Source organism: Corynebacterium sp. CCM 9204 (genome assembly GCF_041357695.1).
Classification (GTDB): Bacteria; Actinomycetota; Actinomycetes; order Mycobacteriales; family Mycobacteriaceae; genus Corynebacterium.
Genome location: NZ_JAUERX010000002.1, coordinates 461,371 through 519,041, shown reverse-complemented (window position 1 = coordinate 519,041; position 57,671 = coordinate 461,371). Strand labels below are relative to the sequence as shown.

The window sequence follows — 57,671 nt, the reverse complement described above, 5'->3', positions numbered from 1 at the left end:
CATTCAGCGTTGTTGACCATGACCGCAGCATTGTCGCCCTCAAAATCAATGAACCGGGCAAGCTGATTCTGGATCCGCTCAAGATTCCCGGCAACCGCTTCTTCGGTGAGCATCGACCGTTCACCAACGTCCCGTGGATCACCGATCATCCCGGTGGCACCACCGGCGAGAGCCACCGGCCGGTGTCCGGCCCGCTGAAAGCGGCGCAGGAGAAGGAGGGGAACGAGGTGTCCGGCGTGGAGCGAAGGTCCCGTCGGATCGAAACCACAATAGAGGGAAATCGGGGAATCGGTCTCCCCACGGAGCTTGTCCAGGTCAGTGGACTGGTTGATCAGCCCACGCCAGTTCAATTCATCAATGATGTTCATCGTCAGTTCCTCTTCGTTGAAAGACCGCTCGGATTCAGTGTCACAGGACATCACTCGGCGGACGGCCAGGAGACCGCCTCGTCGATGAGAAGCACGGGAATGTCGTCGTCGATGCGATAGGCGAGTCCGAGCCTCTTGTTGACCAGGAGCTGATCATCCTCGAGATACTCAAGGGGCCCTTTATCTTTCGGGCAGGCGAGCACATCAAGCAACTGTGGGTCGATACTCATAGCGGATAATTCTACCCGCTCAAATGATCCCAGCCTTTTCCGGCCTCGAGGCTACCCGCGAAGGTGTCCCCACGAACCGCCACATCAACCGTTTTCTGGAGGGATCGGCTACAGCACCAGCGGCCAACACCATGGGGCGATGACTTCTCTTACGGGGTGCAGGCGGCGGAGCACCCGAGGAACGGCGATGAAGGCATCCGCACCGTACGGATCGCCCTGACCAAGGCCGTCTCAGCCCCGTCACACCTCGTCATGCGGGTAGTGGCCTACAGTGACTGGACGACGAACAACCTGCACATCCGGCTAGACTTGATCCCCATGTCACGCCTCGTATCCCGACTCGACCATTTCCCGGAAACCATCTTCGCCACGATGACAAACCTGGCCGTCGAAAAAGGCGCGGTGAATCTCGGACAGGGATTCCCCGATGGCGATGGGCCCCGGTCGATGCTCGATGAGGCGATCCGCCAGATTCGGGAAGGAAACAACCAGTACCCTCCCGGGCGAGGGTTCTCGGGCTTGCGGGCTGCCGTAGCTGCCGACCGAGAAAGAAGTCTCGGACACAGACTTGACCCAAACTTCGAGGTACTGATCACGGTCGGAGCCACTGAGGCAATCGCGGCAACGGTTCTCGCGTTGGTGGAGCCCCGAAGTGAGGTGATCGTTATCGAGCCTTACTATGACGCCTATGCTGCAGCAGTCGCCCTCGCAGGTGCGAAACTCGTACCGGTTCCCCTACTCCCAGATGTCGACTCGGACACCGGTTGGCGGCTGGATCACCGAGCTCTCAGCAGCGCCGTGAGTACGTCCACCGCAATGATCATCATCAATACGCCGCACAATCCCACAGGCCACGTGTTCGACGCTGATGATTTGGGAATTATCGCCGAGCTGTCCTGTCGCCATGACCTCATCGTTTTGGCTGATGAAGTGTACGAGAAACTGGTCTACGATGGCCGCACGCACACCCCGATCGCGATGTTGCCCGGCATGCGGGAACGCACGGTGACGGTGTCTTCTGCAGCGAAGTGCCTGAATGTCACCGGTTGGAAGACCGGCTGGGCGATGTCCACACCGGAGATCATCGACGCCGTGACGAAGGCGAAGCAGTTTCTAACCTTCGTCGGGGTCGGTCACGTCCAGCCCGCTGTCGCACACGCCCTCGATAATGAACAGGCCTGGATAGCAGGACTCCGCGATGACATGCAACGGCGCCGTGATCTGTTGATCGACGGTCTGGATCGCGCGGGGTTCAGGGTAAAACCCTGTGCCGGCGGGTACTTTGTCATCGCGGACGCCACGCCACTCGGGGTAACCGACGCGGCAGAATTCTGTACCGGTGCGCTCATTGAGCGTGGAGTGGTCGGGATCCCGGTGTCCGCATTCGCAACGAGCGGGAACACCGGGCACCTCGATCCCCTGGTCCGTTTCGCATTCTGCAAGCGAGAGCACCTGATCCGGGACGCTGTCGCACGTCTCGTCTGACACCCTCGGCGCTGAGCTGAGTGGAGCGAGGTCGTGATCAGCGCCGGATCGGCGTCCCGGCCCAGGAGCGGTACTCCGCTGACTTCGCCACAACGCGTTGACGCTGTTCGACCACCCGCACACCGGCAGTCCCGCCGCGCGTAGCCCGGGATGCAACGGCTCCTTCGACTGTGAGGACTCCCCGGACCTCGGGGGTGAGTCGGGCGTCGACACCCGCGAGTTCGTCATCGGTCAGCTCATCCAGCCCGACGCCCCGGGACTCGGCGATCCGGACGCAGGCTCCGGACGCCTCATGCGCCTCACGGAACGGAACGCCCTGGCGGACCATCCATTCGGCCAGATCGGTGGCTAGGGTGAACCCCGCGGGTGCCAGTTCCGCCATCCGCTCCGGATGGAAGGTGAGCGTGGAGACAAGGCCGGTCATGGCGGGCAGCAGGAGGTTGAGCTGCGCGACGGAGTCGACGATCGGCTCCTTGTCCTCCTGCAGGTCCCGGTTGTAGGCCAGCGGCTGTGCCTTGAGCGTCGCCATCAGGCCAGTGAGATTACCAATGAGACGGCCGGTCTTGCCTCTGGTGAGCTCGGCGACATCAGGGTTCTTCTTCTGCGGCATGATCGACGAGCCGGTGGACCATGCATCATCGAGCGTGACGTAGCCGTACTCGGGCGTGCACCAGTAGATGATCTCCTCTGCTAGGCGTGACATGTCGACGGAGATCTGCGCGAGCACGAACGCCGTCTCCGAGGCGAAGTCCCGGGAGGAGGTACCGTCGATGGAGTTGTCCGCCGCCGAGTCGAAGCCGAGCTCCTCGGCGATCGCCTCAGGGTTGAGGCTCAGGGAGGACCCGGCAAGCGCACCGGAGCCATATGGTGACACCGCGAGACGTTTGTCCAGGTCACGGATACGGTCGACATCCCGAAGCAGGGGCTGCGCGTGGGCGAGCAACTGATGCGCGAGGAGTACGGGCTGCGCGGCCTGCGAGTGGGTCTTGCCAGGCATGATGGCGTCGGGGTGCGCTTCCGCCTGTCCCACGAGGGCATCAACGAGATCGGTGACACCCAGGGCGATGTCCCGGACCGCATCCCGGACCCACATGCGGAACAATGTCGCGACCTGGTCGTTGCGGGAACGACCGGCACGGAGGCGACCGCCGACCTCGGGACCGACGATGCCGATGAGCCCCCGTTCCATGGCACCGTGGACATCTTCGTCGGTGGGTTCGGGTCCGAATTCACCTGCGGCGACCTTCTCCCCCAGTTCGTCGAGACCAGCAAGCATGGTCTCGAGGTCCGGGTCCGACAGCAGCCCGGCGGAGTTCAGGACCTTCGCGTGGGCCTTACTGGCCAGCACGTCATAGGGAGCAAGCACCCAGTCGAAGTGGGTGGACACGCTCAGTGCGAACATCGCTTCGGAGGGGCCCCCGGAGAAACGGCCGCCCCAGAGGGCACCTTCATTTGTCTTGTGCTGTTCCACGGTTATCGTCGGCTCCTTCGGGAGTGTGTTCTGGCGGTTTCTTGGGGTGATAATGCCCGATATGATTTCTGGTTACTGATCCGGCACGGCGAAAACCCTTCCGCTGGTGGCGTCATACCCGGTTCGGGTGACGTCATCGGCGGAAGGGCTCGTGCATGATCGTGGATTCTACTTGCCGGCCTCGCGGTCGCGGCGACAGGCGATCTTCGAGGACAGACCGTGCAGCTCGACGAAGCCGCGGGCGAGCGTCTGGTCGAAGGTGTCGCCGGTGTCGTAGGTGGCGAGGTTGAAGTCGTAGAGGCTCGACTCGGAGCGGCGGCCGTTGACCGTCACGCGGCCACCGTGCAGAACGACCCGGATGTCACCGGTGACGTTCTCCTGGGTGGACTCGATGAAGGCGTCGAGGGAGCGCTTCAGTGGCGCGAACCAGAGACCGTCGTAGACCTCCTCGGACCAGCGGGCGTCGATGAGGCGCTTGTAGCGGGCGAGTTCCCGCTCAACGGTGACATCTTCGAGTGCCTGGTGAGCGGTGATGAGAACCATCGCACCCGGGGCTTCGTAAACCTCGCGGGATTTGATGCCGACGAGTCGGTCCTCGACCATGTCGAGTCGACCAACGCCCTGGGCACCGCCACGACGGTTGAGCTCCTCAATGGCCTCCAGAACGGTGACCTTCTTGCCGTCGATGGCGACGGGAACTCCGCCTTCGAAGGAAATGATGAGTTCGTCGGGCGCATTGCCCATCGCCGGGTCCTCGGTGTAAGCGTAGAGGTCCTTCGTCGGCGGGTTCCAGAGATCTTCGAGGAATCCGGTCTCGACAGCACGACCCCAGACATTCTGGTCGATGGAGAACGGTGACTTGGTGGACTGCTCGATCGGGAGGTTGATGTCCTCGGCGAAGGCGATGGCCTTGTCACGGGTCCAGGCGAAGTCACGTGCCGGGGCGATGATCTTCAGATCCGGGTTCATGTCCGCGAAACCGACCTCGAAGCGGACCTGGTCATTGCCCTTACCGGTACAGCCGTGGGCGACGTGGGTTCCGCCGTGTTCCTCGGCTGCCTCGACGAGGTGCTTGACGATCAACGGCCGGGAGATGGCGGAGACCAGCGGGTACTGCTTCATGTACATGCCGTTGGCCTTGATGGTCGGCAGGCAGTATTCCTCGGCGAACTCGTCCTTCGCGTCGACGACGACAGCCTCGACCGCGCCACAGTCGAGCGCACGCTGACGCACACTCTCCATGTCCTCGCCGCCCTGTCCGAGATCGAGGGCCACGGCCACGACCTCACCGCCGGTCATCTTGGCCAGATACGGGATGGCCACAGAGGTGTCGAGGCCGCCGGAATAGGCGAGAACTACGCGATCAGTCATGTCTTCTCCTTGAGAGGTGCTTCATCGTTTGTATGTGGGTTCTACCAGCGAAAATCCTGACGACTGGCGACTCAGGTGTGCACCACACCCTAACAGTACGGTTGGTGCAGGTGCAGCAGGCACCCGCGTGGCAACGCGGATCACTGCTCGACGTCCGCCACCCTAGCCTATTTATTCACTTGTGTGCAAATTATGCACAGGGCTGGGTTTTCATACCTCAGTGGGACCACATCTCACCAGCATCAGCGACGCTCGAACATCTCTCCGAGTTGCTGACCAGTTAACGGTTCACGGGCTATGACGAAGATCGTGTCATCACCCGCGATACAGCCCACAACCTCGTCCATCTGGACCCGATCAATGAAGCTAGCCAGGTACTGTGCTGCCCCCGGTGGAGTCCGAAGGACGGCGGTATTACCGGAGGAATCGACACTGACGAGGAGGTCATCGAGCATCCTCCGTAGCTTCTCAGCCGGACCGCGCATCTGCTCGGTGAGCGGCGCCTCGGCAGGTCCGATCATGTAGAACGCTCGCCCGCCGTCGGGCCGAACTTTCTTGGCGCCGAGTTCGTCGAGGTCTCGGGAGAGTGTGGCCTGGGTGATATCGATACCCTCGTCGAGAAGCAGCTCGGAGAGCTGAACCTGGGATGAGACCCGGTATTTGTCCAGGATCTCCACTATCCGCCCCTGCCGGGCAGCACGGGTCACCGGCGCCGGACGGCTCATCGTGCCGCACCACCGGGCTGGTTCTCCAGCAGCCACGCCATGAGCGCCTTCTGCGCGTGCAGTCGGTTCTCCGCCTCGTCGAACACCACGGACTGTGGTCCGTCGATGACCTCCGCCGTGACCTCACTCCCCCGGTATGCGGGTAGACAGTGCAGGAAAATCGCACCGTCGGCGGCGCGTGCCATCACAGCGTCATCGACCTGGTAGGGGCGGAACACCGAAGCCCGGTCGATGCCGTCATTTTCCTGCCCCATGGACACCCAGGTGTCGGTGATGACGATGTCCGCACCGTCCACACCATCAAGGCTGTCGGTGACCCGGATTTCCGCACCCGTCTGCGTTCCGACCGCCCGGGCACGTTCGACGAAGCGCTCCTCGGGCTGGAACCCTTCCGGCGCGACGATCGTCATGTTCACACCGGCGGTGGCGAAACCGAGCAGGTAGGAATTGGCCATGTTGTTCGCTCCGTCGCCTAGGTACACAGCGCTTCTGCCTCGAAGACCAGCCGGTCCTTGTTCCGGTGAAAGCTTCTCGACACAGGTCTGTAGATCAGCGAGGATCTGGCACGGGTGCAGGTCATCGGAGAGCCCGTTGATGATCGGGACGGTCGCGGTCTCCGCCATCGCGAGCAGATTCTCGTGGGCGTAGGTCCGCCACACGATCATGGACACGAACCGGGAGAGCACCGATCCGGTGTCCTGATAGGTCTCGCCCTTCCCCATCTGGGTCTTGTCAGTGACCGCGACGATGGGATTGCCGCCGAGTGCAGCGATACCCGCGTCGAAGGAGAACCGGGTCCTGGTTGAGGTTTTGTCGAAGAGGACGGCGACAGATTGCGGTCCGGCGAGAGGTTTACGGGAGTAGGGGGCGGCCTTGAGTTCCGCGGCGAGGGTCAGGACCTCCGCCTGTTCCGCAGGAGTGAGGTCATCGTCGGCGAGGAAGTGGCGGACGTTCGGTGTGGTGGTCATGTCTCTTATCCTTCGGTGTTCTTCTCGGAGTCTCGGACCTCGGTCAGGACGGCTGCGATGCGCTCAGTGGCGGAGTCGAGCTGCTCGGTGGTGATCACGAGCGGCGGGGTGATACGGATGACGGTGTCGGACGGGGCATTGAGAATCAGGCCGTGCTTCAATCCACCCGCCACAGCTTTCTTAGCGACGGGCCGGTCGAGGACAAGACCAAGCATGAGGCCGCGTCCACGGACCTCGGTGACACCGTCGACGGATTTCATCGCTGCCGTGAAGTGTTCGCCCTTGGTCCGCACATCCGCGATAAAGTCTTCGTCGATCGTGTCTAGCACCGCGAGCGCCGCAGCGCATGAGACCGGGTTTCCGCCGAAGGTCGTGCCGTGGCTACCGACACCAAACAGTGTCGCGGCCTTACCGTGCGCGAGACATGCTCCGATGGGCAAGCCCGCCCCCAACCCCTTGGCCATGGTGACCACATCAGGCAAGATCCCCTCGTGAGCGTGGGCGAAGAAGTCACCGGTGCGACCGACACCGGTCTGCACTTCATCGGCGATGAACAGGATGCCGTACTCGTCACAGAGGGCCCGGACTGCGGCTAGGTAACCGTCCGGAGCGGGAATTACTCCAGTCTCCCCCTGGATGGGCTCGAGAATGATCGCGGCGGTGTCTGCGGGGTTGATGTCCACCAGCTTCCGCAGGTAGTCGATGTCTCCATAGGGGAAGAACTCCACTCCGCCCGGGAGCGGTTCGAAGGCTGCCCGCTTGTCCGGTTGACCGGTGAGCGCCAGTGACCCCATCGTCCGACCGTGGAATCCATGCTTTGCGGCCAACACCCGGTGTCTTCCGGTGAGGCGGGCGAGTTTGAACGCCGCTTCGTTCGCCTCGGCACCGGAGTTGCAGAAGAACACACGGGTCGATTCCGCGACGGTGCTATCACCGTGGGCGAATCGTTCCTTGAGCTTTTCAGCCACCTCGACAACGGGGCGGGAGGCGAAGAGGTTGGATACGTGGGCGAACCTGCGGATCTGCGTCTCAACGGCCTCGATCACCGCAGGGTGCGCATGTCCCAGGGAGTTGACGGCGATGCCCGCGAGCAGGTCAAGATACACGGTGCCGTCGGCTGCGGTGACTTCCGCTCCCTCCCCCGAGACGAGATCGAGCGCCGGTACGTAGGTGTTCATCAGTGCTTCCGGCCACCGTCCGAGTGCGTCAAAATTGTCGGTCCTGGATTCGTTCATGGTTTAACCTTCTGGAACTCTGTGGGGGCTGGATAATCGTTGCGGTCGTAGGCATCGGGCAGAACCATCGTCCCGATACCGCCTTCGGTGAGGAGTTCGAGCAGGACGGAGTGCGCTACTCGACCATCGATGACGTGGGCAGCGTGGACCCCCTGCCGTACGGCATTCAGGCAGGATTCCATCTTGGGGATCATGCCGGCGTGGAGTGATGGGAGGAGCGCTGATAGTTCCCCAACCGAGATTTTGCTGACCATCGATGACGTGTCGGGCCAGTCGGTGTAGAGACCGGGCACGTTGGTGAGAATGATCAGTCGCTCAGCACCGATCGCGCTCGCCAGAGCACCGGCTGCCGTGTCCGCGTTGATGTTGTAGATTTGACCCTCCCCGTCCGGAGCAATCGTGGACACCACGGGGATGCGCCCGGCGTCGATGATATCCATGAGCGAGGAGGCGTCAACGTGCGTGATGTCACCGACGAGACCAATGTCGGTGAGCTCCCCGGCGACATCCACCAATCGGCGCTCAGCGGTAAACAGCCCTGCGTCTTCACCGGAACAACCGACGGCATAGGGGCCGTGGCAATTGATGAGTCCGACAAGATCCCGACCTACCTGGCCGAAGAGAACCATCCGGACGATCTCCATGACCTCGGGTGTAGTAACCCGAAAGCCTCCCCGGAACTCGCCTTCGATTCCGAGTTTCTGGAGCATTGCGTTGATCTGCGGACCGCCTCCGTGGACAACAACGGGTTTCGCGCCGACGGTTCGGAGGAAAACCATGTCGGCAGCGAAAGCGGCGCGAAGGTTCTCGTCAACCATGGCGTTTCCGCCGTACTTGACCACGACGATTTTGTCGCGGAAGTGCTTGAGCCAGGGCAGCGCTTCGGCGAGCACGTTGGCCCGTACCTCGGGTGTGATGTCCTTCATCATGTCGTTCATGTCTCGTCCCGATTTCTGGGGTGTCGTGGAAGGGTCTCTATGCCGGTGGGCGGAGATCTTCTAAGTGGAGTAGGCGGAATTGATCTCGACGTAAGCGTGGGACAGATCGGTGGTACGCAGGGTAGCGGTTCCGGTGCCGCCGGTGCCGAGGTCGACAGTGACGTCAATGTCCCGCCCTGACAGGTCGACATCCCGGGCACCGGGTGCACCGCACGAGTCAAGGCAGACAGGTTGACCGTTGAAGTGGACGGAGATGTGCTCGGGGTCCATGTCCGCGTCCGCCATACCCACGGCGGCAAGCACACGCCCCCAGTTGGGATCGGAGCCAAACATCGCGCACTTGAACAACGGATCGCGGCAGAGAGTCCGGGCGGCATTGGTGGCCTGGGTGTCATCAGTGGTTCCGATCACGGTCACGGCGACGCGCTTGGTAACGCCTTCGGCATCCGACTGAAGCTGCTTCGCCAGATCAGTACACACCCGGAGAACCACTTCATTGAGGTCATCCTGGTCCGGGGTGACACCGGACGCACCGGACGCGAGGAACATGACGGTGTCGTTGGTCGAGGTGGACCCGTCGATGTCGAGGCAGTCGAAGGTCACTGCGGTAGCGGCCCTGAGCGCGATGTCGGCCATCTCCCGGGTGATCGCGGCGTCGGTAGTCAGACAGACGAGCATCGTCGCAAGCGACGGTGCCATCATTCCGACTCCCTTGGCCATACCACCGACGGTGTATCCGGCGCCGTGTCCGACCGACTGCTTGGCGACCGTATCGGTCGTCATAATGGCTTCTGCGGCGACCCCACCGTTGTCACCGTCGTTCACGGTGAGTCCGTCGACGAGCTTGTCCACGCCGGCGAGGACGATGTCCATGGGCAGCGGTTCCCCGATGAGCCCGGTGGAACAGGCCGCGACGTCCCCCGGCTCGACCCCGAGCAATTCCGCGACGCGTTCGATCGTCGCCGTCGCGTCGGCGTCTCCCCTGGAACCGTTGCAGGCGTTGGCATTTCCGGAGTTGTAGACGATGGCCTTGAGTCGGCCATCGGCGACATTGGCGCGGCTGACCTTCACCGGTGCGGCGACGATCCGGTTCCGGGTGAACAATGCCACCGCGGTCTGTCTTGGCCCGTGATTGACTACGAGGGCCATATCGGGTTTCCCGGAGTGTTTAATTCCCGCTGTCGTTGCGGCTGCGGAAAAGCCCTTCGGTGCAGTGATTCCTATGTCAGACATGGGGATGGTTCCTTCTACTGGGGTGTCAGTGCGGTGTCGGTTTTGACCACGGATCAGGGCGCCACCCCAGAGCGGGGAAGACCTGCGGTCTCATCCAGCCCGAGTGCGAGGTTCATGCACTGTACAGCGGCGCCGGCCGTGCCCTTGGTCAGATTGTCGATGACACTGGTGACAAGGAGCCGTCCGGCATCAACGTCAACCTCTACCTGTACCTGGCACATGTTCGACCCGAGCACACTCTGGGTCTGCGGTTGCACTCCCTCCGCGAGTACCATCACGAAAGGCTCCTCCATGTAGGCGTCCCGGTAGACAGCCCGCGCCTGATCTGCACTGACCCCTTCGACAAGCGGAGCTGAGGCAGTAGTGAGTATCCCTCGGGGTAGTGGCGCAAGGACCGGAGTGAAGGAAACGGTGACCGGCCTGTCACAGTGGAGTCGGAGGTTCCTGGTGATCTCCGGGGTGTGCCGGTGTCGGCCTGCTGTGTTATATGCCTTGAGTGATCCCATGGTTTCACTGCCGAGCAGCCCGACCGATGCTTTTTTACCGCCACCGGAGACACCGGTGACGGACACGATCGAGATGTCCGGGACAATGAGTCCAGCAGCGACAGCAGGGAGCAGTGCGAGCGTCGCCCCTGTGGGGAAACAACCGGGGACGGCGACGCGTTTCGCCCCCCGCAGAACATCCCTGTTACCCGGCATCTCCGGGATTCCATAGGGCCAGGTGCCCGCGTGCTTCGAGCCGTACCACCGTTCCCAGTCCGCAGCGTCATCGAGCCGGAAGTCGGCGGCGCAGTCGATCACGACAACATCGGGACCGAGCTGTTCCGCGATGGCGGCAGAATGTCCGTGGGGCAGGCCGAGGAACACGACATCATGTCCCGCCAGCTCTTCGATGGTGGTCGGTGCGATAACCCGATCAGCGAGTTCGCCGAGGTGCGGCATGAGCTCACCGACAGTGCTCCCCGCAGTCGAGGAACCTGTCAGCGCACCGATCCGCAGCCCACCGTTCCGATAGTCAGGGTGACCGAGAAGGATCCTCAGGATCTCTCCTCCGGCATATCCGCTGGCACCTGCGACTGCAACAGTGATTGACATGCACGACAGCATATCATTTATGCGCACTAATGCAAATTATGCAGATTAGTTCCGTGCGGCAGCGCTCTACTCAACATCTCAGCGCGATGATCGTTCAGGAACCGTGCCCGTACCCGATCACCAGACAACGACCGATGCCAACAGTTGATGCAGCTTCTCAGCTCCACGGCATCCACCGGATACCACGAGCCACCAGCCTACGTGGGTTCCGATCGCGCCAGCGCCATGTCTCCCGGCCTGATCCAGCCTTTACGCCGCATGACTTCCGAAATCGCGAGAACCAGGACAGCCGGGCCGACGATGTTCAGACCGAGGATCATCAACGCGAGCGGAACAGCCGCATGCTCCGGAGACATGACGCTCCAGGTCATAATCTGACCGACAAGACCGGAGGTCCCCATTCCCGATCCAGCAGGGTTGTTCTCCATACCGAACACCGTCGTCGCGACGGGACCGAGAATCGCTGAGGCGATGATGGACGGCAGCCAGATCACGGGACGCCGGACGATGTTCGGCATCTGCAGCATCGAGGTGCCGAGTCCCTGCGAGACCAGTCCCGCCCACCGATTCTCTCGCCAGCTTGCAACGGCGAAGCCAACCATCTGACAGCAACATCCGACAGTTGCGGCACCTGCGGCGAGCCCGGAAAGGCCGAGGATGATCCCCAACGCCGCTGATGAGATCGGGAGAGTCAGGCAGACACCCATGATGACCGCGACGAGAATACCCATCAGGAACGGCTGCTGTTGCGCCGACCAGTTGATCATTGCACCCAGTCTCGTCATGAAATTCGAAATCGTCGGCCCGATCAGCAGCCCCACCGCAGACCCCGAGGCAATGGTCGCGAAGGGGGTGACAAGAATGTCGACGGGGGTCCGACCGGAGACGAACAGTCCGCATTCGACCGCGATGAACGCGGCAATGAATGCGCCCAGCGGCTCTCCGGGGCCAAGCAGTTGAAAAGACAGCCCCTCGACGACTTCTCCCCCCAAAATTTTCCCGGCGTGCGCCCCCACCATTCCCGCGACTCCGGTGCCTGCGATGACGAACGTGGATCCAGATAGTCTGTGGGCCACACCGATGCCAATGCCAAAGCCAGTCAGAACAGAGGCCACGGATCCTGTGACGACGAGGAATTCCCCGACGGTTCCCGGCACATAGCGCCCGAGCTGCACCATTATCGTTCCGACGATAAGGGTCGCGAAAAGGCCGAAGGCCATGCCTGTGAGCGCATCAATGAAAAAGAGGGAGGCCCATTTACGTAACAGTCGATTCACACGTCGTGACTTTAGTAACCATGAAACAACTTCGGTACTGTTCAGGCGTTGAACACAGCCACCGACACCCCCGATACATACCCCTCGCGCGGTGCGAAGAATGGCCCGGAGTCAGCAGATGATTCTGGGCCATTCCACAATCCACGGATCAGCTCCGGATGCGGGCACCGTGTTCCCGGGCGGCCGCGTCCGCCGCCGCAAGTCGGGCGGCCGAACACTCATCATCAGTCAACGTCCGGTCCGACGCACGGAAGCGCAGGGCGAAGGCAAGCGACTTCTGCCCCTCCCCGAGGCTCTCCGACCTGTAGACATCGAAGAGTTCAACGGTCTCGATCAGATCTCCGGCCGCAGCGAAGAGCGTCCGGCGCACATTCTCCGCAGGCACGTCCTCGTCGACAACGAGTGCTATGTCCTGCATCAGTGCCGGGAATGGCGACAGTACAGGCGCAGGAGCGGAAGGTGCGAACGGCAAGGCCGTGATGTTCAGCTCCATCGCACAGGTTCGCGGTGGCAGACCTGCACGTTCCAGAATCTGAGGGTGTAGCTCACCGGCGTACCCGACAACAGTTCCGTCGACACTCAACGCGGCGCACCGCCCCGGATGCCACGGCAGCCGTTCCGCCGAGGACACTTCGAGTTCAACATCGGCGGCCCTGGCGACAACCCGCGCGGATTCCACCGCGTCCGCCCACGTGTAGGCACGGGCTGACACGAGGGGTCCGGCAGTCTCGATATCTCCCACGCCGACTGTCGCCACATGCAACGGCTGCTTCGGCAATGACCCCAGTAGTTCCGAAATCATCTCATCTGACGGTCGGATACGGACGTCAGGCATCGGTGACCGGTCCACGTCACCGGCGATCGCCACCTGTTCGACGCCATAGAGAGACACGTCCCGTTGTCCCCTCGATACGTTCCGGCGTACGGCATCCAGCATGTTCGGTAAGAGAGTCGTACCGAGAATCGATCGGTCAGCTTCAAGCGGGTTGAGGACTGCGACGACTCGCCGCCAGGGGTCATCAGCAGCCAGACCCCACAGATCGAAGACATCAGCCTCGATGAACGGGCTCGGGAGGATCTCGGTGTAGCCGCTGTACGCGAGAGCGTGTCCGACGGCCCGACGACGCCGTTGCGCCGGTGTGAGACCTCGACCGGCAGGTGCGGTGGGGACAATCGAGGGGATGTCTTCCAGGCCCTCCAGGCGCAACACCTCTTCCACGAGATCCGCATCCATCGTGATATCTGGCCGCCAGGTGGCAGGTGTAACTGTGAGCACGTTACCGTTACGCTCGACGGCGCAACCTACCTCCTGGAGCCGCCCAATCACCGTTTCGGGGCGGATCTCCATCCCTGCGATGCGTGCGGGACGATGAACATCCATCCGAACCGTCGGCATGACCGGCGTATCCCCGACCAGCGTACGACCGGACTCCACGGTTCCGCCCGCGATCTGGGCAAGCACATGGGCGGCCACGTCAAGAGCAACCTCGACGAGGACCGGGTCCACACCCCGCTCGAAGCGCCGCGACGCCTCACTCGACAATTTATGTCTACGGCACGTGCGGGCGACGGTGATCGGGTCCCAGTTCGCTGCCTCAAGGTAGACGTCGGTGGTTTCAGCGCTGATTTCAGAAGAGGCACCGCCCATGACACCGGCCAGGGAAAGGACACCGTTACCGTCGGCAATAACCACATCTTCGTGATCAAGGGAACGATTGACCCCATCGAGGGTCACGAGCTTCTCCCCTTGCGCTGCACGGCGTACGACAAGTGTCTCACCCGCGATCTGGGCGGCATCGAAGGCGTGCATCGGCTGGCCGAACAGCATCATCACGTAGTTGGTCACATCGGTCGCGGCATTGACGGGCCGCTGCCCGCAGAGCATCAGTTCACGTTGCATCCATATCGGGGACTCCGCCCCGGCAGCCACCCCAGTGACCCGACGGAGTCCGAACCTGACCGTCTTCGTCTCAGGGCGGAGGTCAACATTCAGAAGTTGACCCTCGACCGCCGGCAGCGCAACCTCCATACCAGCAACCGCGGGATCGGAGGCGGGGTCCACGAAGGTCAGGTCGAAGGCGCTCGCGATCTCCCTGGCCAGACCTCTGGCAGAAAGGGCATAACCACGGTCCGGTGTCACATTGACGTCAAAGACCGTGTCATCAAGGCCCATGATCTCGCGAGCGTCCGATCCGAGCTCATAGTCACCATCGGCGGGAAGAGTGATGATGCCCTTATTCTGCTGGGTGGTCAGTCCAAGCTCCGCCGCGGAACAGATCATGCCTGCGGACATTCGTCCGTACGTCTCCCGCGCCGCAATCTCGAAGTTACCGGGAAGCACGCACCCGGGCAGCGAGACCACGACGTAATCACCCTCGGCGAAATTGCGGGCACCACAGACAATGGACTGAAGCTCCCCAGTGCCGTTGGCGTCACCGACGTTGACGTAGCAATGCCGGATCGGCTTCTTGAATCCGGTGAGCTCCTCAATCGTCTCGACCCGGCCGACAACCAGTGGACCTGTGGTCTCTGGAATCGTGGAGAAACCTTCGGTCTCAAAACCGACCCGGACGAAACCGCTATCGAGTTCAGCATCGGTGACCGACCAGTCGGACTGGGAGGCGGCGGCTGAGCGCAGCAGTCTGGCGACCCAGTTCTTGGCGATGAGCATGAGGGGATTCTCCTGGAGTTGAATACAGTGTGAAAAGAGGGTGAGCGAAAACTCGGCTAGACCTGAACACCGAACGGCTGGGTGAAACGGATGTCACCCTCGACCATATCGCGCATGTCAGACAGCCCATTCCGGAACTGCAGCGTACGCTCCAGCCCCATACCGAAAGCGAAACCTGTGAACTCTTCCGGGTCAATTCCTGCGGCACGCAGTACGTTCGGGTTGACCATCCCGCAGCCACCCCACTCGATCCAGCCCGCGCCCCCCTTTTTGCTCGGGAACCACACGTCGACTTCTGCGGATGGTTCGGTGAAAGGGAAGTAGTTGGCGCGCATCCGGGTACGGGTATCCGGGCCGAACAAAGTTTGGGCAAGGTGATCCAGCGTGCCCCGGAGGTGTGCCATAGTCAGATCTCGGTCTACGGCGAGTCCTTCGATCTGATGGAAAACTGGAGTGTGCGTCGCATCGAGTTCATCTGTGCGGAACACCCGGCCCGGGCAGGCAATGTAGATCGGGACGTCCCGGGAGAGCATCGTGCGCATCTGCACCGGTGATGTGTGTGTCCGCAGTACCTGAGAGGAACCTTCAGGTGCGATGTGGAACGTGTCCTGCAACGTCCGCGCCGGATGGTCGGGCAGGAAGTTCAGAGAGTCGAAGTTGAAGTACTCCGCCTCAACCTCCGGGCCGTCGGCGATCTCCCACCCCATACCCACGAAGATGTCGGCGATCTGCTCACTCAGCGTGGTGATTGGATGCATCGCACCGGCCTGGATACGCGCGGTTGGAAGTGTGACATCCACTCGCTCCGCAACGAGCACCTCGGCATTGCGCTTCTCTTCCAACCTCGCTTTTGCCTCAGCGAATGCCTTTTCAACTCGACCACGCGCCATATTCACCAGTCGGCCAACATCCTTACGCTGGTCCTTCGGAAGCGTACCGAGCGAACGGCGTGCCTGTGGAATCGGCGCCTCGTCACCAAGGTGCGAGCGGCGGACGACAGCGAGTTCGTCGAGCGAGTCTGCGGCGGCGAAAGCTTCGAGTGCCTCCTCCGCAGCGTGGTTGAGGCTGGCTTCGTTCATTCGACTGTCAGTCACCGGGGTTCTGACTCCTTTACGTCGTTTGGGACATTCTGTTCTTGCGGGATTGTTAAGGGTGTACCCGGAAAGGAACACCCACTGACGTGGTATACCGGGACACGCGTGCTCAGGAGGATCTTACCTGTTGACATGATCGGAACCATCCTCCGGGCACAGCTCACCCGACATTCAGGAGAGGTATTGAGCGCGGGCGGACGCATACATGCAGATCGCCGCGGCCGTCGCGAGATTCAGTGATTCGGCACGCCCCCGAATCGGAATGTGCACCCGGTGGTCGGCGGCATCCATTAATTCCGATGAAAGCCCGCGAGCCTCGTTCCCGAACAGCCATGCTGTGGGGCGGGAAAGAAGTGAATCTGCTTCATCGAGATTGACTTCACCGTCCGCGGCCGTCGCTAGGATCTGCACTCCCCGCTCGCGCAGCTTCGAGACAACCTCGATCTGGTCGTGGTGCCGTACCACCGGCAGGTGGAACAACGACCCCGCTGAAGCCCGTGCGACTTTCCCACCGTGAGGATCCACGGTATCACCGGTAAAAATGACGGAATCAGCTCCGACTGCGTCCGCTACACGAATGACCGTCCCGGCATTACCCGGTTCAGAGGTCTCAACCGGAACCGCCACCAGACGGGTGTCGACTGTCACCGCATCGTCGAGATCCACGAGAATCGACCGACAAACGGCGACCAGCCCCGTCGGGGTAACGGTATCCGAGAGATTCCTTCCTGCTTTATCCGTCACCGGATGTAGGTGCACTCCACCGGAGGCCGCAACGTTCAGTAATGCCGCGAACCTACCAGCAGCCGATTCTGTGACGAAAATGTCCGAGACGACACCTTTCTCAACGGCTGCTTCGACACAGTTGACCCCTTCCACAAGGAAAAATCCAGCCTTCCTCCGTCCAGCACTGCGATGGAGTTTGACGGCGGAAATCACCCTGGGGGTACGTTCCGTCGAAGGTTCGGTGAAGTCAAGGTACATGCGTCCCAACCTAGCAGCGCTCCCCACCTGAGCCACAGTTCAGGATCCCGGAAACCAAAAACCGCGACCCATCCCCCTGTTCAGGGACTGAATCGCGGAATACCGCAGAAGATTGGACAGTGCTACATGAGTGCACTGTCCTGATTCTCTACGTCAGGGTTGGAAGGTCAGGCAGCTTTAGGAGCGTTGACGTCCTCGGGAAGAGCAGCCTTCGCCGACTCGCAGATAGCGGAGAAAGCACCGAAGTCATTCACTGCGAGTTCGGCGAGAATCTTACGGTCAACCTCGATACCGGCGAGACGCAGTCCCTGGATGAGTCGGTTGTAAGTAATTCCGTTCATCCGGGCTGCCGCATTGATACGCTGAATCCAGAGGCGACGGAACTGACCCTTGCGTGCGCGACGATCGCGGTAGGCGTAGGTCATCGAGTGGAGCATCTGCTCCTTGGCCTTGCGGTACAGGCGCGAGCGCTGTCCACGGTAGCCCTTGGCTGATTTGAGTATGACGCGACGCTTTTTCTTGGCGTTCACAGACCGCTTGACACGTGCCACGGTAAAACTTCCTTACGAATCTTGGGGGTTTAATTACTTGAGAGGGGACCGCACGCCGCTGTCAGATCAGCGGCACGACGTCACGCCCGACCGAGAAGACGCTTGACGCGCTTGGTGTCGGCTTTCGCAACATCCGTGGTGCCCTTCAGGCGACGGGTCCGGGTGGAGGGCTTGCCCTCGAGGAGGTGCCGACGGTTAGCCATCTCGCGGCGCAGTTTGCCGGAGCCGGTGACCTTGATTCGCTTTGCGGTGCCCTTGTGGGTCTTCTGCTTCATGAGTTGACGTCCTTAAAAAAGCTAGTGTGTTTTACTTCTTGCCCTTGCGGAGCGGACCGATGACCATGGTCATGTTGCGCCCGTCCTGCTTTGGCTTGGTCTCTACGACACCGTATTCGGCGACGTCCTGCGCCAACCGATCCAGCAACCTGTAGCCGAGCTCAGGTCGAGACTGCTCACGGCCGCGGAACATGATGGTCACCTTGACCTTGGAACCTTTTTCAAGGAACCGGACCACATTACCCTTCTTCGTCTCGTAATCGTGGTCATCGATCTTCGGACGAAGCTTCTGCTCCTTGACAACAGTCTGCTGCTGGTTCTTCCGGGACTCGCGCGCCTTCTGCGCGGTCTCGTACTTGAACTTGCCGTAGTCCATGATCTTGCAGACCGGAGGCTTGGCGGTGGGGGCTACCTCCACCAGATCCAGATCCGCCTCATACGCAAGCTTGCGGGCGTCCTCGATGCGGACGATGCCCACCTGCTCACCACCGGGTCCGACGAGCCGGACCTCAGGAACTCGAATTCGCTCATTTATGCGAGCTTCAGCGCTGATGTGTACTCCTAGGGTTGCAGTGAATAATGCGTGATACCGCACCGCAACCTGGACATCCCACGTCTCGTGACGAACCTGGAAATAACGAAAACCCGTTATCCCATCTATCGATGGAAACAACGGGAGACCCAGGTACGTAGCCGATCATCGATGCTAAATGCAGCTAAACCAAACAATCCGGAGAAAACTCCGTCGAATGGTTAAACCGACAAGAGAAACGATCGGCGACTACGCGACAACCACTGTCCAACCCGGCGACAATGCCGAGCGGCTTATGGTGGGAGGGACCTCCACTTTGCGACCCTGCGCACTTCCGATATGGTACGCCTTCCACACTCAACTTCAGACACCCAGGCGTCTGATGATTTTTGCGACAGACATAACATGCAACACGAAAGCCCACAATGGGCGGTAGTGGTTTAAAGTATATCATGACTAGCTGCACCACCAAAGTGCACGTCCCTCACCCCGAGATCATGGACCCGAATCAGGGCACCACATAAACGACAGCATTGTCACCTCCCCTACATTCCCAGGCACCTGCCCCCTTCGGAGAACAGGTCATCCGGTATTTCTTACCGGTCACCGGTGACACCGCAGAAATTGCCCGGGCAGAATTACCTCCCTGACCGGCTATCTGCTTTCCGACGTTCATGGCGAACCCACAGCTAGTCACGTCGGTTCCGGCATAGACGCCAGAACGACCGGAGTCTCCGCAGCGCATGGCCCCGTCGGGAACTCCGAACCCGGACCGACGCTCAGTCGTCGTCGGTTTCCTGGAAGTTTCTGCTTTCGACGGCGTCGGCGATACTTCATCCGTTTCCTCCACAGACACACGTGCCCGCGGTGACTCCTTGGGGCTCGTGCCGGTGTTCGGGGAGCTCACAGGTGTAGATTCCGAAGGCGCCGCCGTCACCGTGACCACCGTCGTTTCCACAACCACAGCCTCTTCGTCCGTACGAGTGGTTGATTTGTCTCGCTCCGGGCTACCCCACCCCAGTACGGTGAAGCCGAGCACCAGCACAGATAGCGCTGCAATGATGACAACAACAAGGAAACCTATGACGACACCGGTCGCACCACGCACCGCTGGCCTCCCCGACGGGGCAGGCTGCGTCGACGGTATCTGCCGTGAAGTTCGCTGCCCCGCGGCCCCAGCACCGAGGGGCGGAAGCTGCTGGGTCGGAGCCGGATCCGAGGATGCACCTTTCCATGAGAGATCCGAGGTGCTCCCGGCATCGTGTGTGAAGACGTCGCTCTCCGGAGGGATTTCCGACCACGGGTCTCGTGAAACGGAACCGGCCTCATGTTCTGAAGCTCCACGGTCACCCGTTCCGCTGCCATTCGTTTCAGTCACTAGTGCACCTCATTCACTGTCTGCCGACGGAAAGAGAACCGGAGACTCCGGACTCCGGGGAGGATGGCTCGGCACATCACACTGTCGAGGATAGTGCGCCCGCGTTCAGCGGTTAGCCCCGTCATACCCCGGAACTACACACAGATCCGTCTCACCATTGGCGCCAGATGACAGATAGCACCCCCAGACATCGGAATGTTCTCGAACCGTCCAATCACTCTGTATATCGCAGTCTAGACTCTGGAATTATGCCCGCCGAAAAAAACGACCGTAAAGATCTGGTAGAGGCGCTGGTGAGCCTCACAAACGCCGAACAAGCGGTGCGTGAGGCCCGCACAAAAGTGCAACACGCCCTGGATGGTATTCCCGTCGCTTCCACAGCCCCGATCAGCTCCGGTGTCGACAATCATGCTTCACAGATTCCGTTACAGAAACAGAATCCTTTCGTCGATGGGGCCCCGGCCACAGGTCCCGTATCTGTATCGGAAAGTACACCCGTTGTCTCGCCCCACATTCCCGCAGTTAGGTCCCCGGAACCCAGATCAGCATCACTTCCCCGGGTACCGGCTGACACCCAGGATCCATGGTGGCGATCGGAGAACGCAGTCATCCGGTTACTGGCGATAGGTGGCACACTGATAACTCTCGGCGGGGTGGCACTATTGGTTGTCCTCGCCGCACAGAGCGGACTTCTCGGGCCACTCAGCCGAGTGCTCCTCGCTTATCTTCTGGCGGTCGGCCTCGGAGTCGGCGCAGCCGTGGCCCGGAATCGGCTCGATGATCGAGCTCAGAACACCCAGACGATTGTGTCCGCATTCCTGGTCACAGCGCTCCTCACCGCCCTTACCACGACCTGGTTCGTCGTATTCAGGTATGAGTGGTGGCCCGGATGGGTGGGTTCGACCTTCTGCATGGCGCTATTCCTTCTTCTCTCCATCACCTGCGCGCGCAAGTGGCGGATGGAACTTACGGGAATCGTTCTCACCATCGGCGCAAGCATTTTCGCGCTTCACTGGTCCTGGTGGCAGGCAGACATGGCTTTCACTTCCGCCGAATGGTCCTGGCCCTCGTCACTCCCGGGACTTCTACTGTTACTCGTGACCTTCGGTTTGGGTTGGCCCAGGGCCCGGATCACCGCTTCCGTCTGCGTGATCGGTGGTGCCCTGTTCAGCTCCCTGAATATCCTCCGTAGCCCGGTAGACGTGTATCTGTCTTTCGGTGTCGCGATCATCGTTTCCCTGGTGTTCACCGCAGCCGTCCTCTATGACCGCGTACCGACCTCGGCCACCGCCGAAAAACTAGCCTCCGCGTGGACACCACTCCTGGTTCTGTTCCTGGTGTTCTCCAACTTCTTCGCCTTGGAAGGACGCCTCCCTTCCGCCCTCTACTGGGCACCATTCGTGCTGCTCGTCTTGATGGCTGCCGCGGGATACCGGTCCTCGCTTCTCCCCCACCCCACGGGACGGTGCTCCCCTGCCCACTTCGTGGCTCCCACGCTGATCACAGTCGGAACCGCCGCAGCCCCTGTCTCCCTACTTCTCGTTGATTTCCAGAACCGAACGAAGCTCGACTACAACCAACCCGAACCTGCGGTCCTGGCCTACCTTCCGGTAGCCTTCCTCGCTTTCGCCATCCTCGCGGTTCCGGCCATGGCGCGTCTCCACTCGGGAAACGCACCATGGATCGCCTGGGCGCTCATGACGGTAATTTTCACCGCCCTACCTGCGACAATGGTGTTCGGACAGGGGGTTGATTCTCTCCGAAATATTCTCCCGTTGACTGAGGGGGTCCTCATAGCGATCCTCCTCTGCATCATTCCGGTGGCGCGGAAGCAGATCGGCGAGCTCTCCGTCCAGGTTCGGATACTGCTTGCCCTCGCAGGTCTTCACCTGTCGACGGTCGCAGTGGTTACAGTATCGACCTTCCTAGTGGGCATTTTCGGCAACGCCGAGCTTGGATTCCTCCTCGGCCATGCAGCAGTTTCGATACTCTGGATCGCACTCGCCGCTTACGTACTACTCGGGGCACACAATATGAATGCACAAGCGTCGCTGGGTGCGGGCACGCTTTTGGCGGGCGCCGGCACCGCAAAATTGATTCTCGTCGACCTTGGAACCATCAGCGGTGTTCCGAGGGTTTTCGCATTCCTCGTATCAGGCATCGCACTCCTCTCCATCGCCGCATTCCGGACACAGCGTGAACGGACCGCCCCTGGAATTACGGATTCCGGTGGCGATGAGACGGTGATTGTCCCAAAGTCTGCGGCAGGAGACATCGAGAACACATCAGGTGTCGACTCAACAACCTGAAGCAGCACCACGGCCTTTCCACTCAGTTCAGTAAAGGTTGGAGGAACTGCCCGGTGTGGGACTCCGCAACCAGCGCGACATCTTCCGGAGTGCCTTCCGCAACGACGCGACCGCCTCCCGCTCCCCCTTCCGGGCCCATGTCGACAATCCAGTCAGCAGCCTTGATCACATCAAGATTATGCTCGATAATGAGGACACTGTTTCCCTTGTCCACCAGCCCCTGAATGACGAGCATGAGTTTACGTATGTCTTCGAAGTGGAGGCCCGTTGTGGGTTCGTCGAGGATGTAGATCGTCCGCCCATTGGATCGCTTCTGAAGTTCGCTGGCCAGTTTCACACGCTGTGCCTCACCTCCGGACAAGGTTGTCGCCGACTGCCCGAGGCGAACATAGCCGAGTCCCACCTCCACCAATGTATTCAGGTACCGGTGGATGGACGTGATGGGACGGAAAAACTCCGCGGCTTCACTGATAGGCATGTCCAGAACCTCTGCAATGGACTTACCCTTGTACTTCACCTCGAGGGTCTCACGGTTGTACCGCGCGCCCTCGCACACCTCACATGGGACATAAACATCCGGGAGGAAGTTCATCTCAATCTTCAGCGTTCCGTCGCCACGACACGCCTCGCACCTCCCGCCCTTGACGTTGAATGAGAAACGTCCGGGTTTGTACCCACGAACCTTGGCCTCGTTTGTTTCTGCGAACAGCATACGAATCTTGTCGAAGACACCGGTGTAGGTCGCAGGATTGGATCTGGGTGTACGTCCGATCGGGGACTGGTCGACCTGAACCAGTTTGTCGAGGTGTTCGATTCCGTCGACACGTCTCGCTTTACCCGGAACCTGGCGTGCTTTGTTCAACCGGTTTGCCAAAACACGGGCGAGGATCTGATTGATCAGTGTGGATTTACCAGATCCTGAAACACCGGTGATGCAGCACAAGACACCGAGAGGAAGGTTCACATCGACGTTGGCGAGGTTGTTCTCCCTGGCACCAACGACGGTGAGCATCCGGTCCCGGTCTATCGGTCGGCGTTCGTCCGGAACCCCGAGGGAACGTTCACCCGACAGGTATTGCCCGGTAAGAGATTCCGGGCAGTCGCGGATTCCTCCGGGATCCCCCTGATAGACGATCTCGCCGCCGTATTCGCCGGCTCTCGGTCCGATGTCGACGAGCCAGTCGGCGGCATTAATCGTGTCTTCATCGTGTTCCACCACGATCAGGGTGTTTCCTATGTCCCGGAGATGTTCGAGAGTGGTGATCAGACGCTGATTGTCACGTTGGTGCAGCCCGATAGACGGTTCGTCGAGTACGTAGAGAACTCCAGCCAGACCCGAGCCGATCTGGGTTGCGAGTCGGATTCGCTGAGCTTCCCCACCGGAGAGGGTTCCGGCCGCACGATTGAGCGAAAGATAGTTCAAACCGACATCGAGGAGGAATTTCAGTCGTGCCTGAATCTCCCGGAGAACAGCACCAGCGATCATCTGCTCCCGAGGCCCCAAGATCAGGGTGTCCAGAAACTCTGCGGCGTCCGCGACCGAAAGCTGCGTCAATCCCGCGATGGACTGCTCCCCGTGTCGGTTCGAGGCTAAACGAACTGCCAGGATCTCCGGCTTGAGCCGTGTTCCTGAACAGGTAGGACACGGAACTTCTCGCATGTAGGAGAGTATCCGGTCCTTCTGACTGTCGGAATCCGTCTGATCGAGTTTGCGCTGCAGATACGGCAGCACCCCCTCGAATGGCGCGGTGAAATTACGGACACGACCGTATCGATTCTTGTAGCGGACACTCACCTGATGTTTACTACCGTGGAGAACGGCCCGCCGTTGGGCCGCAGTGAGCTCACTGAACGGGGTGTTCTCGCTGAAACCCATCGCCTGCGCGAGCCCGGTCAAAAGTTTGGTGAAGTATTTGGTGTTGAAACCGGTGTTCCACGGCTGAATAGCCTCCACGAGAGGGACATCGACGTCGGGAACGACGAGATCGATGTCGACTTCCAATTTGGTACCCAGTCCATCACATGCGGGGCAGGCACCGTAGGGGGAATTGAAGGAGAAACTCCGGGGTTCGAGTTCATCCACTCCGAGCGGATGACCGTTGGGACACGCCATCTTCTCGGAAAATCGGCGTGTCCTGTTCTCGTCATCGTCATCCAGGCTGACGAAGTCGAGGATGACTACTCCGTCAGCGAGCCCAAGTGCGGTCTCCACTGAGTCGGTGAGCCTCTGCTTCTGCGTCGGTTTCACCTGGAGCCGGTCCACCACGACTTCGATGTCGTGCTTGACCTGCTTCTCTAGTTTCGGTGGATCGGAGAGTTGGTGAACCTCTCCGTCGACCCGGACCCGGGAGTATCCCTGTGCTGCGAGGTCCGCGAAAAGGTCGACGAACTCCCCTTTCCGCGTACGCACCACCGGTGCGAGAACCTGGAACTTCAGTCCCTGTTCCATGTCAAGGACCTGGTCGACGATCTGCTGCGGGGTCTGCCGTTCGATGACCGCATCACATTCCGGGCAATGTGCGGTCCCGGCACGAGCGTAGAGCAATCGGAGATAATCGTAGACTTCCGTGATCGTCCCGACCGTCGAACGGGGGTTCCGGTTCGTCGATTTCTGGTCAATAGAGACAGCCGGGGATAATCCCTCGATGAAATCCACATCAGGCTTGTCCATCTGTCCGAGGAACTGACGGGCATAACTCGAAAGAGACTCCACGTAACGGCGCTGCCCTTCAGCGAAGATCGTGTCGAATGCCAGGGAGGATTTCCCGGAACCTGAAAGGCCGGTGAACACGACCAGGGTGTCGCGGGGCAGATCGATGTCTACCCCCTTGAGATTGTGCTCGCGCGCTCCGCGCACGATGAGCCGATCAGCCACTGGCCTCAGTACCTTCCGGTTGAACGTGTAGAGGGCAAACAGTATCGAACATATCAACGACTGGGGTGATTAGCTAGTCTGTGCACATGACCCATGATGTCACTCTGCGCTCCTTGTCCGTGTCCGAGATGGACAACAACTGCTTCTTCCTCATCGCCGGTGATCGCGCTTTACTCATTGATGCCGCGGATGACGCCGACCGACTGATCTCCTTCGCCGCGGAATACGGCGCGACGATCACAGGTGTCGTCACCACGCATCGACACTGGGATCACGTTCGAGCACTTCCGGAGGTGCTCGAACGGACCGGCGCGATCCACTACTCCTCTTCCCTCGACGCCCCGGCACTGCCCGCTCGAGTTGACGTCGAACTCGACCACGGTGCGGAACTTCAGTGGGAGCAAATGAACTTCCCGGTGTTCGTCCTCCGCGGACACACACCTGGAGGCCTCTGCATAGAGGTCACCATTGACGGAACCACGCATCTTTTCGTCGGGGACAGCCTGTTCCCGGGAGGAGTCGGGAAAACCAACGGCGACAGTGATTTCCGGAGGCTTCTCTGCGATGTTTCCACCCGAGTCTTCGACGTCTACTCCGATGAGACGGTGGTGCATCCCGGACACGGTCGGGACACGACCGTCGGTGCTGAACGTCCGCATCTGAAGGAATGGAGTGAGCGTGGGTGGTGACCCTAATGCTCGCTCATGTGCACGTATCCCGGGGAAACCGGTAGGATTACCGGACAGTCGCACGTCGTAACCCTATTTACCGGTTTTTCACGGGACAACGGGTTGCCACGTGCCGGACCCGGTACTCAACCAAGGAGCCAAGTAACCCATGATCCGCAAGCTCGCCCGACCGATGCTCGCCTCCGTGTACATCGCGGACGGCGTCGACACCCTCGCCAATACCGAGGCCCATGTGGAAGGCACCGAGTCTGTCATCACCCGACTGCGTGGCGTTCTTCCACGGCAATACGCCGCATTCGTGCCGACTGATCCGGAGCTCGTCGCCCGAGGTCTTGGTGCCACCAAAGTGGGTGCAGGCAGTATGCTGGCACTCGGAAAGTTCCCGCGACTGTCCGCATTCACCCTCGCGTTGACGTCCATCCCGACGATCCTCGCACGTCACGCTTTCTGGGATGCGGAGGACAATCAGGAAAAGAGTGCACGTCGTTCCGGCTTCCTCACCTCCATTGCTCTCCTCGGAGGACTGTTCATCACCACCGCCGACACCCAGGGTAAGCCCGGTATCGCCTGGCGCACGAAGCACGCCGCGAAGGTGACCAACAAAAAGGTGCAGAGGGCACTGCCCACAAAGTCTGAGACGGAGAAATTCGCTGAATCCGCCTCCGAGCAAGCTTCCGCTCTTGCTCACTCCACCCGGGGATTCCTCGGCGACGCCGGTGAGAAGGCAACCGAATACTTCGGCGCCGCCCAGGACTACTTCGAGGACAACAGGGACGACTGGCTGAAGGCTGCCGAGTCCAATGCGAAGATCGCCAAGAAACGGGCTGTGAAGCTCGCCAGCCAGGCGCAGAATCGCGCTGATGAAGCCCGTAAGACTGCCTCCAAGAACGCCGAGAAGTACCAGAAGCAGGCGGACAAAGCTGCAAAGAAGGCACAGAAGAAGTGGGGTCGGAAGCTGGACCTCTGATCCTCTGCCCTGCCCGCCCTTCGACACGCCCCGCCCACCGCCAACCGGTCGGCGGGGCGTCGCATGTGCTTCGTCTGCCCCCCCCTGGGGATGGACCCCCGCTTCCAGCAGAACTAGAGTTTCCCTTACCATTCCTCGCGCCAATCCCGACCGAACAACGGGATCCCGAGCGTGAATCTCCCCAGGAGTACTGACCGTGCAGCATCGATCCCGTTTTTCTTCTCCACTCCCCAGCAACGGGAATCCGGAGATCGCCACGGAACAGGCATACACCGATATGCTCTTCGCGCGACTTGATGCGGAGGTGGCACAGTCGACTGAGCGGCTCCGTGGAGTGATGAAGCGTGTCGACGCCGCCAATCCCGACGCCGAGGCTCTCGTCGAGAGAGAGACGGAGTACCACGCACTCAACGCCCGTCTTGACCGGTTGAATCTCGCTCAACTCGGTCTCGTCTTCGGAAGAATCGATGTTCGGGATCCTGATGCGGAGAACCCGGTACCGGAGTTTCCCGAGCTGGACCGGCGATACATCGGAAGGATGGGACTCGATGCCAGGGAAGACGGATATCGCACGTTGTTGCTCGACTGGCGCGCCCCGATGGCCAGGCCGTTCTATCTCGCGACAACCGCGCAACCGGAAGGTGTGACCGTCCGCAGACACATCCGCACGAGTGGCCGGACGGTGACCGGTATCGATGATGAACGTTTGTCCGTCACACCGGGTACACCTGAATCGGTGTTACGCAGCGGCGTCGGAAGCGAATCTGCCCTACTCCCCGTGCTCACCGCACCACGCACCGGCCACATGGTGGATATCGTTGAGACGATCCAGCGTGAGCAGGATGTCATCATCCGCGACCGGACCCGCGGGGTCATGGTCGTAGAGGGGGGGCCTGGCACAGGGAAAACAGCGGTGGCACTGCATCGTGTGGCCTGGTTGCTCTACACGTGGCGCGAACAACTCGCAGCGACCGGTGTGCTCATCATCGGACCGAACCGGACGTTCCTCGATTACATTTCCCGTGTTCTACCGGAGCTCGGTGAAACCGGTGTTGTCCTCTCCACCATCGGTGAGCTCTACCCCGGTGTCAGTCCCGAGGCCTCGGATAACCTGTTGACCCGAGAGATCAAGGGATCAGAGGAGATGGTCACGATTCTCGCGGAAGCGGTCAAGGCCCATCAGACACTCCCCGATGCCCCCGTCAGGATCAAGGTGGAGGGACTCGATCTTCTCCTCACACCGACGATGGTGAAGAAGGCCCGCACACGGGCACGTCGTTCGCGCCGACCACACAATCTCGCGCAACCGGTGTTCCGGGAGCATCTCATTGAACAACTCACGGACCAATTGGCAGAGAAGATCGGAGCTGACCCGCTTGGTGGCCGAAATCTACTCAGTGGCGGTGATATAGCGCAGTTGCACGAGGACCTCATGGAGGAACCGTCTGTCCTCGCCACCGTGGACGCATACTGGCCGGTGCTCGACCCGGAATCTGTGCTGAATCGACTACTCAGCGACCGAATCGCAATCGCCACAGCAGCCGCCGACTACGACGATGAAACCCGCGACGCACTGTACCGGGAACCCGGCTCCCCGTGGACGGAATCCGATGCGGCACTCCTTGACGAACTCGCGGAACGCTTGGGGATGCCCGATCCTGACGCCGCCCGGGAGGCAGCCGAACAGAAATGGCGTGAACAAGTTGAGGACGCCCAGGAGGCCCTGGACATCCTGAGTTCATCAGCCTCCTCCGATCTCGATGATGGGTTCGAGGCTGAGGTGCTTTCCGCGCACGATGTCATCGACGCAGAAACACTAGCGGAACGGCAACGTTTCCGTGACACCCGGACGACAGCAGAACGCGCCCGCATGGACCATACGTGGGCTTACGGGCATGTGATCGTCGACGAAGCCCAGGAACTCTCCCCCATGGAATGGCGTATGGTCATGCGCAGATGCCCCTCCCGGTGGATGACTCTCGTCGGCGACACAGCACAAACTGGTTCACCCGCAGGTGTGGATTCCTGGACCGACACACTATCCCCCTATGTGCACAGTCGCTTTCACCGGCACGAGTTGACGGTCAACTACCGCACACCACGGGACATCTCGGATGTCGCGGCGCAGCTTCTACCGATGATCGCGCCTGAACGTACTCCGGCGACAGCCATCCGGGATACCGGTTGGGGAGTCAGGTTCCTGCCCGATGAAACTGATCCGACAGAGGTCATCCGCACGCTACACGACCGATCTCCTGAACGGACGAGTGTCCTCATTGCCCCAGATGACGCCCAGGTAGCGGGGAGCGTCACGGTGAACGCGGTTAAGGGACTCGAGTTCGACCATGTTGTCGTTCTGGATCCGGCCGCAATAGTCGGACAGTCCCCCCAGGGCTGGCAGGATCTCTACGTCACATACACCCGTGCTACGCAGTCCCTCACCGTGATCGGGCGGCCTCCCCACCCAGTGGAATGACCGCCGCAGAATACATCCCGTCAGCTCACGGTGTGCACGATCATAACGTCGCACTGGGACTGGCGGGCTACATCAGCGGGAACAGAGCCGAGTAGACGACCCGTCAGTGAGTTGATACCCCGGTTTCCAACGACGAGCAGATCAGCCTCGTTCTCGTTCACGATCGCCATCAACGCCTCCACCGGAGTACCCGGTTTGATGGCGGTCTCCACCTTCGCGCAGCCGATCTTCCTGGCTGCCGCGGCTGCCGCATCAAGGTTACGCTGAGCCGGATCATCGCCGAGAACAGTGACGGAGTCCTTGCGCAGTGTCTTCAGCGCCTGTTCCTCGGACTCGTAGTACGCACAGCCGACGATCAGAGTGGCATCGAATGCGGCAGCCATCGCCGCCGCCCGCTCAACCGCCAACATCGACGACTTCGAGCCGTCCGTTCCAACGACGATCTTGGTGTAGTCACTCATAGTGAACCTTCCGGTGAGAGATCAGGATATCGTGCTCTGATTATCCGGCACTGAATACAGCACACAGAAAACCAAACCTTCTGTCATTCTTCCTGTCCATTGTAGGCAAAAGGAACACCGCCCCCGTGGATCACCCCTGCACAATGGGTCAGGTCAATCAGATACCGGCCTCTTTCATTCCACGAAGTTCCTTCTTCAAGTCCGCTATCTCATCCCGGAGACGGCCCGCGAGCTCAAACTTAAGCTCCCGCGCGGCCACCGACATCTGTGCCGTCAGATCAGTGATCAGATCCTGCACTTCCTGTCGCGGCATCGAAGCGACGTCGGGCCTCTCAACAAGCGCGGCGTCACCACCAGCGGAGCCCACCTGATCCCGATTATCGCCGACATTCTCGTAAACCTGGTCGAGAATGTCGGCGATCTTCTTCCGCAGGGGTTGCGGATCCACGCCGTGAGCCACGTTGTAGGCGATCTGTTTTTCCCGACGCCGCTCCGTTTCGTCGATGGCCCGCTGCATGGATTCTGTGATGGTGTCAGCGTACATGTGCACCTCACCTGCGACGTTTCTCGCCGCGCGGCCAATAGTCTGAATGAGAGATGTCGTCGAACGTAGGAATCCCTGCTTGTCGGCGTCAAGTATCGACACGAGAGACACCTCCGGAAGGTCCAATCCCTCACGGAGAAGGTTGATCCCGACGAGAACATCGTATTCGCCGAGGCGCAACTGCCGAAGCAGTTCCACACGCTGCAACGTGTCGATGTCACTGTGCAGGTAGCGAACCCGGATGCCGTGCTCCAGAAGATAATCAGTGAGATCCTCCGACATCCGTTTGGTCAGCGTGGTCACCAGGATCCTCTCCTGCTTCGCGGTACGCTGATTGATCTCGTCGATCAGATCATCGATCTGTCCCTTCGTCGGTTTGACAACGATCTTCGGATCAACCAGCCCCGTGGGCCGAATGACCTGTTCCACGAACTCACCCCCCGACGCCGTCAGCTCGTAAGTACCGGGCGTCGCGGACATGTAGACACACTGCCCCTTCCTAGAATCGAACTCCTCCCAGGTCAGAGGGCGGTTGTCCAGAGCACTCGGAAGACGGAACCCGAAGTCCACTAGGTTCCGTTTCCGGGACATGTCCCCCTCGAACATGCCGCCAATCTGCGGAACCGTGACGTGGGACTCATCAATAATGGTGAGAAAGTCCTCCGGGAAGTAGTCGATCAGCGTCGCCGGTGCAGATCCCGCCTCACGGCCATCTATGTGTCGGGAGTAGTTCTCGATACCGGAGCAGAATCCGACCTGCTCAATCATTTCCAGATCGTATTCGGTGCGCATCCGGAGCCGCTGCGCCTCCAGGAGCTTGCCTCGGTTCTCCAGATCAGCGAGGCGATCCGCCAACTCCGACTTGATGGCGGCAACCGCCTTCTCCATACGCTCTGGACCCGCTACGTAGTGGGTGGCCGGGAAAATTCGCAGCTCATCCACATTCCGTACCACATCGCCCGTCAGTGGGTGGATGTAGTACAACGAATCGATCTCGTCACCAAAGAACTCGACACGGACCGCCAACTCCTCATAGGCGGGGATGATGTCCACGGTGTCACCCTTCACCCGGAAAGTCCCCCGGGTAAACGCGACGTCATTACGCGCGTACTGGATGTCCACCAGCAACCGAAGAAACCGGTCTCGGTCAATCTCATCCCCCACCCTGAGAACCACGGACCTGTCCAGATAGCTTTGCGGCGTACCCAGACCGTAGATACACGACACCGAACTCACCACCACAACATCCCGGCGGGACAACAGCGCCGACGTCGCAGAGTGACGGAGACGCTCGACATCCTCGTTGATGGACGAGTCCTTCTCAATGTAGGTGTCAGTCTGCGCGATGTACGCCTCGGGTTGGTAGTAGTCGTAGTAACTCACGAAGTACTCAACCGCATTGTTCGGCAACAACTGCCGGAGCTCATTCGCCAACTGTGCAGCAAGTGTCTTGTTCGGGGCCATAACGAGTGTCGGGCGCTGAACTTTCTCGATCAACCAGGCTGCCGTCGCCGACTTACCGGTCCCTGTTGCTCCCAGGAGCACCACGTCCCGTTCGCCCCTGTCCAACCGCTCCGCGAGTGCCATGATCGCAGTAGGTTGATCTCCAGCCGGTTGGTAATCGGAAATAACCTCGAACGTCGCCGCCGAACGCTCAATATCACCAACCGGACGGTGCTCGGAATGGGAGAGTACAGGTTGTTCAGCAGCAAAAGCCATGACCATGAGTTTACCCCCGGTCACAGGCTCACCCGAACGAGCATCAGTGAAGAGGCTTCGACCTCTGTCGCCAACTAGCGAGTGAGACGATCTCAGGCTAGCGTGTAGCACATGAGTGAAGCAGCAGCCGGTCGACACATGCGGAGACACGTCACCACACTGGCTGCTCTCGCGGTGACGGGGCCGTTCCTCATCATCGCAGCACCTCCCACCACGGCAATCGGTAGCCCCTGCGTGAACAATCTCCGCCAGGAACCACTGCAGGAGAAACCCGTCGGATTGCTCGAATCCCTAACCTTCCGTGGTTCCACCGGCATCCCCCGGGTCCAAGGCACTGTGAACGGCACGCCCGGAGACAACGAAGACAGCTCAAATCCTCCATGGCTGAAGGGGCGGCCTGGGCAACTTCCAATCATCAAGGGCCACACCGAGGCACTCCATCTCGTCACCGGGCCTGGATCCCCAGCCCGAACCGACCGTGCTTTCGGAATCGCCGGGACAGATCTCGGTGTCGCGCTGAAAGATGCTGAAGGACACCTGATGCTCATCTTTGGCGACACCGTGGCCTGCGATGATTCTTCCTCCGACTGGCGCAGCAACACCATCGTTCGAACCTCCGATCTCGACTACGCCGATGGGCTTGAAATTGAAGAGGCCCTCGCCCGGGACGGATGGACTTCCCAGGGGCGGGCTGTCGAATTCATCGATTCCCTCAAAGATCCCGGACACGAGCACACCACCATTCCGACTGCGGCGATCACCATCAATGGAATGCACTACGTCGACTACATGTCCATTCGTGAATGGAGTGAACCAGGCCGGTGGAAGACCAACTACGCCGGGACGGTCCGTTCGCGGGACGGTGTAACCTGGTCCGTCGTTAAGGATTCTCTCCGCACGAACAAGCGCCCATCCCTGACCAAAATCACGGGTTTACCTTCCTACAGAGAAGGTAATGAGAAGCTCCAAATGTCGTCGTTCGTCGAACATGATGGTTTCGTTTACAGATTCAGTACACCATCTGGAAGGGACGGTTCCGCGATCCTCGGACGTGCCCCGGTATCTGAGTTCCCCGACGAATCCGCATTCAGATTCTTCGATGGAACGAGTTGGTTCTCACCTGGCGACAGAAAGAGGAATCCTGATGGAGATGACGGTCCGTACACCCTCGAGGATGCAGTCACCATTTTCGATCGCCCGGTATCCGAGCTCTCTGTGACATGGAATGATCATCTCTCCAAATTCATCACCTTGTTCACCACCGACCGGGGATTGGTACTACGTACAGCGGAAAGTCTGACGGGTCCATGGGAACAAGAGCACATGATTGTGGATACCGGAACCGTGAATGATCTCTACGGCGCTTCCATCCTTCCTGCAGACGGAGGTCGGGATCTCTACTTCATCGCTACAACCTGGAGCAACTACAACGTCCTACTGATGCGTACGAACCTCGATGAACTCTTGGGGCGCGTTCCGACTGACACCGACTCACGGGTTTCGCATCCCGATCCACGTCCATCTGCTGATGAAGATTACGATCCCACCGAAGATGACGGTCTCGAGGTCGTCGGAGTGGTCGACTACAGGAATCAGTGAGATGACGAACGTCGCCGCTCCGCATCAATTAACGGAGCGACGATACTCTTCACTTGAGGTTCGAGTGCAGTGAGGGGGCCGTTGTTGTCGATGATGATGTCCGCCCCGTTGCGGCGTTCTTCGTCGCCGATTTGTGCAGCCATCCGGCGTCGTGCGTCGGCGGCGTCAATTCCCCGGTTCCGAGTCAGTCTCCGCACTCTTTCTTCGCTATCCACGTCAACAACGATCACTGTGTCAAACTGATCAGCCTGCCCGGTTTCGAAGAGCAGCGGCATGTCGTATACCCCTGCAACGGCACCGTCGGCTTCCGCCGTGTCCAGGCGACGTGCAGCTTCCGAGATAATCCGCGGGTGCATGATCGCGTTAAGCCGTTCGGTGGCTGCACCGTCCCCGAAGGCGCGCTGAGCCAAAAGTTTTCTGTCGAGGTGTCCGTCCTCCCCCAGAATATCCTCCCCGAACTCACGAACTAACTCAATGAGGGCGGGCTGACCCGGTTGAACAATATCCCGCGCGATAGCATCAGCGTCAATCACGGCTACTCCCTCAATGTCCGCGAGCGCCGCGGCAACTGTCGACTTGCCGCTGCCAATCCCGCCGGTTAATCCGATTCTCAACATATTCCTAAGTGTATCGTTCCCCACGCATCCTCGACATACGGGGTCACACGTTATGTTCGGGAATAAACCGGTTCTGTCATCAGATACGCGAAAACTCCTCCCGCCGCACTGTGAAATGCGGCAGGAGGAGCTTTCAGTTTTCAAGCAGTTGTTACAGGTCCCCGGGAAAACCGCCGGGGCGAGATTACTACTTGGCAGTCACGGTGATGATCGTGGCGTTTGCATCCACGGAATCAGCGGTGTGGCCTTCCACAGAAGCAAACTTACGGTGGTTCTGAACAACAACCGGGGTGATGAGGGGCTTGCCCGCGGCAGTGATCACCTCGGGGTCAAAGCTCAGCAACGGGTCGCCTGCACGGACGCGCTGCTTCTTCTCGACGTGCGAAGTGAAGCCGGTTCCGTTTAGCTCGACGGTGTCGAGTCCCACATGGACCAGCAGTTCGATGCCATTGTCCAGTCGGAGACCGACAGCGTGCGGGAACAGAGCCAGGATCTGTCCGTCACCGGGAGCAGTAACCGTGGTGCCGGTCGGGATGATGGCGAGGCCCTTACCGACATTACCACCGGAGAACATCGGATCCGGAACCTCACTCAGCGGCACAGCGCGGCCAGCCAGTGGAGAGGTGATGGTGGTGACAGCGCCGGGACGCAAAGCGGTCTTTTCCGTGGTGGCCGGTGCCGGAGCTTCAGCAACCGCGACAGAACCCGCACCAGCGGACGATGCACCTGCGGTGCTGCCGGTGGACGCGACATGTGCCTCATCTTCAGCAAGTTCAGCCATCGCGCGCTCATACTCTTCAGCAGCTTCGCGAGCATGGATCTTCTCTTCTTCCGACCGGTAGTCGAACAGGATGACAAGGAAGAAGGAGGTGAAGAACGCCACGGCGATACCGAGGATGTAGAGACCGATCGAGTTGAAGGCAAAGACCGTCAGCAACGAGGTGAAGACGAAAGCGTTTGCGGTGACAGGCTCGATCGGAGTGATCTGAGGAACAAGACCCATCACGAAACCACCGGCGAAACAACCTGGCAGCAGACGCATGTAGCTCTTTTTGAACCGCAGCATGACACCGTAGAGCGAGGGTTCGGAGATACCACCGAGAAGACCAGCCATCATACCGCCCAGGGAAACCTGGCGCATCTGACGATCACGCTCACGCATGGCAACAACCATGACGCCGGTGACCGTACCGAAGCAGGCGAAGTTCCAGGCACCCATCGGGCCCTGGATGAAATCGTAGCCCAAGGTCGCGATGTTCTGGATCATGATCGCATTCAGCGGCCAGTGCAGACCCAGCGGAACCAGGAACGGGTACAGCAGCGGGATGATGATAGCGAGAATCAGCGGTGAGAAGGTGTTGACCGCATCAAGCATGCTGGAGATACCGTTACCGATGTAGATGCCGAACGGGCCGAAAACGAAGGCGGTCGCGGGAATCAGGAACAGCAAGGAGAAGAACGGCACGAACACCATGTGCACAGAAGAGGGGATGATCTTCTTCAGGCCCTTTTCTGTCCAGAACAGAGCAATCGCAGCGATCAGTGGCGGGAACACCTGCCCGGAGTAACCATTGAGCACCATCGGGAGGCCGAAGACGTAAACCTTGTCTCCTGCTTCACCCATGGCGATGAACGTCGGGGTGAGCAAAGCACAGGGAATAGCTGCGCCGACCCACTCGTTCGCACCGAGCTTACGGGCGGCGCAGGCGCCAACCATGACGGGCAGGAAGTAGAACACCGACTGCCACATGGCATGCATGAAGGCGAAGGTCGGGGGCTGGTCCGGAGCACGGAAGTCCTGGATGTTGAAGGTATCGAAGAGCACCAGGAGCGTGATGATCAGCGAGGCTCCAAGCAGGGCCCAGAGGATCGGACGGAAAGTGTCGGACAGGAACTCGAAGGCGTAATCCACCCACGAGTACTTGCCACGGACACCGTCGTATTCTTTCTTGCCCGTCTTCTTAGCAGCGCCTTCACCCATGCCGGGCTGGCTGATAATGCCCTGGTAATACTCAGCTACTCCGCCGCCCATGACGACCTGGAGGCCAGTCGTTCCCTGGGGAACAACGCCGAGCACATCAGGGTTAGAGTCCAGCGCCTTCTGATCAGCCTTGGACTGATCGTGAAGCTGGAAGCGCAACCGTGTCGCGCAGTGGGTCAGGTTGGCGACGTTCTCGGCGCCACCCACCTTCTCCAGAATGAACTGTGATGTCGTCATTGTTTTAGACGCCATGTATGAACCTTTCTTACATCACCACCGCCTATAACGCGGGGTGAATCCTCATCCGGCGCAGGCGTATTCCTGCCCGGCTCTACCGCGGTCATGTAACCGGCCAACCCGCTAAGCAAACACCATCGGATGCTTAACTTAATCTATGAAAAACCTGGGAGGCGGTGATGTGTTTGCACAGAATCAAGCGTGTGGTGCAACAGTGATCGAGGCCATACATGCCCGAGTTTGCGGTGAGTCCCCACAATCATATGTCTAGTCTTGCGGGTTCTCCAACTTCCAACTGCCCGAACGGCATGAAAATAGACCCGTTTATCACCCATTCGAGTGATATTTCGCCCGGTCCGCACACGTACACGTCGAACAAAACAGACATTTGTAAGTTAACTCACATCTTAGCCGATGATAACCGTAAAACACCAACATTCTGTGAATGAACCCACAATTTTAAGTAAGAAAGAAGGAGACAGATCGAACATCACGGCGATGGGCACTCATTTTCCAGCCCCATACCACACATAAGATGGACGTTTTTGGGCTCCGGATGGCTCGGGACGCGGACGAGACTGCTCTGGCGACAAACAACCCCTCGATATTTCCGGTGAGCGATCTTTCCGGCGATGAGAAGATTGTCATGAACTCTTCAGGCCCTAGAGAACCCATACACAGCACAGAAAAGGTCCGTCCGCTCCAGAAAGGAACGAACGGACCTTTTACACAGGATGGTAGCTCTCAATCTGCTGAGCTACCACTCTGCTTTCATCATTCTTCAGACAATCATCGTCATCAGAAATTGGAAGGGAACCTAGTTTCCGGCAAGCTTCTCGCGCAGTGCGGCGAGCTGCTCATCGGAAGCGAGAGAACCACCGGTGGTCTCCACGTCGCTGGCAGCGGCAGCAGCCGGTGCAGCGTCGGAGGACTCGGAGGAGTAGTTGGTGGCGCCGGCCACGGCAGCCTCTTCGGCAGCGGCGCGGTGACGCTCGATCTGAGCGGTGTGAAGCTGGAAGCGACGCTCGGACTCCGCATAGCGGGCCTCCCACGCCTGACGCTGCTCATCGAAGCCTTCAAGCCACTCGTTGGTCTCCGGATCGAAGCCCTCAGGGAAGATGTAATTGCCCTGCTCATCGTAGGAATCGGCCATACCGTACTTGGACGGATCGAATTCCTCAGTGTAGTCCTCATCAGCCTGTTTCAGCGACAGGGAGATACGACGGCGCTCGAGGTCGATGTCGATGACCTTGACCATGGCCTCTTCACCGACTGTGACAACCTGGTCCGGAACCTCGACGTGGCGCTCAGCAAGCTCGGAGATGTGGACGAGACCTTCGATTCCCTCTTCCACGCGAACGAACGCACCGAAGGGAACGAGCTTGGTGACCTTGCCCGGAACGATCTGGCCGACCGCGTGGGTACGGGCAAAGACGCGCCAGGGGTCTTCCATGGTCGCCTTCAGAGAGAGGGAGACACGCTCACGGTCCAGGTCGACGTCGAGAACCTCGACGGTAACCTCGTCGCCGACGGTGACAACCTCGGACGGGTGATCGATGTGCTTCCACGAGAGTTCGGAAACGTGGACAAGTCCGTCAACGCCGCCGAGATCAACGAACGCACCGAAGTTGACGATCGAGGACACGACGCCCTTGCGGACCTGGCCTTTCTGAAGCTGATGCAGGAACTCGGAGCGAACCTCAGACTGGGTCTGTTCGAGCCATGCACGGCGGGACAGCACAACATTGTTGCGGTGCTTATCCAGCTCGATGATCTTCGCCTCGATCTCCTGGCCGATGTACGGATCCAGGTCACGGACACGACGCATCTCGACGAGGGAAGCAGGCAGGAAGCCACGGAGGCCGATGTCCAGGATGAGACCACCCTTGACAACCTCAATGACGGTACCGGTGACGGGCTCGTCGTTCTCCTTGAGGGCCTCGATGGCACCCCATGCACGCTCGTACTGGGCGCGCTTCTTAGACAGGATCAGCCGGCCTTCCTTGTCCTCCTTGGTGAGGACAAGTGCATCGATTTCGTCGCCGACGGCGACGACCTCGCCCGGGTCGACATCATGCTTGATGGACAGCTCACGGGAGGGAATGACACCTTCCGTCTTGTAGCCGATGTCGAGCAGAACCTCGTCGCGATCGACCTTGACGACGGTACCTTCGACGATGTCACCGTCGTTGAAGTACTTGATGGTTGCGTCGACTGCAGCGAGGAAGTCCTCAGCGGAGCCGATGTCGTTGACGGCAACCTGAGGGGCGTTGTTGGTGGGCATATGTTTGAGTGCTCCGAAATGGATAGGAATCGAAAGTGGACAGGGAATGTGTGCCGTCCCTGGAACACACCGCCTTTACCTGCGCAGATCATGAAACGCGGAAAGCGGGGTACCGGACAAACCTTGGGACCCGTAATGACGTTTTCCCGACACCGCCCTCCTATTGTGAGTGGCATCTTGTCGCCCGTACAGACACACGTGATCAACAATAACCGGCTTCTCATGATCCAGCAACCGAAGCGCTTATCATGGGACGATGACCGAAGTGACACCTGAGCCAAGGAACCACCCCAACCATTCTCTTGACCCACTCGCACAATCACTGGTCACCGACGCTGAATCTGCGGCGGCGAACCGTTCCTGGTGGGATCACGATGCTGCCACTTACCACCGTGAACATTCGACGTATCTCGGCACCAGGTCCGCCACGGGGGAGTTTCACTGGTGCCCGGAAATGCTCCATGAGAAAGACGTACGGCTCCTCGGTAACGTCCACACCGCCCGTGTCCTCGAGATCGGGTGCGGATCAGCCCCTTGTTCCGCATGGTTGGCCGCAGATGGTGTCGGATTCATCACCGCTTTCGATATTTCCAGAGGCATGCTCAACCAAGGAAGGAGTCGCGCTTGGGATGACAATGGCGTGGCCCTTGTCCAAGCCGATGCCACCCACTTTCCGTACCGTGACAATTGCATGGATGTAGCGTTCAGCGTCTTCGGGGCCATCCCTTTCGTCGTTGACAGCGCCGGTCTGATGCGCGAGGTAGCCAGGGTCCTGGTGCCCGGAGGCCGGTTCGTCTTCGCGGTGACTCACCCGATGCGCTGGATCTTCCCGGACGACCCAGGAGAAGACGGACTGACCGCATACAGCAGTTACTTTGATCGTTCGGGGTACGTCGAACGCGACCCGGAGACCAGGACAGTCACTTACTCCGAACAGCACCGGACCATCGGAGACCGGATCAGGGAACTCATCGGCGCCGGATTTATCCTGGATAACCTCATCGAACCGGAATGGCCCTCCGATCTCACCGAAACCTGGGGACAATGGTCACCGCTACGCGGAAAGATATTCCCCGGTACCGCGATTTTCGTCGCGCATCTGGCGCAGTGACGGGCGCCGCGCCAAATCAGTGTGCTGCGGTGTCCCAGTTTTCACCGGAACCGGCCGAGACCTCGAGGGGTACATCCAGGGTGATGGCTCCGTCCATCTCCCGCTCAAGAATCTGCCGCACCACCGACAGTTCCCCGTCCGCGATTTCCACGACGAGTTCATCGTGGACCTGAAGCAAGACCCTGCTGCGAACGGCTTCGTCCCGGAGCGCGGCGTCGACACGCAACATCGCAACCTTGATGATATCTGCCGCAGTTCCCTGGATCGGAGCATTCAGGGCGGCCCGTTCGGCATTCTCACGAGCGACTCTGTTCGTTGACGACAACTCGGGGAGGTAGCGGCGCCTCCCGAAGAGAGTTGATGTGTAACCGTCTCTGCGAGCGGTATCGACCACCGAATCCAGGTAGTGCTTCACACCCCCGAACCGTTCAAAGTAGTTACCCATGATCCGCTTCGCTTCACCTGCGGAAATATTCAACTGCTGAGACAGACCGAAGGCGCTGAGCCCATAGACGAGACCATAGGACATCGCCTTCACGCGGCGCCGCAGCTCCGGAGTGACTTGATTCACCGGAACGTCGAAAACCCGGGAACCGACGAAGTTGTGCAGGTCCTCACCATTCTGATAAGCCTCGATCAGCCCCCCGTCCCCAGAGAGATGAGCCATCACACGCATCTCGATCTGGGAATAGTCCGCAGTCAGCAAGGTCGAGTACCCGTCACCCACAACGAAAGCCTTGCGAATGTCCCGGCCCGCGGGGGTACGCACTGGGATGTTCTGCAGATTCGGGTCCGTCGAACTCAATCGGCCGGTCGAGGTGACGGTCTGATTGAAGGTCGTGTGGATTCGACCATCTGCTGCAACGGCTTTGATCAGACCGTCGAGGGTCGTCTTCATCTTCTGGTACTCACGGTGAGCGAGCAGATGATCCAGGAACGGATGCGGGTGTTTGACCGCCAGTGCCTCGATCTCCTTCGCGGCTGTCGAGTACCCGGTCTTGGTTTTCTTCGTCTTCGGCATATCCAGGGTGTCAAACAGCACGACCTGCAACTGCTTCGGACTGGACAAGTTCAGAGTTTCATCACCGGCGATCTCACGTGCGGCCGCTTCCTCCGCTTCAACCTTGGCAATGAACTCATCCCGCTGCCGTTCCAACCTGTCGGTGTCCACGGCGATACCAACGTGCTCCATACGGGCGAGAACGGATATCAAGGGAAGTTCCAGCTCCCGATACAGCGCGAAGGAATTGATCTCCTCCAGAGCTTCCGTCAGTACCGCCGCAAGATCAGCGACGGCCTCCGCCTCCGCAAGTAGTCCGGTGTGATCCTCGTGCACATCCAGAAGAGAGAGCTGACCGGCCCCATTTGCGGAGTGCGATCCGTCGAGTTGACGCTGTAGATGCCGCTGGAGAACATCGCCCAATGCGTAGGTGCGCTGCCCAGGGCGCAACAGATACGCCGCGATCGCCGTGTCGTGTTCTATTCCCTCAAGCTCCATGTTCCGGCCGGCGAACATGTGCCACGCAGCTTTCGCTCCGTGCAGATATTTGGGGGCATTCGAGGACACCCATTTCGCCAGCGCCGACTCCTCCTCCGGAGACAGATCCGCCACCTCCACGACGAGTGCCTTACGCTCCGCATCAACAAAAGCGACTGCATCAATGTCACCCGCCCCGGGAGTTGGAGTACCGGCCACCGCCACCGCCAGCCCCTGATTCTGCCGGGCAGAGAGCCACACATCAAGGGGCTCCGCTTCCACCGTGAGCTCCGGACCTTGCCCGGAACCGATCTGCTCCGCGTCCACCCCGTCATGTTTCACAGCGCCGAGGATGCGTTCGCGCAAGCTTGTTCCGAACTGCAACTCATCGAACCTCTCAGCGACCCGTCCCACACTCGCGGGCGAGAGTTCCAACTGATCCGGAGCGTAGGGCAAGTCCATGTCCTTGACCATTTCGGTCAGCTCTCGGTTCATCCGCACCTGATCAAGCCGTTCGCGGAAGTTCTCCCCCGCTTTGCCCTTGATCTCATCGGCGTGCGCCAGCAGTTCCTCAAGGCTCCCGTACTGCGTGATCCACTTGGTTGCGGTCTTCTCCCCCACCCCGGGTATGTTCGGGAGATTGTCGCTCGGATCCCCCCGCAACGCAGCGAAGTCCGGGTACTGCTCAGGGGTGAGGCCGTACTTCTCCTCCACAGCGGCAGGGGTGAAGCGGTGGAGATTGGAGACGCCACGCATCGGATACAGCACCGTGGTGGTGTCATTCACCAACTGGAAGGAATCCCGGTCACCGGTGACGATGAGCGTATCGAAGCCCAACGGCCGCGCAGCGACCGAAAGGGTGGCGATGATGTCATCGGCCTCGAAGTTCTCCTTCTCTATGGTCACGATACCGAGAGCCTCCATGACCTCCTTGATCAGGCCAACCTGCCCTTTGAACTCCTCCGGGGTCGCATCACGCTGTGCCTTGTAGGCGGGGAACTTCTTGCTCCGGAATGTCTGGCGCCCCACATCGAAAGCCACGGCCACATGGGTGGGTTTTTCATCTTTGAGGAGGTTCGCCAGCATCGAGATAAATCCGTAGACGGCGTTCGTGTGCTGCCCACCCGTCGTCGAAAAGTTCTCCGCGGGCAGCGCGAAGAACGCACGGAAAGCCATCGAATGGCCGTCGATGAGCATCAATCGTTTACGGTCTCGGGACTTGTCTACAGAGGCACTCACGACACCCGAGTGTACTGCCTACCCCCGACCACTAGGCACCCCGACGCCGGCCGACGACGCGGAACAGAGCCTCATCGGAGGCCACTACCCAGGCCATTCGGGTAGTGGCCAGGTGATCAGGTATCATCGTCTATCATCATCACGTACGCCCCCGTAGCCCAATTGGCAGAGGCAACGGATTCAAAACCCGTCCAGTGTGAGTTCGAGTCTCACCGGGGGCACCATGAGATAACAGCACCGAATAGACGCCACTCGCATTTAAAGTGGCGTCTTTTTTTCATTCCATACACCACCGGATGTCGGTGGTCGATCTTCACCTGATCACTCCAACCGAGGTAAGAACGGAACATATCCGGCGAACATCGGAGATAACGCTTCTGGAGTACCTCCACTGTCATCCGCCAGACACCCACAGACGGTAGAACTCAGGCATACGCCGCGGTCCGGCACTTCAGGTCCTGAGCTGAATACCCCCGTTCTCCGCCACAGCAGGTGACGGATCCGGTGTTACCGGACGACTTCTGAATGTCGCGTCGTTCGTGTCCCGGCCCGATGCCCCAGAACAGGCCCCCGGGGGTGGTTTCCCAGCTATCCGAAAATGCGCAGACTTCGTTCGTTACGCGCGACTGTATCACCGGAAATCCCCTGTGAACTGCGAAGTTACTTCCGAATCGCTGTGGCGCGGGGACAAGATTGAGACTTCACAACTATTTCATCGTTGCATGGAGGTGGGATAAATCTGGGGCGATGATGAAGTATATGTTCACCGATACTTAAGATGTCCTCATGAACTCTGTGCTTATCGCGGTCATACTGGTGCTCCTGTTGGCTGTGTTACGTGTCCACGTGGTGCTTGCGTTGTTGATCGGCGCGGTACTCGGCGGGTTGCTCGGCGGTCTGGGCTTCACCGGAACGATGGTCGCTTTCCAGGAGGGGTTGGGCGGTGGTGCAACGATTGCGCTGTCGTATGCTCTCCTGGGCGCATTCGCCATGGCAGTGGCCAATGCCGGGTTACCCCGGTTGTTGGCCCGGTGGATGGTGGCCCGAATATCCGGGGGCCATACTGCAACAGACTCCGGTACCGAGCCGACTGCTGCACAACGACGTGCGACGACCATCACCGAATATGGGTTGATCGGCGGGATCCTCGCCATGGCGGTGATGAGTCAGAATCTGATCCCCGTGCACATCGCCTTCATCCCGTTGCTGATTCCGCCGCTGCTGCGGGTCATGAACACTCTCCAGATGGACCGTCGGCTGGTTGCCTGTGTGCTGACCTTCGGACTGGTCACCACCTACATGTTCCTGCCTATCGGTTTCGGGCGCATTTATCTCGAGAACATTCTGATGGGCAACATCAGTGAAGCCGGATTAGATACAACCGGTATCAGTGTCATGAGCGCGATGTGGATTCCGGCGCTCGGCATGGTCTCCGGACTCCTGATCGCGGTGTTCATCTCGTACCGCAAACGTCGGGTCTACCGGGACATCCCGCTGGCCGATGTAGTCGGTGGAGCCTCCGCGCAGAGAACCTCCGGAGGATCTGTATCGGAGGCGAATGTCACCTCCGGAAGTGACGATATCTCCCGTTACAAGATCATCGTGTCCATTGTGGCAATCCTGGCTTGTTTCAGTATTCAGCTTGTCATCAACGCACTGGCGATAGACGCTGATTCGTTGCTGACAGGTGCGCTGGTGGGTCTCGCGATCTTCATGGCCTCCGGCGCCGTCAAGTGGAATGAAGCAGACGATGTCTTCACGGCGGGTATGCGCATGATGGCACTGATCGGTTTCATCATGATCACCGCCCAGGGCTTCGCTGCGGTCATGACGGCGACGGGGGACATTCCTGAACTCGTGAAGTCGGCGGCTGATCTGTTCGGGGGCAACCGTCCCGCTGCTGCCCTGGCAATTCTCTTCGTCGGTCTCGTGGTGACGATGGGTATCGGATCATCGTTCTCCACGTTGCCGATCATCACCGCGATTTACGTCCCGTTGTGCATGTCGATGGGATTTTCTCCCCTGGCGACGATCTCCATCATCGGCACCGCAGGTGCTCTGGGTGATGCCGGTTCACCGGCCTCAGACTCCACCCTCGGGCCCACCTCCGGTCTGAACGCCGACGGCCAACACGACCACATCCGCGACACAGTCATCCCCACCTTCATCCACTACAACCTCCCGCTCCTCGCCGCAGGGTGGGTCGCGGCAATGGTTCTGTAGCCATTTTCCTGCACGCCGCAGGCTGCGGTTGTCGTCTTCTCTTCCACCATCGGCCAACCACGTCCGATCACCGTGGACAGAGAAGCGGTCGGCTCACATCGATTCCCGTGCGCGGCGGACAGGCAGGCGCTCTCTCGGGTTAGCTTTTTCGTGGAGTACCCCGATCAGTTGTCGGTATCCCTGATGGAAAGCTCAGAAAACGCGTGTACGCTTTCCCCGGACACCGGCACGCCGGAGCCAGAATCGCACGAACGTTCAAACCCGAAGGAAGCGCCGCAACCATGAGCCAGTCTCACTCCTCCGCACGCACCGGGACCGGTGCCGCTGAAATCCTCCTCAATGTCATCCGAGGTGGCCTGATTGCCCTGGCAGAGCTCGTCCCGGGCATTTCAGGGGGTACGATCGCACTCGTCGTGGGAGTCTACGAACGGGCGCTCGACGCCGGAAACGATCTCATCACGCTGGCCAAATCCCTGGTCACAGACCGGGAAAATGTCCGGAAGAATGCGCGTGCCGTCGACTGGGGGTTGATCCTCCCCGTGGGGATCGGCATGCTCCTGACCGTTTTCGCTCTCGCCGGGGTGATGAAGAGCTTCGTGGAAAATCAACCACAGATCTCCAGAGCCCTTTTCCTCGGAATGGTCGCTGCATCGATCATGGTCCCTCTGCGTATGGTGGATCGTCGCGATCTGCAAACCAAGACCATTCCGGCGGTCATGCTGTTTATCGCGGCAGCCGTCGGCACCTTTTTCCTCACGGGGCTCACTGCAGCGGAGAACACTGATCCGGCACTCCCCTTCGTCTTCGTAGCAGCGGCTTTCGCTGTCTGCGCCCTCGTTCTTCCCGGTGTCTCCGGGTCGTTCCTGTTACTGGCTCTCGGTCTCTATGGTTTCGTTCTCGGCGCTGTCCACGACCGGAATCTGACTGTGATATTGGTTTTCGTCGCCGGAGCCGGTACCGGAATTATCCTGTTCATCCGGCTCCTCGGGCACCTGATGCACCGCCATCGCACACTCACTCTGATCACAATGGGCGGTCTCATGCTGGGTTCACTGCGGGCGCTCTGGCCCTGGCAGACCGCAGACGCTGACCTTCTCGCGCCTTCCGGCAACGTGGCGTTGCTAATCCTGTGCATCGCCATCGGTGCGACCGCAGTCATCGGCACCCTCTGGACCGAAGAAATGACGCAGAGACGTACCAAACAGGTGAAGGCTCTGCAGAAGCAGCGTTGAATGGATAACGAGCGGAACTAAAGCAATCGTTAACTGTAAGTTAGAATTGCTTCATGCTTTCTTATCTGATCCGCTTTGGCCGTACCCGGAAGCGCCTCACTGCGGTGCTCACGGTGTCGGCACTCGCGCTCACCGCCTGCGTGACCAATGAAGAGACCGGCCACCCCGAGGGTTGGCAAGAACTCGAGATTGCCGCTGTGCCTGAGATCGCGGCGTTGGTTCCGCCCGATATTGCCGAAAAAGGCACGATCACCGTCGGCACCAACGTCCCTTATGCTCCAGCGGAGTTCAAGGACTCCGACGGGAACATCATCGGATTCGACATCGATCTCGCCCGCGCCGTCGCACATGTGCTGGGGCTTGAGCTTGAGATCGCCGACCAGGATTTTGCCCTGATCCTCCCTTCCGTCAGCGCCGGTACTGTCGATTTCGGGGCATCCAGCTTCACCGACAACGAGGAACGCCGACAGAGCTACGACTTCGTTGACTATCTGTACGCGGGCATTCAGTGGACAGCTCAGACCGGACATCCTGTCGATCCTGACAATGCCTGCGGCTTGACGGTCGCCGTCCAGCGGAACACCGTCAGTGAAACCGATGACGTGAATCCAAAATCAAAGGCCTGTACAGAGGCAGGTCTTCCTCCGATCACCAAGCTTGCCTACGATTCTTCCGATGGTGCGGCAACAGCACTCGTCCTCGGTAGAGCGGACGCGATGTCGAGCGACTCTCCGGTAGCCGCATTCGCCGCCGCCCGTTCCGACGGGAGAATCAAACCCACCGGCGAGCTCTTCGATGCCTCACCATACGGCTGGCCGGTCCCCAAGGAATCACCTCTCGGTCCTGCGCTCGCTGCCGCTCTCCAACACCTGATCAACTCAGGAGACTACGAACGAATACTCGGATTTTGGGGTATTCAAAAGGGACTCATCGACACCGCGCAGATCAACGGTGAGCCGTACTCGCCTTAATCCAGATTCCGTTCCCGTCCCTCCACACGTTCCTGCCCCAGATACAGAGGATATCCATGTCACACACCACCGCCACGACACCGAAACCGATCGAGGCGAAACAACTGCGTCATCCCGGCCGATGGATCGCATCAGTGCTACTACTGTTGATCGCTGCAGGCGTCATCTACTCGGTAGCCACCAATGAGGCGTTCTCCTGGGACGTCTACCGTAGTTATGTCTTTGACACCCGTATTCTGACCGCTGCGGGCCGCACCATTCTGCTGACAATTCTTGCGATGATCATTGGTGTCGTGCTCGGAGCATTCATGGCTGTCCTCCGGATGTCACCTAACCCAGTCATGCGTTCAATTTCTTGGGTTTACCTCTGGGTGTTCCGGGGAACTCCGGTCTACGTGCAGCTTGTTTTCTGGGGACTGTTGGGAACCCTGTACCAGTCCATCAACGTCGGCATCACTGAAATCGACGTCGCTACACTACTACAGAACACCTTTTTCCTCGCCGTAATCGGGCTCGGACTCAATGAGTCCGCGTATATGGCGGAAATCGTCCGCGCAGGTATCCAAGCTATTCCAGAAGGACAAACCGAGGCGTCCAAGGCGCTTGGGATGAGCTGGTGGCAGACCATCCGAAGGACGATTCTCCCCCAGGCGATGCGGATCATCATCCCCCCGACGGGCAATGAACTGATCTCCATGCTGAAGACCACCTCACTCGTCATCGCGGTGCCTTATTCCCTTGAACTCTTCGGCCGCTCCATGGACATCGCGAACAGTCTCTTCCAGCCCGTACCCATGCTGATGGTCGCGGCGACCTGGTATCTCGTCATAACCTCTATCCTTATGGTCGGCCAATACTATCTCGAGAGGTACTTCGCTCGAGGATCATCCCGTGAACTGTCATCCCGTCAGCTTGCAGCACTCGCCGACGCCGAAGGCGTCCCGCCCAGTAACATCACCGTCTCCCCCACCACGAAGTAGGACATGCCCCATGACTGACCTCATGATCGACGCACAGCAGGTATGCAAGAGCTTCGGACAGCTCCAGGTACTCAAGGGGATTGATCTCCAGGTACCGCGGGGTTCCGTGACCTGTCTCATAGGCCCTTCCGGCTCCGGCAAATCAACGATGCTGCGCTGCGTCAACCATCTGGAGAAATTCAACGCGGGACGTCTCTATGTTGACGGGGAACTGATCGGATACCGCGAGCGCGATGGCGTACTTCACGAGATCTCCGAGAAAGAGGCTGCGCGGCAACGCGCGGGCATCGGAATGGTCTTCCAGAGTTTCAATCTCTTCCCCCACCGCACCGTCATCGAGAACATCATCGAGGCGCCTATCCAGGTCAAGCGTGTACCCGCAGCCCAAGCTCGGAAGAAGGCCCTGGAACTGTTGGATCAGGTGGGTCTCGTCCACAAGGCCGACGCCTATCCGGTTCAGTTGTCCGGTGGTCAGCAGCAGCGTGTCGCCATCGCCCGCGCTGTGGCGATGGACCCGAAGTTGATGCTTTTCGACGAGCCGACCTCCGCGCTGGATCCTGAGCTCGTCGGTGAGGTTCTCGGTGTCATGAAACAGCTCGCGGCCAATGGCATGACTATGCTCGTCGTGACACACGAGATCGGGTTCGCCCGTGAGGTCGCCGACCAGGTCGCGTTCATGGATGCCGGTGTCGTCGTCGAGGCGGGTCCGCCCTCACAGGTGATCTCAGCACCGCAACACGCACGGACCCAGGAGTTCCTCTCCTCAATCTTGTGAGAGTTTCGTACCGCGTCAGCAGGTGGCCGGGACGGGGTGACAGTCATGAGGAAAGCACAGCACAACAACGTATACCCATGACGCCGACCGGCTACCATTCCTCCTTCGTGCACCTCGTCGCGGACAACATCGTTATTAGTTGGATACACCGGACCAGTCCGTCTCCGCCCAGTATGAGCCCGGCTCCACAGCTCCGGGACACACATGGTGCAGTAACCGCACTACTTGGTAGATCTTCGCCTGTACACAGAAGGTCAATCATCATCTCGTAGTGACCTGCGCCATAACATCACTCTCTCACATCACGGGAAGACCACACCGTGACGGCATTTCGCCGTTTCTCAGTAAGCAAGGGAGACGATCCCCTGAGTGATCGCGGTGATCCCTCCGAGCCCCGCGACAGATAACGCGGTCCTACGCGCGATTTCCCTTGGTATAACACGCGACAGCATGGTTCCGCTGAAGATGCCGACGAGCATACCCACGAAAGCGACGGGCCAGAGGGCGGGGGGTACGGCGGTGACGGAACTCGCTCCAAGAAGGATCTTCAGGATGAAGGACAACCCGCCCGAGATCACGAAGATCGGTTGCAGCGTAGCGGCAAGCATCTGGTGCGGCCACCGTGCGGCCTGCGCGTAGACAGTGACCGCAGGACCCGCTGCACCCGCCAGGGTGTTCATGAACCCGGCAATAACCCCCGCGCTGAACAAGCTACCGTTGCCCGAGATGTGCGGAATGTGGCGCCGTCCACCGAGGACAACCGCGAGTGCAACGAGGAGGAGGACACCGACGATGATCTGCAACGGTGCCGCGTTGATCGCACGGATGAGAAATACTCCAGGAATGGCACCAATGAACAGGGGAAACGCCAGCAGCCTGACTTTCCGCCAGTCAACGTACTCTCGAACCGTCCAGGTGGTCAATGCAGCGTTCACCGCAGCAAGCGCGTTCACGACGAGAACACCGTCCGCCGGGCCCAGGAGTATCGCGAGGACCGGGACGACGAGGAGACCAAATCCCATTCCCGAGATACGCTGCAGGCAGGACCCCAATATGACGATGACCACCGTGATCAGCACGGTTGATAGCACAGACATAGGGGGAGCGTACACCGCTCACCATGATTCGGTGAATCACATTTCACATCCCGCACCGAGAATAGATCATCTCTTTATTCTCGGCCTTCGCGGGCGCAGTCACCTGATCTGAACCGGTGAACGATCCATACCTGAGCTTCTCCTGACGAAGAAACTGTTTAACTGGACACCTTGATAAAGCCCTAAACCGCCTCTTCCATAGGAGCCAGGATCGCGAAAACTCCTCCAGTCCGCTCCATGGGAATCCAATTAGACCAGAAAGATATGCTTTATCGCGTTCCCGCATCCGGATAGTGTGTATCGACCTGGTCGCACAAGTATCTATCCTGCTGGGTGGGAGATCCAACTCGAGTTCGGCCGGAAGAACCGGGCCACTCCGTAGATCGCACCGGTTCTGTTGTCCTGGGCGATCCCGACGGTCACGTAAGCGTAGGCATTGTCATGCATAATCTTGTGATGACCCCGTGAGTGGTTCCAGAGGTCCACCATCCGTGCTGCGGTTGTATCGTTGAGCTGATGGAGCATCACGATGATCTCCCCATCAAATCCGCTTGACGCATGATGGAGCCTGCCTGCAGCGGCATTGACCTCCGCCCAGTTCTGTGCTCCCCCATTGTGCGCCTGTGCCCAGATCACCGGGCGTTGTCCATCATGGATCCGGGTGCGATTGATCTCCTCCACCAGTTTTGCACGCTGCCAGTCCAGATTATTCCAGTCACCGGGCCCAGAGGGCAACGGATTCGAAGGCATCGGCCCAGTCGGAGGCATCGGGGGCGTTTTAACGGGACCTCCTGAGAATGAATTCGTGAACCCAGCATTCTCCAGGGCAACACGCACTGCCCCCACGGGATCCAGGACCGGACTAGGACTTGCCCCGGCGGGGCTAACGGCACCCAGAAGGACTCCGGCACCTATAATTAAGGCAGTCATTGTTTTTCGTACGGTGTTTCGCATTTTCCGATTCTCCTGAGGATCTCAGTAGTTCCACGACGGTGAAGCACGGGCAGAACATCGTTCACACTGGCATGTTGTTTGTTTTTCAAAACCATATGGTTTCGAAATCAACACTACATCAGCCATACAGATAAAGGATTTCCCACACTCCCGTCGGCACACCCCGGCCAGGGGGCCGCCTCCCACTCCCCCTACCAAAATCTCGCCCCATAAAGAGCGGGACCCGCCAATCGGAGAACTCCACCCAAAAGCCCACCGCCACCCCCGTCAAACATGTGCCACCCAACACATGTCGACTCCCCAGGCGTCACCATCACGCCCCACCCCGACAATCGGAACAGCCACATCCCGAATGCCGTATCCCATGACAGATTCCGTTGATCAGGAAATACAGGCACCCGGCGAGGCAATCAAGCTCCCCCACACCCCGCAAGAACAGCCAATCACCCCACTACCCCCCCCAATAGGGAGACCTCCCACCCCCAGCATCCGGAATGGATCGACCCGGCACGTCATATCAGATCCGCCATGAAGAATTCCCGACCGAGGGCAACGCCGTCTTTACATACAAGGAAAAAACGATACGGCCAGAGCTTCACAGATCGTGAATAAAATTACCGGAAGGAGCACTCGCAATAACATTCCCACCACACACCGAGGCCCAGCACCGTCGACACTTAGGAATCACGCACGGCAGCAAATTTCTCCGTGATTGCCGCCACCACATCCGGTGGCAGCAATCCTGAAACATCTCCCCCATGCCTCGCAACCTCCTTGCAGAGAGTCGAGGAGATGTAGCCGTACTTCGGGTCCGTAAGCAGAAAAAAGGTGTCCACACCGGAAAGCCTGCGATTGATCTGCGCCATTGGCAGCTCATACTCATAGTCAATACCGGAACGCAGACCCTTCACCAAAGCAGTCACCTGATGCCGGGTGGTGTAATCGACAAGCAGACCGGACCATGTGTCAACAGTAATCCCTGGAATCCCGACAACCGCCTGCTCGATGAACACCACCCGCTCCTCCATCGTGAACAGGCCCTGTTTTTTCGGGTTCATCGTGACAAGAACGGTTACCTCCCCAAACTGAGCTGCGGCACGCCGGAATATATCCAGATGCCCCATCGTCACAGGATCAAAGGAACCAGGGCAGACAACGCGCATGATCTACTCCCCCAGGCGGTCTGCCGTCGGTTCCGGAACCAGGTCGGCGTGAAAAACCGCCATATCCATTCGGGCCCGACCGTAGGTACGTTTCTTGAGCTTCTGGGTCGTGGGTACGTAACAAACGGGCCACGCCGTTTCCGGAGAGTCGACATGACGTTCCACCACAACGGCTGCGCCGTCCACAAGCGCGGGGATCAGCGCAATCAACATCTCCTCAACGGCCTCATCGGCAAGTTCATACGGAGGATCCGCAAGAACCATGTCAAAGTATCCACGAGGCGCACCCGCGACATAAACAGATGCCTTCATTTCAGCCACTGTGACACCGGGATGCCCGACAACCGTTGCGTTATGCCGGATGATATCCGCGGCCACGCGATTATTCTCCACGAGAACCACCTCTTCAGCACCACGGGACGCCGCCTCAAGTCCGAGCGCCCCAGATCCCGCGAAGAGGTCGAGAACATGTCGCCCCGCAAAACCGAACCGCACTTGCAACGATGAGAAGAGTCCCTCACGTGCGCGGTCACTGGTCGGCCTCGTTCCGGTCGGCGGAACCTTGATTTTACGCCCCCGGGCCTCTCCGGAAATGATGCGGGTAAGACCCATGTCAGTTCTCCTCCAGTTCAAGCAACAGATCCCCACCGGTCACGTCCGCATAATCGACGAAACCAAGGACTCCGACCACCCCCGGACCGGGGGCAATAACGGCAGACTCCAGTTTAACGGTCTCAACGACCGCAAGAACGCACCCCGTCTCGACGCATTCGCCTTCACGCACTCTGTAGCGGACGATACCGGCAAACGGTGCGCATATTCTCATTCCACAACTCTAACGCAGGACTACACCATCACCCGGCCAGACCCCCTGAATCAATTGACACGGAGAATACCGCCCGACGATCCAGCAGCGTCACACGACATCTCCCATGAAGTGACTTAGGTAACAATCACCCCACTGAATGGGGGTATGCTACTGGTGATGATGACCACATGACATCAGATTTTCTATCTCGGGACCTTGTAAAGTGCGCAACCACCTGCGTGTTTTCTACAAAGTTACGCTTTTCCCTAATCCACCGGGTCCCGGTCACCCGCCGGGGTGCAACAGTTGGCGTAGCGTCGATACCGGAAACGCGATGAGCACACCGTTCAGCGACCATGGAACCTGATTCATCTCCCCTGGGGCATGCTCCACACCGTTTTCGAGGTCGCACGACGCAATGATGCGAACCTCCGAAAAGCACCGGTGAAGCTCGTCCGCGCAACTGACGCACAGTACAGCTTTCACCTGTCATGGAAAGGTCTGAGAAAATCGTGACCACCTTCGCCCCCGCACCCACCGGCACTGACTCCTCGTGGGAGGGATTCGAGCCCGGCCGCTGGTGCGACCACATCGACGTCCGCGACTTCGTCCAGCGGAACTACACCCCTTACACCGGTGACGCGGCCTTCCTCTCCGGCCCGACTGCCAAGACCCTACGGGTCTGGGAGACCCTGGAAAAAGAGTACCTCTCGGAAGAACGCAAGCGCAGGGTCTACGACGTCGATACACGTACTCCCGCCGACATCGACGCTTTCCCCGCCGGGTACATCTCGGATGACGATGACGTCATCGTTGGGCTTCAGACAGATGTTCCCCTGAAGCGTGCGATGATGCCCAATGGCGGCTGGCGAATGGTCGAACAGGCGATCCGTGAGGCGGGAAAGGAACCCGATGAGCGTATCAAGGAGATCTTCACCCGCTACCGGAAGACCCACAACGATGCCGTCTTCGAGATCTACACCCCGAGAATCCGTGCCGCCCGTTCCTCCCATATCGTCACCGGACTTCCCGACGCCTACGGCCGTGGCCGTATCATCGGTGACTACCGCCGTGTCGCTCTCTACGGCGTCGACCGTCTCATCGAGGACAAGGAGGCCGCGAAGCACGCGGTCGGCTCGAACCCATTCAGTGAACACTGGTGCCGCTATCGGGAGGAGCACTCCGAGCAGATCAAGGCCCTGAAGAAACTGAAGAAGATGGCGGCCGACTACGGCTTCGACATCTCGCACCCGGCGACCACCGCACAGGAGGCTGTGCAGTGGACCTACTTCGGCTACCTCGCCTCGGTGAAGAGTCAGGATGGCGCCGCCATGTCCTTCGGCCGTCTGTCCCCGTTCTTCGACATCTACTTCGAACGTGACCTCGCCGCAGGCCGAATAACTGAGGAGGATGCCCAGGAGATCATCGACCAACTGGTCCTGAAGCTCCGGATCGTCCGTTTCTTGCGCACCATCGACTACGACCAGATCTTCTCCGGCGACCCCTACTGGGCTACCTGGTCAGACGCTGGATTCGGCGAGGACGGACGCCCGTTGGTGACTAAGACAGGCTTCCGTCTGCTCCAGACCCTCCGAAACCTGGGCCCGGCCCCCGAACCGAACATAACGGTGTTCTGGGATCCGGCACTGCCCGAGGGATACAAGGAGTTCTGCGCCGCGATCTCCATCGAGACCTCATCCATCCAGTACGAGTCGGACCAACAGATCCGGTCCCACTGGGGTGATGATGCGGCGATCGCCTGCTGCGTCTCCCCCATGGCCGTCGGCAAGCAGATGCAGTTCTTCGGTGCGCGTGTCAACGCGGCCAAGGCCCTGCTCTACGCCATGAACGGCGGACGCGACGAGGTCTCCGGCAAGCAGGTCGTCGAGGGATTCACCCCCGTCGAGGGCGATGGCCCGCTCGATTTCGACGAGGTGTGGCACAAATATGAGGACATGCTGGACTGGGTGATCGGCACCTATGTCGAGGCCCTGAACATCATCCACTACTGCCACGACCGCTACGCCTACGAGGCGGTGGAGATGGCGCTCCACGATTCGGATATCCAGCGCACGATGGGCTGCGGCATCGCCGGTCTGTCTATCGTTGCGGACTCTCTCTCCGCGATCAGGTATGCGAAGGTCTACCCCGTCCGCGACGAGACCGGGTTGATCGTCGACTACCGCACCGAGGGCGATTTCCCCATCTACGGCAACGACGACGATCGGGCCGACGACATCGCGGCAACGATCGTGCACACCGTGATGGCGAAGATCAAGGAGATCCCGATGTACCGGGACGCCATTCCGACCCAGTCAGTGCTGACCATCACCTCAAACGTCGTCTACGGCAAGGCCACCGGGTCTTTCCCTTCAGGACACAAGGCCGGTACACCGTTCGCCCCGGGCGCGAACCCCGAAAACGCACTCGACTCGCACGGCATGGTCGCCTCGATGCTGTCGGTGGGCAAGCTCGATTACAACGACGCCCTGGACGGCATCTCGCTGACCAACACCATCACCCCGTCCGGCCTCGGCCGTACCCCGGACGAGAGAATCCGCAACCTCGTGGGTGTTCTCGACGCCGGTTTCTACATCGACGAGACCGACTGACCCCTCTCACCCGCCACAACTGTAAAGGAGCACCACAATCATGTCCTCTCTTTCCTTCGACGAGCGTCTCGCAGATATGAAGGCGAACCGCGCCGCCACCCACTCCGGTTCCGGTCTCTACCACGCGAACATCAACGTCCTCGACCGTTCGACTCTCGAGGACGCGGTGGAGAACCCCGATAAGTACCCGAACCTGACGGTACGGGTGTCGGGCTATGCCGTGAACTTCGTGAAACTGACGAAGGAACAGCAACTCGACGTCATCTCACGTACGTTCCATGAGGGTGCCTGACACCGTCACCGGGATCATCACCCGATAAAGAACGGAAGTACCGCAAAGGAGCTGCACCACCATGTCTGACGGCATCAACTCCCCCGTCATCATCGCCCCCTCGGAGGGACCGAAGGTGCGGGGAACCGCCGAGGGCATCGGTGGTGCTCACTCCGTACTCCCCGATGACGCCGAAGGCCGCAGAAAACTGTTAGCGGCCCGGCGTACCGGTGACATCGGCCTGGTCCACTCCTGGGAGCTGGTAACCGCTGTCGACGGTCCCGGAACCCGAATGACGCTATTCCTCTCCGGATGTCCGTTGCGCTGCCAGTATTGCCACAATCCGGACACGATGGAGATGCGAACCGGAACCCTGGAAACAGCGGACGACATTATTGCCAAGGTGAAACGCTACCGGGGAGTTTTCCGCGCATCCGGAGGTGGACTTACAATTTCAGGCGGTGAACCGCTGTTCCAGATCGCGTTCGCACGGCGCGTATTCACCGCCGTCCACGACGCCGGGATCCATGTCGCTGTGGACACGTCCGGGTACCTCGGTTCCCGATTGACGGATGCAGACCTGGATTCGATCGACCTGTTTCTCCTCGACGTGAAATCCGGCGATCCGGACACGTATCGTCGAGTGACCGGCCGCGAACTGCAGCCGACGATCGATTTCGGTGATCGCCTCGCGGCCGCGGGTAAGAAGATCTGGATCCGGTTTGTCCTGGTCCCCGGATTGACCGATGATTTGGAGAACGTGGAGAAGGTCTGTGACATCGTCTCCCGGTGGAAAGACAGCGTCGAGCGGGTTGAGGTGCTGCCGTTCCACAACATGGGCCGGGACAAATGGCACGAACTGGGCATGCACTACACCCTGGAGGACACCAAGCCTCCCTCCCCGGAGGCCACGGAGGCGGTGCGCAACCGTTTCCGATCACGTGGTCTGACCGTGTACTAAGGTTCGGTTCCTACGTCTTATCGATGAACTCCTGTTCCTCGACCTCCACGTCACTGACCAATTGCTCCGCGAGTTCCCGGTTCCTCTCGACGAGGGCAGCGGCATCCCGCGACGCGCGTTCGATCACCGGGGCGTCGTCAATCAGGTCGAGGAACTGGACACGACGGCGGCCACCGGACTGTGCTGTACCCAGGACATCTCCTTCCTGCCGTGAGCGCAGATCGAGTTCGGCTAGCCGGAAACCGTCCGACGTTGCCGCAACCGCAGTGATCCTCGCGAATGAGCGTGAGTCTTCAGGTTGGTCGGTGTGCAGAAGGCACAGTGAGGCGTGACCACCGCGTCCGACACGACCCCGGAGCTGATGCAATTGGCTCACACCGAAGTTTTCCGACTCCCGGATATACATGACGGTGGCATTGGGTACGTCGATACCCACCTCGATGACAGTGGTGGATACGAGAACATCGATGCCGCCGGCAGCGAAGTCGGACATGACCTCATCCTTGTCCTCGGGATGCATCCGTCCGTGAAGCAAACCAACGGTGAGCTCAGGGAAGATCTGTGTGCTGAGGGTCTCGAAGGTCTCGGTCACCCCACCCTCTCCGTCAATACGAGGACATACGACGAACGCCTGATGGCCTGCCGCCACTTCCTCGCGGATGCGCTCCCACGCCCGATTCACCCACGCAGGCTTGGCACCGGGAACCACAGCGCTGCTGATCGGGCGTCTACCACCGGGGAGTTCGCGGAGGGTTGACACCATGAGGTCACCGAACGCGGTCATCGCAATGGTCCGGGGAATGGGAGTCGCCGTCATGACGAGAAGGTGCGGGGTGATCCCGTCTCTTCCCACGACGCGCAACCGGTCCCGCTGTTCGACGCCGAAGCGGTGCTGTTCGTCGACAATGACGAGTCCGAGGTCAAAAAACTCGACGGTATCCTGGATCAGGGCATGGGTACCGACGACGATGTCGGTCTGCCCGGAGACAATATCAAGCAATGCCTGCCGACGTCGTGCCGTGGGCATCGATCCCGTCAGGACCGTCACGGTGGCGGGGACACCGGCTTCCATGAGCGTCGTGGTGATACTCCTCGCATGCTGGATAGCGAGCACCTCGGTCGGGGCAAGCAGAGCACACTGTTTACCGGAATCGAC

Annotated in this window: 45 protein-coding genes, 1 tRNA gene and 2 pseudogenes (2 of these 48 only partly in view); 17 read left to right on the top strand and 31 right to left on the bottom strand. The window is 59.7% G+C overall.

All coding sequences use genetic code 11. The features are described from left to right. Together tyrS and QWU43_RS06440 are read right to left on the bottom strand one after the other, a co-directional pair. Window positions 1-374 carry the 5' portion of a tyrosine--tRNA ligase gene (tyrS, locus tag QWU43_RS06445; RefSeq protein WP_370917421.1) on the bottom strand. Its footprint begins 901 nt before the window's first position, so only the first 374 of its 1,275 coding nucleotides appear in the window; the start codon lies at window positions 372-374; its stop codon lies off the left edge, out of view. 44 nt (window positions 375-418) lie between these two features. Continuing rightward, complete coding sequence (locus QWU43_RS06440) at window positions 419-598, bottom strand: Trm112 family protein (RefSeq protein ID WP_370914932.1); 180 nt, start codon at window positions 596-598, stop codon at window positions 419-421. Window positions 599-916: 318 nt separating this feature from the next. Between QWU43_RS06440 and QWU43_RS06435 the strand changes: the two genes are divergently transcribed. Beyond that, the gene (locus QWU43_RS06435) at window positions 917-2,083 is read left to right on the top strand and encodes an aminotransferase class I/II-fold pyridoxal phosphate-dependent enzyme (RefSeq protein WP_370915353.1); all 1,167 of its coding nucleotides are present in this window, start codon (window positions 917-919) and stop codon (window positions 2,081-2,083) included. A gap of 37 nt (window positions 2,084-2,120) precedes the next feature. Here QWU43_RS06435 and argH read toward each other — a convergent pair whose 3' ends face one another. From argH to QWU43_RS06355, 16 genes are all read right to left on the bottom strand, one after another. Next, window positions 2,121-3,554 (bottom strand): argininosuccinate lyase, encoded by a 1,434-nt coding sequence (gene argH / locus QWU43_RS06430; protein WP_370917410.1) that lies wholly within the window; start codon window positions 3,552-3,554, stop codon window positions 2,121-2,123. A gap of 168 nt (window positions 3,555-3,722) precedes the next feature. Further along, window positions 3,723-4,925: an argininosuccinate synthase gene (locus tag QWU43_RS06425; protein WP_370914934.1), complete on the bottom strand. Its 1,203-nt coding sequence runs from the start codon at window positions 4,923-4,925 to the stop codon at window positions 3,723-3,725. Window positions 4,926-5,167: 242 nt separating this feature from the next. After that, complete coding sequence (locus tag QWU43_RS06420) at window positions 5,168-5,650, bottom strand: arginine repressor (protein WP_370914935.1); 483 nt, start codon at window positions 5,648-5,650, stop codon at window positions 5,168-5,170. Continuing rightward, a complete protein-coding gene (argF, locus tag QWU43_RS06415) occupies window positions 5,647-6,618 on the bottom strand; it encodes an ornithine carbamoyltransferase (RefSeq protein WP_370917409.1) in 972 nt (323 codons plus the stop codon). Before argF ends, QWU43_RS06420 begins: the two co-directional genes overlap by 4 nt. Window positions 6,619-6,623: 5 nt before the next feature. Further along, complete coding sequence (locus QWU43_RS06410; protein WP_370917408.1) at window positions 6,624-7,853, bottom strand: acetylornithine transaminase; 1,230 nt, start codon at window positions 7,851-7,853, stop codon at window positions 6,624-6,626. Continuing rightward, complete coding sequence (gene argB / locus QWU43_RS06405; RefSeq protein ID WP_370917407.1) at window positions 7,850-8,791, bottom strand: acetylglutamate kinase; 942 nt, start codon at window positions 8,789-8,791, stop codon at window positions 7,850-7,852. Before argB ends, QWU43_RS06410 begins: the two co-directional genes overlap by 4 nt. 60 nt (window positions 8,792-8,851) lie before the next feature. Continuing rightward, window positions 8,852-10,024: a bifunctional glutamate N-acetyltransferase/amino-acid acetyltransferase ArgJ gene (argJ, locus tag QWU43_RS06400; protein WP_370917406.1), complete on the bottom strand. Its 1,173-nt coding sequence runs from the start codon at window positions 10,022-10,024 to the stop codon at window positions 8,852-8,854. Window positions 10,025-10,077: 53 nt separating this feature from the next. Then, window positions 10,078-11,121: an N-acetyl-gamma-glutamyl-phosphate reductase gene (gene argC, locus QWU43_RS06395; RefSeq protein ID WP_370917405.1), complete on the bottom strand. Its 1,044-nt coding sequence runs from the start codon at window positions 11,119-11,121 to the stop codon at window positions 10,078-10,080. A 197-nt stretch (window positions 11,122-11,318) separates the two neighbouring features. Then, entirely contained in the window at window positions 11,319-12,398 is a 1,080-nt protein-coding gene (locus tag QWU43_RS06390) for a PTS transporter subunit IIC (protein ID WP_370914941.1), read from the bottom strand. Between the two features lie 148 nt (window positions 12,399-12,546). Then, complete coding sequence (pheT, locus tag QWU43_RS06385; protein WP_370917404.1) at window positions 12,547-15,069, bottom strand: phenylalanine--tRNA ligase subunit beta; 2,523 nt, start codon at window positions 15,067-15,069, stop codon at window positions 12,547-12,549. A 56-nt stretch (window positions 15,070-15,125) separates the two neighbouring features. After that, window positions 15,126-16,148 (bottom strand): phenylalanine--tRNA ligase subunit alpha, encoded by a 1,023-nt coding sequence (gene pheS, locus QWU43_RS06380; RefSeq protein WP_370915354.1) that lies wholly within the window; start codon window positions 16,146-16,148, stop codon window positions 15,126-15,128. A 186-nt stretch (window positions 16,149-16,334) separates the two neighbouring features. After that, on the bottom strand, window positions 16,335-17,147 hold the full coding sequence (locus QWU43_RS06375; protein ID WP_370914943.1) for a TrmH family RNA methyltransferase: 813 nt from the start codon (window positions 17,145-17,147) through the stop codon (window positions 16,335-16,337). A gap of 167 nt (window positions 17,148-17,314) precedes the next feature. Further along, window positions 17,315-17,698, bottom strand: a complete 384-nt coding sequence (gene rplT, locus QWU43_RS06370; protein ID WP_370914944.1) for a 50S ribosomal protein L20 — start codon at window positions 17,696-17,698, stop codon at window positions 17,315-17,317. Between the two features lie 80 nt (window positions 17,699-17,778). Next, window positions 17,779-17,973 carry a 50S ribosomal protein L35 gene (rpmI, locus tag QWU43_RS06365; RefSeq protein WP_370914945.1) on the bottom strand — a complete coding sequence of 65 codons (195 nt, stop codon included), beginning with the start codon at window positions 17,971-17,973 and terminating at the stop codon, window positions 17,779-17,781. Between the two features lie 31 nt (window positions 17,974-18,004). Continuing rightward, window positions 18,005-18,568, bottom strand: a complete 564-nt coding sequence (gene infC, locus QWU43_RS06360) for a translation initiation factor IF-3 (RefSeq protein ID WP_370914946.1) — start codon at window positions 18,566-18,568, stop codon at window positions 18,005-18,007. 445 nt (window positions 18,569-19,013) lie between these two features. Continuing rightward, entirely contained in the window at window positions 19,014-19,613 is a 600-nt protein-coding gene (locus QWU43_RS06355) for a hypothetical protein (protein ID WP_370917403.1), read from the bottom strand. A gap of 518 nt (window positions 19,614-20,131) precedes the next feature. On the opposite strand from QWU43_RS06355, the gene QWU43_RS06350 reads away from it, so the two are divergent. Next, a complete protein-coding gene (locus QWU43_RS06350; RefSeq protein WP_370917402.1) occupies window positions 20,132-22,192 on the top strand; it encodes a DUF2339 domain-containing protein in 2,061 nt (686 codons plus the stop codon). A gap of 22 nt (window positions 22,193-22,214) precedes the next feature. Here the strand turns inward: QWU43_RS06350 and uvrA are convergent, their stop codons facing one another. After that, on the bottom strand, window positions 22,215-25,067 hold the full coding sequence (uvrA, locus tag QWU43_RS06345) for an excinuclease ABC subunit UvrA (RefSeq protein WP_370914949.1): 2,853 nt from the start codon (window positions 25,065-25,067) through the stop codon (window positions 22,215-22,217). Between the two features lie 86 nt (window positions 25,068-25,153). Between uvrA and QWU43_RS06340 the strand changes: the two genes are divergently transcribed. The 3 genes from QWU43_RS06340 (at window position 25,154) to QWU43_RS06330 (ending at window position 29,199) form a co-directional block, all read left to right on the top strand. Next, window positions 25,154-25,756: an MBL fold metallo-hydrolase gene (locus QWU43_RS06340; RefSeq protein WP_370914950.1), complete on the top strand. Its 603-nt coding sequence runs from the start codon at window positions 25,154-25,156 to the stop codon at window positions 25,754-25,756. Between the two features lie 148 nt (window positions 25,757-25,904). After that, complete coding sequence (locus tag QWU43_RS06335) at window positions 25,905-26,723, top strand: DoxX family protein (protein WP_370914951.1); 819 nt, start codon at window positions 25,905-25,907, stop codon at window positions 26,721-26,723. A gap of 190 nt (window positions 26,724-26,913) precedes the next feature. Then, window positions 26,914-29,199, top strand: coding sequence for a helicase (locus QWU43_RS06330; protein ID WP_370917420.1), 2,286 nt, complete (start codon window positions 26,914-26,916; stop codon window positions 29,197-29,199). Between the two features lie 20 nt (window positions 29,200-29,219). Here QWU43_RS06330 and QWU43_RS06325 read toward each other — a convergent pair whose 3' ends face one another. Both QWU43_RS06325 and uvrB read right to left on the bottom strand, forming a co-directional pair. Beyond that, entirely contained in the window at window positions 29,220-29,660 is a 441-nt protein-coding gene (locus QWU43_RS06325) for a universal stress protein (protein WP_370914952.1), read from the bottom strand. A 157-nt stretch (window positions 29,661-29,817) separates the two neighbouring features. Then, on the bottom strand, window positions 29,818-31,923 hold the full coding sequence (uvrB, locus tag QWU43_RS06320; RefSeq protein WP_370914953.1) for an excinuclease ABC subunit UvrB: 2,106 nt from the start codon (window positions 31,921-31,923) through the stop codon (window positions 29,818-29,820). A 111-nt stretch (window positions 31,924-32,034) separates the two neighbouring features. On the opposite strand from uvrB, the gene QWU43_RS06315 reads away from it, so the two are divergent. Then, complete coding sequence (locus tag QWU43_RS06315; RefSeq protein WP_370917401.1) at window positions 32,035-33,522, top strand: DUF4185 domain-containing protein; 1,488 nt, start codon at window positions 32,035-32,037, stop codon at window positions 33,520-33,522. Here QWU43_RS06315 and coaE read toward each other — a convergent pair. The 3 genes from coaE to rpsA form a co-directional block, all read right to left on the bottom strand. Beyond that, window positions 33,516-34,139 (bottom strand): dephospho-CoA kinase, encoded by a 624-nt coding sequence (gene coaE, locus QWU43_RS06310; RefSeq protein WP_370914955.1) that lies wholly within the window; start codon window positions 34,137-34,139, stop codon window positions 33,516-33,518. The two genes, QWU43_RS06315 and coaE, sit on opposite strands and share 7 nt — an antisense overlap. A 187-nt stretch (window positions 34,140-34,326) precedes the next feature. Continuing rightward, window positions 34,327-36,372, bottom strand: a complete 2,046-nt coding sequence (locus QWU43_RS06305) for a glucose PTS transporter subunit IIA (RefSeq protein ID WP_370914956.1) — start codon at window positions 36,370-36,372, stop codon at window positions 34,327-34,329. 802 nt (window positions 36,373-37,174) lie between these two features. Continuing rightward, window positions 37,175-38,641, bottom strand: coding sequence for a 30S ribosomal protein S1 (gene rpsA, locus QWU43_RS06300; RefSeq protein WP_370914957.1), 1,467 nt, complete (start codon window positions 38,639-38,641; stop codon window positions 37,175-37,177). 256 nt (window positions 38,642-38,897) lie between these two features. Here rpsA and QWU43_RS06295 point away from each other — a divergent pair, with 256 nt between their 5' ends. Next, window positions 38,898-39,752, top strand: coding sequence for a class I SAM-dependent methyltransferase (locus QWU43_RS06295; RefSeq protein WP_370914958.1), 855 nt, complete (start codon window positions 38,898-38,900; stop codon window positions 39,750-39,752). 16 nt (window positions 39,753-39,768) lie between these two features. Here the strand turns inward: QWU43_RS06295 and polA are convergent, their stop codons facing one another. After that, complete coding sequence (polA, locus tag QWU43_RS06290; RefSeq protein WP_370917419.1) at window positions 39,769-42,426, bottom strand: DNA polymerase I; 2,658 nt, start codon at window positions 42,424-42,426, stop codon at window positions 39,769-39,771. A 189-nt stretch (window positions 42,427-42,615) separates the two neighbouring features. Between polA and QWU43_RS06285 the strand changes: the two genes are divergently transcribed. The 7 genes and pseudogenes from QWU43_RS06285 to QWU43_RS06255 all read left to right on the top strand — a co-directional run bounded on the left by QWU43_RS06285 (window position 42,616) and on the right by QWU43_RS06255 (window position 48,649). Beyond that, window positions 42,616-42,692 (top strand) — tRNA-Leu (locus QWU43_RS06285). A 562-nt stretch (window positions 42,693-43,254) separates the two neighbouring features. Then, window positions 43,255-43,452, top strand: a pseudogene (locus QWU43_RS06280) (sodium:proton antiporter); the annotation flags it as partial. 153 nt (window positions 43,453-43,605) lie between these two features. Then, window positions 43,606-44,691 (top strand): annotated as a pseudogene (locus tag QWU43_RS06275) (Na+/H+ antiporter family protein); the annotation flags it as partial. A 281-nt stretch (window positions 44,692-44,972) separates the two neighbouring features. Further along, window positions 44,973-45,923, top strand: a complete 951-nt coding sequence (locus QWU43_RS06270; protein WP_370917400.1) for a DUF368 domain-containing protein — start codon at window positions 44,973-44,975, stop codon at window positions 45,921-45,923. 53 nt (window positions 45,924-45,976) lie between these two features. Next, entirely contained in the window at window positions 45,977-46,894 is a 918-nt protein-coding gene (locus QWU43_RS06265) for an ABC transporter substrate-binding protein (protein ID WP_370914961.1), read from the top strand. A 56-nt stretch (window positions 46,895-46,950) separates the two neighbouring features. Beyond that, window positions 46,951-47,874, top strand: a complete 924-nt coding sequence (locus tag QWU43_RS06260) for an amino acid ABC transporter permease (RefSeq protein ID WP_370917399.1) — start codon at window positions 46,951-46,953, stop codon at window positions 47,872-47,874. Window positions 47,875-47,884: 10 nt separating this feature from the next. After that, window positions 47,885-48,649: an amino acid ABC transporter ATP-binding protein gene (locus QWU43_RS06255; RefSeq protein WP_370914963.1), complete on the top strand. Its 765-nt coding sequence runs from the start codon at window positions 47,885-47,887 to the stop codon at window positions 48,647-48,649. Between the two features lie 341 nt (window positions 48,650-48,990). On the opposite strand, the gene QWU43_RS06250 is transcribed toward QWU43_RS06255, so the two are convergent. The 5 genes from QWU43_RS06250 to QWU43_RS06230 form a co-directional block, all read right to left on the bottom strand. Then, window positions 48,991-49,746, bottom strand: a complete 756-nt coding sequence (locus QWU43_RS06250; protein WP_370914964.1) for a sulfite exporter TauE/SafE family protein — start codon at window positions 49,744-49,746, stop codon at window positions 48,991-48,993. Window positions 49,747-50,067: 321 nt separating this feature from the next. Beyond that, complete coding sequence (locus QWU43_RS06245) at window positions 50,068-50,496, bottom strand: CAP domain-containing protein (RefSeq protein ID WP_370917398.1); 429 nt, start codon at window positions 50,494-50,496, stop codon at window positions 50,068-50,070. An 881-nt stretch (window positions 50,497-51,377) separates the two neighbouring features. After that, window positions 51,378-51,863 carry a pantetheine-phosphate adenylyltransferase gene (gene coaD / locus QWU43_RS06240; protein WP_370914966.1) on the bottom strand — a complete coding sequence of 162 codons (486 nt, stop codon included), beginning with the start codon at window positions 51,861-51,863 and terminating at the stop codon, window positions 51,378-51,380. Between the two features lie 3 nt (window positions 51,864-51,866). After that, the gene (locus tag QWU43_RS06235; protein WP_370914967.1) at window positions 51,867-52,475 is read right to left on the bottom strand and encodes an RsmD family RNA methyltransferase; all 609 of its coding nucleotides are present in this window, start codon (window positions 52,473-52,475) and stop codon (window positions 51,867-51,869) included. Window position 52,476: 1 nt separating this feature from the next. Next, entirely contained in the window at window positions 52,477-52,689 is a 213-nt protein-coding gene (locus tag QWU43_RS06230; RefSeq protein WP_370914968.1) for a biotin/lipoyl-containing protein, read from the bottom strand. 494 nt (window positions 52,690-53,183) lie between these two features. Here QWU43_RS06230 and QWU43_RS06225 point away from each other — a divergent pair, with 494 nt between their 5' ends. The 3 genes from QWU43_RS06225 to pflA all read left to right on the top strand — a co-directional run bounded on the left by QWU43_RS06225 (window position 53,184) and on the right by pflA (window position 56,515). After that, the gene (locus QWU43_RS06225) at window positions 53,184-55,283 is read left to right on the top strand and encodes a pyruvate formate lyase family protein (RefSeq protein ID WP_370914969.1); all 2,100 of its coding nucleotides are present in this window, start codon (window positions 53,184-53,186) and stop codon (window positions 55,281-55,283) included. A gap of 40 nt (window positions 55,284-55,323) precedes the next feature. Continuing rightward, complete coding sequence (grcA2, locus tag QWU43_RS06220) at window positions 55,324-55,575, top strand: autonomous glycyl radical cofactor GrcA2 (protein ID WP_370914970.1); 252 nt, start codon at window positions 55,324-55,326, stop codon at window positions 55,573-55,575. Window positions 55,576-55,636: 61 nt separating this feature from the next. After that, window positions 55,637-56,515, top strand: coding sequence for a pyruvate formate-lyase-activating protein (pflA, locus tag QWU43_RS06215; protein WP_370917397.1), 879 nt, complete (start codon window positions 55,637-55,639; stop codon window positions 56,513-56,515). A gap of 10 nt (window positions 56,516-56,525) precedes the next feature. On the opposite strand, the gene QWU43_RS06210 is transcribed toward pflA, so the two are convergent. Next, window positions 56,526-57,671 carry the 3' portion of an ATP-dependent DNA helicase RecG gene (locus QWU43_RS06210; protein WP_370914972.1) on the bottom strand. 972 nt of this gene lie beyond the right edge of the window, so 1,146 of the gene's 2,118 nt are visible here — the last part of the coding sequence; its start codon lies off the right edge, out of view — the gene reads right to left on this strand; the stop codon is at window positions 56,526-56,528.

What these genes read in the sequence shown, in the direction of transcription:
- QWU43_RS06260 (WP_370917399.1), top strand. Translation starts at nt 46,951, where the DNA reads ATGTCACACACCACCGCCACGACACCGAAACCGATCGAGGCGAAACAA.
- QWU43_RS06305 (WP_370914956.1), bottom strand. Translation starts at nt 36,372, where the DNA reads ATGGCGTCTAAAACAATGACGACATCACAGTTCATTCTGGAGAAGGTG.
- QWU43_RS06440 (WP_370914932.1), bottom strand. Translation starts at nt 598, where the DNA reads ATGAGTATCGACCCACAGTTGCTTGATGTGCTCGCCTGCCCGAAAGAT.
- QWU43_RS06410 (WP_370917408.1), bottom strand. Translation starts at nt 7,853, where the DNA reads ATGAACGAATCCAGGACCGACAATTTTGACGCACTCGGACGGTGGCCG.
- pheT (WP_370917404.1), bottom strand. Translation starts at nt 15,069, where the DNA reads ATGCTCATCGCCAAGAACTGGGTCGCCAGACTGCTGCGCTCAGCCGCC.
- QWU43_RS06350 (WP_370917402.1), top strand. Translation starts at nt 20,132, where the DNA reads ATGCCCGCCGAAAAAAACGACCGTAAAGATCTGGTAGAGGCGCTGGTG.
- QWU43_RS06295 (WP_370914958.1), top strand. Translation starts at nt 38,898, where the DNA reads ATGACCGAAGTGACACCTGAGCCAAGGAACCACCCCAACCATTCTCTT.
- QWU43_RS06265 (WP_370914961.1), top strand. Translation starts at nt 45,977, where the DNA reads ATGCTTTCTTATCTGATCCGCTTTGGCCGTACCCGGAAGCGCCTCACT.
- argF (WP_370917409.1), bottom strand. Translation starts at nt 6,618, where the DNA reads ATGACCACCACACCGAACGTCCGCCACTTCCTCGCCGACGATGACCTC.
- argJ (WP_370917406.1), bottom strand. Translation starts at nt 10,024, where the DNA reads ATGTCTGACATAGGAATCACTGCACCGAAGGGCTTTTCCGCAGCCGCA.
- QWU43_RS06245 (WP_370917398.1), bottom strand. Translation starts at nt 50,496, where the DNA reads ATGCCTTCGAATCCGTTGCCCTCTGGGCCCGGTGACTGGAATAATCTG.
- argC (WP_370917405.1), bottom strand. Translation starts at nt 11,121, where the DNA reads ATGTCAATCACTGTTGCAGTCGCAGGTGCCAGCGGATATGCCGGAGGA.
- uvrB (WP_370914953.1), bottom strand. Translation starts at nt 31,923, where the DNA reads ATGGCTTTTGCTGCTGAACAACCTGTACTCTCCCATTCCGAGCACCGT.
- grcA2 (WP_370914970.1), top strand. Translation starts at nt 55,324, where the DNA reads ATGTCCTCTCTTTCCTTCGACGAGCGTCTCGCAGATATGAAGGCGAAC.
- QWU43_RS06255 (WP_370914963.1), top strand. Translation starts at nt 47,885, where the DNA reads ATGACTGACCTCATGATCGACGCACAGCAGGTATGCAAGAGCTTCGGA.
- pheS (WP_370915354.1), bottom strand. Translation starts at nt 16,148, where the DNA reads ATGAACGAAGCCAGCCTCAACCACGCTGCGGAGGAGGCACTCGAAGCT.
- coaE (WP_370914955.1), bottom strand. Translation starts at nt 34,139, where the DNA reads ATGTTGAGAATCGGATTAACCGGCGGGATTGGCAGCGGCAAGTCGACA.
- QWU43_RS06335 (WP_370914951.1), top strand. Translation starts at nt 25,905, where the DNA reads ATGATCCGCAAGCTCGCCCGACCGATGCTCGCCTCCGTGTACATCGCG.
- QWU43_RS06420 (WP_370914935.1), bottom strand. Translation starts at nt 5,650, where the DNA reads ATGAGCCGTCCGGCGCCGGTGACCCGTGCTGCCCGGCAGGGGCGGATA.
- QWU43_RS06340 (WP_370914950.1), top strand. Translation starts at nt 25,154, where the DNA reads ATGACCCATGATGTCACTCTGCGCTCCTTGTCCGTGTCCGAGATGGAC.
- coaD (WP_370914966.1), bottom strand. Translation starts at nt 51,863, where the DNA reads ATGCGCGTTGTCTGCCCTGGTTCCTTTGATCCTGTGACGATGGGGCAT.
- argB (WP_370917407.1), bottom strand. Translation starts at nt 8,791, where the DNA reads ATGAACGACATGATGAAGGACATCACACCCGAGGTACGGGCCAACGTG.
- rpmI (WP_370914945.1), bottom strand. Translation starts at nt 17,973, where the DNA reads ATGAAGCAGAAGACCCACAAGGGCACCGCAAAGCGAATCAAGGTCACC.
- QWU43_RS06235 (WP_370914967.1), bottom strand. Translation starts at nt 52,475, where the DNA reads ATGGGTCTTACCCGCATCATTTCCGGAGAGGCCCGGGGGCGTAAAATC.
- QWU43_RS06250 (WP_370914964.1), bottom strand. Translation starts at nt 49,746, where the DNA reads ATGTCTGTGCTATCAACCGTGCTGATCACGGTGGTCATCGTCATATTG.
- rpsA (WP_370914957.1), bottom strand. Translation starts at nt 38,641, where the DNA reads ATGCCCACCAACAACGCCCCTCAGGTTGCCGTCAACGACATCGGCTCC.
- QWU43_RS06325 (WP_370914952.1), bottom strand. Translation starts at nt 29,660, where the DNA reads ATGAGTGACTACACCAAGATCGTCGTTGGAACGGACGGCTCGAAGTCG.
- QWU43_RS06425 (WP_370914934.1), bottom strand. Translation starts at nt 4,925, where the DNA reads ATGACTGATCGCGTAGTTCTCGCCTATTCCGGCGGCCTCGACACCTCT.
- QWU43_RS06375 (WP_370914943.1), bottom strand. Translation starts at nt 17,147, where the DNA reads ATGTACCTTGACTTCACCGAACCTTCGACGGAACGTACCCCCAGGGTG.
- QWU43_RS06435 (WP_370915353.1), top strand. Translation starts at nt 917, where the DNA reads ATGTCACGCCTCGTATCCCGACTCGACCATTTCCCGGAAACCATCTTC.
- QWU43_RS06315 (WP_370917401.1), top strand. Translation starts at nt 32,035, where the DNA reads ATGAGTGAAGCAGCAGCCGGTCGACACATGCGGAGACACGTCACCACA.
- QWU43_RS06230 (WP_370914968.1), bottom strand. Translation starts at nt 52,689, where the DNA reads ATGAGAATATGCGCACCGTTTGCCGGTATCGTCCGCTACAGAGTGCGT.
- QWU43_RS06270 (WP_370917400.1), top strand. Translation starts at nt 44,973, where the DNA reads ATGAGCCAGTCTCACTCCTCCGCACGCACCGGGACCGGTGCCGCTGAA.
- pflA (WP_370917397.1), top strand. Translation starts at nt 55,637, where the DNA reads ATGTCTGACGGCATCAACTCCCCCGTCATCATCGCCCCCTCGGAGGGA.
- polA (WP_370917419.1), bottom strand. Translation starts at nt 42,426, where the DNA reads ATGCTCATCGACGGCCATTCGATGGCTTTCCGTGCGTTCTTCGCGCTG.